Genomic DNA, 57,671 nt, shown 5'->3' with positions numbered 1-57,671 from the left:
TTCTAGTTTAAACTTTCAGCAAGATAATTTTAGTTGGCGAACTTCATTCAATCTTACGATTCCGGAGAATAAGTTAATTAGTTATCCCAATTTACAACAATCTTCTTATGCAAATACCTATCGAATCGGTGAGCCTTTAACTATTGGTCTACGCTATCATTATGAAGGGATTGATGATGAAACAGGGCTTTATCAGGTGAGAGATGTGAATGGTGATGATCAAATAGATTATCAGGATCGTACTTTAATTAAAAATAATGGGCGTCAGTATTTTGGAGGCCTTTCGAATACCTTAAAAGTTCATGACTTTTCATTGCAATTCTTATTTCAATATGTAAAGCAGGAAGGTACAATTTCAATGGTAGATGCCGGAAGCTTAGGAAATCAAAGAAGTATTGTTAGCCGGGCATTAGAGGGGCAAGGGCAGTTTCAAACCATTTCTCAATCTTACGAATCTTCGATTGCGTATTCCAATTACTTAACTACTGCTTTGCCCTATTCTGATGCTTCTTTTCTTCGGTTAAAAACACTTAGCCTGTCTTATCAATTACCCGAGCGCTTTCTCCCAATTGTAGGCATTTCAGGCTTTACGGTTTTTGCCAATGCACAAAACCTGTTTACTTGGACTCCTTATGAGGGCCTAGACCCGGCTATGCCTAATGGAGGAAGAAGCTTTTCAGCCTTAAGAACAATAGCTGCCGGGGTCGAACTTAATTTTTAATACTAAAACTTTTATTTATGAAATATATAATCATATCACTTCTCTGCCTGTCCTTATGGGCTTGTGAAGATTTTGTAGAGATCGATCCGCCCAATACGATCGTGACCAGTGAAGTAGTTTTTGATAGTGATGAAACTGCCTTAAGTGCTGTTAAAGGTATTTACAATCAGCTTTATCCACGGGCATTTAGCTCAGGAGGGGAAAATAGTGTAACCGTCTTAGCAGGTTTATCTGCCCATACGCTTACAAATTTGCGGGTAACCAATTTAGATTATATAGAGTTTAAAGATCATGCATTAATGCCCGATAACATCAGAAATACGGCATTATGGTCGAGTGCTTATAATATCATATACATGTGTAATTCTGCACTGGAAGGAATCCGGAATTCATCAGCAATCAATGAAGAACTTGCTCAACACCTGGAAGGTGAAGTTAGGTTCATACGCGCTTTTTCCTTTTTCTATTTGGTCAATCTGTATGGTGAGGTTCCTTTAACATTAACAACAAACTATCAACTTAATGCCGGTTTAGAGAATAGTTCTACAGAAGCGGTCTACGAACAGATCCTTTTGGATTTAGAGCTGGCCTTAGCTCAATTGCCTCTAAGCTATAGAGAGAATGATCGCATTTATGCGAATTACTATGCAGCTTCAGCATTAATGTCTAGAGTGTATGTATACCTTGAAAATTGGCAACAAGCAGATTTTTATAGTACTCAGCTCATAAATAATTCTGATAGTTATGCACTTGAGGAAGACTTAGATGATGTTTTTCTGGCCAATAGTAATGAAGCGATCTGGCAAATAACCCCTAGAGGGTCAGGAAGTTCTATGACCTATACGAATGAAGGGGGGACATTCTTGTTTCATCCGGTATTGAGTTCGCTTACGAGAGTCGCTTTATCCAATGAATTTGTAAGCAATTTAGACACTAATGATTTGCGCTATCAGCATTGGGTGGGGTATCATAGTGGTACAGAAAATTACTATGCCCACAAATATAAAGACCGAAGTAGTATCGATAACCTAACGGAATATTCGATGGTTCTTCGATTAGCAGAGCAATATTTAATTAGAGCAGAAGCCCGAGCTAGACAAAATGATGTACAGGGTGCAATAGCAGACCTCAATATGATCAAAAATAGAGCAGGTATTGATCTGCTCTCAACATCTGATCCGGCAATTACGCAACAAACATTGCTTGAGGAAATTCTTGAGGAAAGAAAAGTAGAATTATTTACAGAATGGGGGCATCGTTGGCTCGATCTTAAACGCACAGGGAACATCGATGATTTTTTTGAGGGGGATTCTAATTGGGAAACTAATGATATGCTATATCCTATTCCTGAAAATGACCTTATCACCAATCCAAATCTACTACAAAACCCGGGCTATTAAAATGATACAGTTAAGAGTTTTAATTTTGTTGATGATTAGTTTTTTCAATATAGCTACAAGTGTTGGTCAAGACAATGAGCAGGGAAATTTAGGTAATTTAGCTTTGGATCAATCGATCACTTATGGGAAACTAAAGAATGGGTTAACGTATTACATTAAACCCACAGAAAATGAGTCTTCAAAAATTTATATGAGACTTTATCTAAAGGCAGGTTTTGATAAACAGGATGAAGATCAACTGGACATCGCTCACATGCTTGAACATTTAGCATTTAGAAATGGAATAAGAGATGATGAACAGCTTTTAAATCAATTAGGGATGACACGCAAAGATCAATTTGCCAATACGTCATTTAAGTATACCGAATACTCTTTTGATATTCCCACTACAAATCCAAAAGCATTAGACACAGGTTTTCAGTTTTTTAAAGATATCGCTGTTCATACTGATATGTCTTCAAAAGCAATAGATAGTGAAAGAGGAGCCATCAAGGAAGAGATTTACTACCGTAACGGGGATAACTTGCCACAGTTCTATTTAGAGACGAAATTAGATTCGTATTTATTTCCGTCAATCCACGATTACTCAGAAGTAATAGCGCATTATGATTCTTTCGATGCAGAGGTAGTAAGGCGCTATTATAGAGATTGGTACCGTCCCGATCTGATGGCTGTAGTTGTTGTAGGTGCTATAACACAACCTGAAAAGATTGAAGAAAAGTTAAAAGAATTTTTTAAAAGTCTGAAAAATGAGAAGGGAAATCGGGAACTTCTGGATAAAGACTCATTATTTTTTAAGTCAAAACCTAACTTCAAGTCCATTCAGAAACAACCATCAACTCAAGAATTTGTTATCGAGAAATCAGAGTTGACTTTATTTTATAGAGATTCACTTACTTATCATAACTTAGGTAATTACTTAGGGCTCTCAAGACTTCAATATTGGAGTATGCTGCAACAAATTCTAAATCACAGGATACAAGAGGCTTTACAAGTTTATAATCCTAAATATCAGGCAGCCATTAGTTATTCTGAAAAGGAGATGTACCCGACGGGTCTGCATATAAAACTTTCAATTCTAAATAACTACGAACAAGAAGCGCTTCAACAGGTCATCGGTATTATTAAAAATTTAAAACAAAATGGTATTGAGGAAGATGAATATAAAGAAATATTGAATAGTCGCACCCCACCATCGAGGGCTTCTGTAAATAAGGATGATTTTTATTGGATAAAGGAAATACGCAGACACTTTGTAGCCAATGAGGCTCTACCGGAAGAAAAAGAGAAATGGCTGACTGAAAATTTTAAAAAAACATCACTTTCAGATTTTAATTCATTTATTCATCAGAACTTAAAATTATATCCCGATGATTTAGGGATTATTTCAACTGCTAAAATGGATTCATTAACTTTAAAAAAATGGATAGAAAGTTCACCAGCTCTGCAACCTAAAGGAAGATCGACTAAAAAAGATAATGAGTGCTTAACAATTGAGGTAAATTCTAATCAAAAAAATGTGCCCATTGATTACCGATATGATAAAAAATTGGAAGTTGGTGAATATATCTTAGCTAATGGTATAAAGGTAATTATAGATCATCAACAAGTTAAGGATGATGTAATTCGACTGCACGGCTTTACCGGTTATGGAGCAGCTAGTTTCTCACCAAAAGATTATTACTCTGCCATCAATAGCCCAGATATAATTAATAACAGTGGAATAGCTTGTTTAAATAAATTTGAACTAAAAGACTATCTGTCAACCACAAGTTTGTGGAAATTACCACAGCCCTATATCTCTTATCAAGAGAGTGGTATTAAAGCAGTATCCGAAACTAGGGATTTGGAATTAATGCTGAAGTTGACTTCCTTGTACTTTACTCAAGTGAATAAAGATAAGGAAGCTTATAAGGATTGGAAATTTCTTCAATTACAAAAATTTTCTAACCCACCGTTTAGTTTAGGTTCCGCTAGTTTAAAAGATACAATCCGTAATTTAACGGGTGACTTTACTAAAAACCCTATTGGTAGGCAACGATATCAGGGTATATTCAAAACCGATTTTGACAATGCCTATGATATCTACAATAAATTATTTTCTAATGCTAAACGATTTACATTTTTATTCACCGGGTTGCAAAATATCAGTAAAAATTTAGCCTTGATAAATAAGTATCTTGGAAGTATTCCAACAGAAGAGAAATTACGTTTTCAAAGTATAAGAAATCGAATAGAAAGTACATCATTAACTCAAGGGGAACCAGTAATCATTCGTCAAAATGATCATCAAAAAAACAGAACCAGCTTAAGAGTAAGTTTCTTAATGCCTAATAAATATAGTGTTAGTAGTAATCAAATTTTTCATTTGGAAACTCAATTAGAGCTGTTGGCTAGAATCATAAAGGCTAAAATTACTGAATTAAGATATAAAAAAGGGTTTCCTTTATATGATTATGCAACAGTCGGAAAGTTTAACGAGGCTATGAATCGTTTTGAGTTTCAAATTCAAGTCAATTCACAAGATAGTAAAATTAAAGAGTTACAAAAAGAATTAGATTTTATAGTAAAAAATCTTTGTGAAGATTTATCCGAAGATATATTCCATCAGGAGAAGAAACGAATAATTCAGGGAATTGATTTTAAACAGGAGTTCTTGAATGAAAGAGAAAAAAAATTATATAACTATTACAGGTATCAAAAACCTTTGATCAGTATCCAACAACATAAAAATTACCTTACTGATCTAAAACTAGAAAATTTTTTAAAAGATATGACTAATTTTATCGAACAAAATAGTAAAATGGAATTTATATTCTTGTAAAACAATAGTAAATAATAAAAGCACTGGAGAAAATCTCCAGTGCTCCTTTTTAGATTATGAAATAATTAGAATAACTCAATAGGATTAGGGTTATTCGTATTTTTGGCCACAGTTAAGTCTTCATCATCAAAAACTTGATATTCTGTTCCATTAGGCTCTAATTGAACGCTACAATTTAGTGTTCCTGCTCCGCACTGCATTTCAGAAATACGAACTACTCCGGCATCGGTAGAGATAAAATCAAAATCCGGATTTACTACAGTTCTAGCTGTAGTAAAGGACATCGCGGTTGTAAAAATTACCGCTAACAACGGAATTAAAAATTTACTTTTCATAATATTTAAATTTTAAATGAATAATATGCCTACTATTTTATACAGGTGTTCAGCTTCCTCCTGGTTTTGTCGCGCAACAAAACAGGTAGTGTTATTTTATTTTTAAACCTCGTAACTGTAATAAACCTATTAGAAATAAAAATAAGCTTAGTGTAAAGTATAAGTGACCATACCAACCCAGTAGCGGTAGAATAGTCCTACACGTACAGGGGATTTCTTCTTGAAAAAATAAGAGGTTGATCAAATATCCGCTATAGACTATCAATACTATCAAAGAGATATACAGACCAATATTTTTCTTAGGATAAAACAAAAGAGTTAAAGAGGTGATTATTTCTACAATAGGAATCCCCAAACTTAATCCTTCAATAATAAGCTGGTTTTTGATATTGATTGAATTCAGTAAGGTATGGTAAAAAAGATCGCCTTCCCATAATTTCCTTAAACCGGTATAGAGAAATAATATGCCTACTATAACCGGAGAAATTTTTAAGATGTACGCTTTGGTTTCCATAACCCTTTCTTTTAATGAGGTTAAAGTTAAGGAAGCAAAAATGTTTTTAAGGGATAAAAAACTGTCTATAAGGGATTTATTCTTATTTAACCCTATAAAACACTAAATTTAATTATTACTATTTCTGAACTTTTTAGGGGATTTTCCATATTTCTTTTTGAATGATTTTAAAAAATGGGAGTAGTCTTTAAAACCAAATTGAAAGGAGATAGATTTTAAAGGAAGTTGGGTACTTTCGATTAAGGTATTAGACATTTCAAGACGCTTTTCTAAATGAAATTTAAATACAGTAATCCCATAAATGGTTTTGAATCCTTTTTTTTAGTTTGTACTCGTTTAGATTAGCACTTCGGACAATGATTTGCAATGTTTGGAGGTTATCCAAGAAAATCAAGAAAACTCCGGCAAAAAAATCGCAATGGATCAGCAAACCCGCACTGTTTTCATATTGTTCAAATTAAATGAATTAAAGCAAATTCTCTCAACTTAGTGTCTAACCTAATCTAGTAATTTCAATAGTAAAATGAATGAGTAAAAAAGAAGAGAAGTAAATTTAGAAACTAGAAACTAGAGATTTGAGTTGAGCAAAGTTCATTACGTTCCATTCATAATTCATCATCAACAAATAGCTGCTCCATAGCAACGTCCTATTGTGAGCAGTGTGAGTCCAGTGTGCTCGCATAACTAGACCATTGCACAGCACTTTATAGTGCACTCAAATTGGAATTATACTTTTTATATTATATATACGCTATGAGTATACCTCTCATAGCGCGTTTACAGAAAATCTACCGTTCTAGCAATATGGGTATTTATTTTGAGCACATCAAATAGGTTTCTGGAGGTAATTGTTCTCCTTTTTTATAATGTGACTCGTTTTATGGGCAATTTTTTATTAAATAATAGGGAGGTATGCATGATTTTGAAAGTAGATGAAACTACTTTCGCTCCTTTTTTCTGTCTTCCAAACGTTGTTTAAAACTTGATGTATTTCTTTGGTTACGTTTAGATTTATTACGTTTATTGTTTGCGATCACCAATACGAATAAAAACACTAATACTGCCGAAACAAGTAGAATTTGAGTTAGTGGTGAAAAATTATTGAGGTTCATAAGTCCGCTTTTTCTATTTAAAGTCTAATTTTAAAATGTTCTTTGGCTTGTTCAGTTCTAAAAAAAACCAAGCCTAATAAAAAAGTATCTATCGTTACTCTAACTTCGGGGTGATTTTTAATTTCTTCCCACATGCTCAAGTTCTCTTTAGAATGATAGATATTATTAAAGACAAAAACACTGTCATTGTGTTTTAGTTTTAATAGCGTAGAGAAATAGGTATTGAAATCATTTTTAGAACAGAGTTTGTTCACGTAAACTAAATCTACTTGCTGTTGATGGGGAGTTGGTAACTCAGAAAGTTTGCTGATAGTATCTGGTAAATTCTCGAAATTAGCTTCTTTTAAAAGTTGAAAAGAGATACGATTAGCTTCATGATCATCTTCAATCACTTGAATGACTGTTTTTAAATTTGCAGCTAAACTAGCGGTAACTAAATGAAGCGAAGAGCCAAATTCGAGCACAGATTGTACCGATAAGTATTCAGAAAGTCTAAATAGAAGCTTGCTTTTTTTATTAGAAAACTTGTTTTTCTTAGCTAAGGTTGAAATTTTTACTTTTCTAATTTGATCATCTTCTTTTAAAGTAACTTCACCTTCAGTTTTAAATAGACGAGTTCGATAAGTTGTTATATTAAAATATTCAGGTTTATCTTTAGTGTCATAAAAACATTGAGTAACTAAATTATATACAAAAGGAGAGTGTACGCCGTGCTGATTGCTAGCGCTAGCTAAAAATTTGAAGTATGATTTAAATTGAAACCACATTTTTATAAAAGAGAATGATTAAATAATTTAGAATGAATTAGAAACTATAAAACAACCCTGAAAATAATACAGGGTGTCTTAACAGCTGTTTTATTATTGTTCCATTTTCGCTAGAAGGTCAAACCAGCGTTCTGTTTTTCTTTCAATATTACTTTCTATGCGTTGAAGTTCTATAGATTTATTCTTAATCTCATCTTCAGAGAGTTCTGTTAAAAAGTCTTTTTGTAGCTTTTCTTTTTCTTTTTCTAACCTAGAAATTTCTCGTTCTATTTTTTTATATTCCTTTTGCTCGTTGTAGCTAAGCTTTTTTTCTTCATTAGAAGTTTTCCAATCGTTTTTTTGCTTAGCTGTTTCTTTTTGCTCTTGTTTTACTTCTTTAGGAGCACTTTCATCATAAGCTCTAAAATCAGAATAATTGCCAGGAAAATCTTCTATAATTCCTTCTCCTCTAAAAACAAAAAGGTGATCTACAATTTTATCCATAAAGTAACGATCGTGAGAAACTACAATTAAACAACCAGGAAAGTCTAATAAGAAATTCTCTAATACATTTAACGTGACTATGTCTAAATCGTTGGTGGGCTCATCAAGAATTAAAAAGTTGGGATTTTGAATTAAAACCGTACATAGGTAAAGTCTTTTACGTTCACCACCACTTAATTTTTCAACAAAATCGTATTGTTTTTTTCTGCTGAATAAAAACTTCTCTAGTAATTGTTGAGCAGAAATTTGACGTCCTTTTTTTAGCGGAATATAATCGCCAAACTCTCTAATCACATCAATTACCTTTTGATTGGGCTTCACCTCAATTCCTTTTTGAGTGTAATAGCCAAATTTGATAGTTTCGCCAATCACAATTTTTCCGTGATCAGGTTTTTGACTTCCTATTAAGGTGTTGAGGAAGGTAGATTTACCAGTTCCGTTTTTACCAATAATACCCAAACGCTCCCCAGGTTGAAAGTTATAGTCGAACTTGTCAAATAGTAGTTTATCGTCATAAGCTTTAGAAATCTTATGCAATTCTACAATTTTATTCCCTAAGCGTTCCATATTAATTTCTAACTGAACTTCTTGCTCGTTTCTACGTTTGGAAGCTCGATCTTTAATCTCAGAGAAATCTTCTATTCTAGATTTAGATTTGGTGGTTCTTGCTTTAGGTTGGCGACGCATCCAATCTAATTCTTTTTTATAAAGCTGTTTGGCTTTTTCAGTATTAGTTTTTTCATTCTCTATACGGGCATCTCTCTTTTCAAGGTAATAACTGTAATTGCCTTTGTAGCTATAGAGATTACCTTCATCTAATTCTATAATTTCATTACAAACTCGCTCTAAAAAATAGCGGTCGTGTGTCACCATAAATAAGGTGAAGTTTTCTTTTTTAAAGAATTCTTCTAACCACTCAATCATTTCTAAATCTAAATGGTTGGTAGGTTCATCTAAAATAAGAAGATCTGGTTTGTCTAATAAGGTATTTGCTAGGGCTAACCTACGTTTTTGGCCACCAGAAAGTAAACTTACTTTTTGGTCAAGCTGTTCTAATTTTAACTTAGAAAGAATTTGTTTGTATTGGGTCTCAAAATCCCAAGCTTGTTTGGCATCCATCATATCAAAAGCTTTTTGATAACTTTCAGTATCGTGTGGATTCTTTAAGGCTTTTTCATATTGAGCGATAACGCGAAGTGTCTCATTCTCTGAAGCAAAAATAGTTTCTTCTACCGTTAAATTAGGGTCTAACTTTGGGTCTTGGGCTAAAAAAGCCGTTTTTAAACTGTTTCTGTAGCTAACTTGTCCGCTGTCTGGGATGTCTTCTAAGGCTAAAATATTGAGAAGCGAAGTTTTTCCGGTTCCGTTTTTTGCAATTAAACCAATTTTTTGTCCTTCATTAATACCGAAAGAAAGATCTGAGAAAAGCACGCGTTCTCCGAATGCTTTGGCAATGTGTTCTACTGAAACGTAATTCAAGATATTTTTCTTGCAAAGTAAAAATAAATTCATCAAGAAACTCATTAATCGCAACTATTTTCTTCTTTTATAATTGGTTGTTTTTTTATGAATATTTAAGTTAAAATTTTATCGATTATTGACTTTAAGTTTGTTTTAACCGTATTATTAGTAGTATAAGTGCTGTTTGTCGTATATTTGCGTTGTTAAACGACTGTCTGTTTATCATTATCGATAATGGATATTCGTTTTTAGTGAGTAGTAATATAGTACGATTAGCGCATGAGTTATTTAATTAAGCCCCAGGATGACTTCATATATGATATAGAATTTGATATGGATTTAAATCCGTATGGAATTCGTCTTAGTAGTTTGAAGTATGAGAATACTACCCATTTAACACATCGTGTTTACCGTGCTTCATTTTATAGAATGATTTGGGTTTCTAGTGGCACGGTGTCTTTAGATTTAGATTTAGAAGCTGTGACGCTAAGTAAAGATGATTTTCTGTTTATTGGGAAAAATCAAGTTTTTCAATTGAAAGAATTTGATAAATTTAATGCTTATCTTATAGATTTTACGGAGAATTTTTATGCGAGAAATCAACTTGATATAGATCTTTTACAACGTAGTAGTCTATTTTATAATGATAGCGGAATTGTGAAATTACACCTAGAAGAACCTTACAAAGAAATTTTGAAGGGTTTTTTAAGCTTCTTTAAAGGGATTAATTATAAAGAATATGATCAGTTACTTTATCAGTTTGCACATAACACAGTAGAACGTATGTTGTTATTTGCAGAGTTAAATTTAAAACTTGAAAATAATCTTACGGTACCTTTAGTATATACTAATAGTAAAGAGCATTCTTTAATTAAGCAATTTCAAAATTTAGTGGCAAATTATTATATAGCTGAAAAAGGAGTTTCTTTTTATGCTAAGCAATTAAACGTTTCTTCACGAAGTCTTGCTGCGGCTTGCACAGTAGCCAATAAACCCTCTCCTAAGCGAATAATTATAGATCGTATTTTAGTAGAGGCTAAACGACTATTAAAATTTACAGATTTAAGTGTAAAAGAGATTACCTACCGTTTAGGTTACGATCAATACAATAGTTTTATCAAATTGTTTACCTCTAATGTAGGATTAACTCCTATGAATTTTAGAGAAAAATTTCATTAGGGATTTAATCTTAACAAAAACTTAAATTAGATTTTTTTCATTTGTATTTAATCTGTATTTTTAAAACACTGATTTTTAGCGATTTAATAGTTTGGCTTTAAATAAATTACATTTAATCTTTAGATTTTGTTTTTAATCGATAATATTTTTTATCTTTGTACCAGATAAAGAGTTTAAATTTTTCGATTAAGTGTATTTAAAAACTGTGTTTCATATGATTTTGTTTGGTCTGTTAGTTACGGCAACAGGTTTTTCTCAGCAAAAAGCAGAGGTGCAGTTTAGTGTTCATTTAGGAGATTTTCAAAGTATCGTTATTAATTCATCACAAAATCAGGTAGGAGTTCATCTTGATTCTAAAGAAGATGTTTTAAGCGGTAAAGGGGTTCAGCAGAATGACCATATTAAAATTACCAGTACTTCTCAGTATCAGGTTAATGTGTCTTCTTCATCAGAATTAATGGGAGTTCAAGATGAAATACCTGCTGGTATGATACAAATCACACCATCAACAGGGACTACTATGGTCAATTCTACAAATCATCAAATAGATTATTCTAAAATTTCATTATCTACACAGCAGCAAACAATTATTAATTCTTCTAAAGGGGATATAGAGCGTTCATTTAATATGAACTATTTTGTAAAAGGAGGAGTTGATTTGTTAAAAAAAGCTAAAGGTAATTATAAAACCACCATATCTTATAGTATTATACCTAATTAATAGTTTTTAAGTCGCTTGTTTTGAGTGGTTTGTAAAAAAGTAGTATATAAATGAATTTTTATATAACGCTTTGTTCTACATTATGATTAAATTTGCATCATAATTAGAACTCTTATATCCCATGAAAAAATTAGTAAACGTATTATCTGTAGTTGCTGTAATGTTAAGTTTTGGAACTACATTTGCCCAAGAAGAAACGGTCTTAACTGTTAATGTAGCTAAAAGTTATTCTATAGAAGTAAACCAAGCTGCAGTTGCGATCGATATGAATTTACCTTCACACTTCACAGATGGTAACGATTCTGGAGACCAAACCAATCACTTAGAGGTTATTGCAAGTAGTGCTTATAAAGTAACTGCTCAGGCATCTTCTGCTGTGTTTAATGCACCTAGTGGAGCAAGTAGCGGATTAAATGTTAGTAATGTACAATTAACTCTAACAGATAATGGTGATCAATCAGGTAACCAATCTACACTTTCTACACTTTCTGGTCAAGCTTCAGGTTTACCGCTTTCTAACAATGCGCAAGATGTTGTAAGTGCAAATGGTGGAGATTTAGATAGAGGTTTCAATGTAAATTATGCTATACCAGCAGAGAATGCTAGCAACTTCTTAAATTTAACCGAAGGTGCTTATACCACGACTATCACTTATTCTATCATTCCTCAATAGTCTATAAAACATATTTTTAAAATTTATTAAATAAGTCTAACCATTTTTTAATACCAAATTGGTTTTACAAATGCTTAGGCTTATTTACTCTCTTTTTATAATTGAATTTGAAATATTTAAATTACATCGTACTTGTATTTTTTATTCTTTTTTTCTCATATACTTCTGTAGGTCAGAGTATTTTGAAAAATGAAGTGCAATTTTCTGCTCATTTAGGCGAGGTACGTAGTATACAAATTAATCAATCTCAGTTCAATATCAATTTATCCATCAATACGCTATCTGCGTTGATGAATGGTTTAGCTATTAAAAAAGAAAATCATATTGAAGTAACCAGTACTTCAGAATATCAGATACAAGTGGTGGCTTCATCTGAATTAGAAGGTGAACAAACGTTTATCCCTGTTAATACTGTAAGTGTTATTCCTAGTTTAGGAAGTTCTTCTGTTTTTAACTATCAAGAAAAAGAAATCTATTTTTCACCTGTTTCTTTGTCTACTCACGTGCAGAATATTATTACATCTGGTCAAGGAGAAATATCACGTTTTTTTGATGTTTCTTATCAACTATCTAGCTGGTTGGCTTATATAAAAGATCATCCTTCTGGCAGCTATAGAACTACGATTACTTATAGTATTGTAGCCAATTAGCCATAATCAATTTTTAATTTTATTTTTTTGAGAAGCTTATTTATTGCTACCTGCTACTTTACTTTGTTGTTTTTGCCACTTGCGGTTAAAGCACAAATAGGTTCTGCACAATCTCAAGTAAACTTAATTGTTAGAGAGTTGATGTCTGTAGAGATAAAGCAATCGTCTGTCATGATTAATATGAATTTGCCTTCTCATTATAAATTTGGTAATAATTCTGGAATGCAGCATAATCATATTAAAGTAACGACTACTTCAAATTATGTGCTTTCTGTCTCTACCACAGCTCAAAATTTTTCTTATCAGGGGTTATACTCATCGTTGCCCGTAAATACGGTTCAAGTAGAAGCTTTTTTAGGAGATCTAAATCCTTACCTAAATGCGAGTGATGTTACCTTTAATTCTAATGTGTCGTTAAGTTCAGCAAAAGTGAATTTGTTGTCTTCTCACTCCTCAGAAACTAGTCAATCTTTTGATGTTAATTATACTATACCTACCAGTAAGGTAGATCACTTTTTGAATATTCCTTCAGGTAGTTACAAAACGACTGTGATTTACACCATAATACCCAATTAAAAAATGGTGTGATTTCTGATTGTTAATATATTTAGTTAAATTGTTTAAAAATATGATTATGAGAAATTTATTATTGCTAGTATTAGTAGCGTTTGGTAGTTTAACTATGGCAAACGCTCAAGCAGGTATTGCGGTTACCCCAGGTAGAATGTATTATAACCTTAGCGAAGGTGCTAATGGAAAGCAACTTATTAAAGTTACAAATCCTACAGAGGCTAAATTAGAAATAGGGGTTTCTTTTAGTGATTGGAGTTATTTACACAACGGAAATAATAATATTCAAGACCCTGGAACTTTAACCAATAGTTGTGCAGATTGGTTACAAGTTTTACCAGAAACTTATTTTATTTTAGAACCTGGTGAAACAAAAGAAATTGAAGTTTTAATGGAAGTACCCGAGCAAGTAAATAAAGAAATTCCGGTAAGAACTTCCATGATATTTTTCACACAATTAAATCCTGGTAAGGCCTCAGATCAAGAAGGAGCCTCCATACAAGTAACGGTTAGAATGGGAGTTAAAATTTACCATTCATTTCATGCAGAAGACTTAGGGGAATTAGAAATTGTAGATTTTAAAAATTATAAAGATAAAGCTGAACATAAAGTGGTAGAGGTAAGCTTAAAAAATACAAGTGATATTTGGGTAAGTGGAAATATTAGCTGGGAAATTTTCAATAAAGATAATGGAACTACTAAAACCTTAGAGAAACAAGAGTTCCATACCCTACCAGATGACCTTAGAAATATTAAGCAAATTTTACCTGAAAGTTTGGAAAGTGGAGCCTATACAGTGTCTGCAATTTTAACTTATGGTGATAGTGATACCATTAAGATTGCTGAATTAGATGTTTCACTTTAAATTTTAAAAATAAATGATTAAACAAAAGCTTTATGCCTCGGTATGCTTTTTATTTTTAAGTACCTCTGTGTTAATGGCTCAGGAAAATACTCAGTTATATTTTCAAGTTGAAAATGGTGGTCGAGTTCAATTTAATACGAATAGTGAGTTAGCTCAGGGTAAAAGCCATCCTAACCAAGTTACAGTAAGAATATTTAATTATTTTCCTTGGAAAAAAGTTAATTATTGGAAACTTACGGTAAGGTTAGCGGGTGACTTTAATTCGCTGTTTAATAACTATCAGGTAGATGCTTCTTGGGCAGATTTAATTTTTAATCATGAAACTAATTATAGTTCGGACTCTCATTTAATTAATCCCTCAAATGTACCTATACATATAGATAAGTTCAATGAAGTAACACTTATAGAGAGTGATATTCCATTAAATTATCAAACCCATCGAACCTTTAGTTATGATTTAGCGATAGAAGGGGGTACTCAATTATTAACCATACCTAATGGGATATATGCAACTAGCTATGAGTTTAGAGTTTATAGTAAAGTGAATGCAAATGATGATTATAGTTTGGCTGGTACTTACACAACTCCACAAACAGCTGGTTTTTTAATTAATTATAATGGTAATTATGGATGGCAAAGTATTGAATTGCAAAATTCAGCAAACCTTGTTAATCTTGAATTTTCTACCGCTGAAGATTATACCAACGGGAAGTCTGTTTATATTCCTCAGGGGCTAAAGGTTACCAGTTATAATACCCATCAAGTTTTAGTGAAAACATCTAATAGTGTATTTACTTCGGCTTCTAGTTCTGCCACGATACCAGTTTCTAAGTTAGAGGTAGATGTAAGATTAAGTACACCAGAAAATAATGTAAGTTTACATGGGCCTTTAAGTTTATCTACTACAGATCAGGTACTCATCGATAGAAAAGCTACTTGGCCTCAGACCTTAGAATATGATTTAAGATTTTTTATACCTCCCAATACCTTACAAGCTAGTGATGTACAACAAGGAGGTACTTTTTCAGCATTTGTGTTTTTTACAATTTCACCCAATTAGTTTATAATACCCACTTTGGTATGAAAAGGCAATTATGCTTTTGCTTACTTTTTTTCTTTATCGTATTGGCTTTTTTTCAGCTAAGTGCGCAAAATGTGGGTGTAAAGTTTTCATCCTATGAGTTAAATGCTTCTAATGGTGAAGTGGTTAGTTTTTATATGAAGCTAATGAATAATGAAGAGAAACAGGTTGCTGTAAAGTTAGATTTTGAATATGATGAGAATGCTATTAGCCTAGCTTCAACAAAAGCTGAATATCTATTGAGGCCAAAAGATACTACTTTTATTCCTTTAAAAGGTATCATTAATAATCGAGCAAAAGCTGGAAAAAAAAGTACCATCACAGCAAGATTGTCAATAGATAATCAGGTTTTTGAAACACAACGATTACAATTATCTATTGTAAAAACGAAAATGGTGCGTTTTTATAAGAATAAAGAAAATATTACATTCGAAAATATAGGCGATACGTTATCTTATCAAGTGACCATCGAAAACTTAGGAAACACAAAACAGCAAATTACATTGCTATCTAAATACCCTAAGTCACCAACCAAAGATGAACTTTCTAGCGAAAAAATAGAAATTGCAGCATTTAAAGATACTACATTAACTCTAAGCTGTGTTGTTGATGAACAAATGATGAAGCTGGATGATTTTGATATTTTTTTAAAAACCTTATACAGCAATGGTGATATCTTTGGGACTAGCAGGTTAAGTGTTAATTCGGTACAACAATCTAGGCGTTATAAAAGAGATGTGAATCAATACGACCCTACCAGTTATGTCCAAAATAATATAATAAATATTAGTGCCAGAGAAAGCAGAAATAATTATCAATATTTTTTGTATGCCAACAATCAGATAAACTTAAAAAAAGGAACTCTACAATCTAATATCGATATTAATTGGTGGGAAAATAATAATTTGCTTTATGTTAGAAATACTTGGGTTAGTTATCAGCAAAATCAATTTGGTATTAAAGCAGGAAACATTTCTCAGTCAGAAATTATTAATTTGATAGGAAGAGGGGTCGACGCTTATTATCAAATTAATAAAAAAAATAAAGTAGAAGTAGGAGGGATTAACAAATCATATTCTTTATTTAAAAATGGAGATAATAATTTTGGAAATGCCGGCTGGGCAAATTTCACACATCGTGGTGGTTGGTTGCATAAAGGTTATGAAGCAAGTATTATTTATAATGATGATCCTACTTCAGACTACAAATCTTATCTGGCCAGTGCTCGAACCAATGTGCTAGACCGTAAAAATATAGGTATAAAAGCTGGAGCGTCCTTGTCTAAAACAAGCTTATATTCTAATGATGATATTTCTGAAAACGGAGCTGCTGGTGAGGTTTTAGTATATGCTCAAAAAGGAAATTTTAATTTTAATAGCACAAATTATTATAGTTCTGGTTATTATAGCGGATTGCGACAAGGTGCAGTTAATTTGACAGAACGTATCTCTTATAATTCAGGGAAATATAATTTTTGGGGTTTATATAATTACTTAAGTTTTAAACCTAAGCAATTAAAAAGAATAGGTTTTATACCTCAAAATTTCTCTACTTCTAAATATAATTTAGGGGTAACGAGAAGGTTTCAATATATGTCTATTTCTGTTGTGCCTAATTATTATAGAGAAAATAGATCAGCCTTGTCATTTTCGAGTCCAGAAGAAAAAAAATATACCATGCGAGCTAAACGCTTATCGGTAAATTTAAATTATAATCACCTTGTAAGTCAGCAATACATCTCTTTTAATTTAGAGGGAGGTACCTACAATACTAATATTAATGATAAGGAAATGCCTCACTTTAAGGTTCATTTAAATTATAATTGGCGTTTTTTCAATTTGAATGCTTCTTACCAATATAATAGTTTTTTTATAGGCGAAGAATTTTCTAGACTTCGGTTGGCTTCCTCTGATACTTATGAAGTCTATAATATATTACCAAGCATACATCAAGAATTTTTAGATAACAAGCTTCAAATTAGAGCAGGAGTTTCTTATGCTAAAAGTACTTTTACGCAAGAATATTTTCAGTTTAATGGAAGATTAGATTATCAGCTTCCGGCAAATTTCAATGTTTATTTTACTACATTTTTAAGCGATTTTTCTGCTAATTATTATGATGCTTCTACAATGCAAGTAGGTGTAATTAAACGCTTTTCAAAAATAGATTTAACACAAAAACGAAATAATTTAAAAGTATACGTTTATCATAATACTAATGATAGTTTAGTGAAAGTACCTGCGGTTGGTCAACTATTATTAATTAATGATAAGGCGTTTAGAACAGACGAAAAAGGAGCTATAAGTTACAAGCGTTTGCCAGAAGGTCATTATAAAATTAAAGTATTTGATACTAAACAATGGTATGCTCCAGATCTAGCGATAGATTTAATAGATAATACTGAAGTTGTTATCTATATGGACCAAACGGTGACCGTAAAAGGTAAGGTGCATTATGAAAGTTCTGACATAAGTTTTGATGTTGCTAAAGAATTAGGAGGGCTAACGGTGACACTTACAAATGCTGAAGGTCGAGAATTCAAGGCAAAAACAGATGCCAAAGGCTATTTTAGAACTTATGTTCCTGAAGGAGAATATAGCGCAAAAATTGAAATGTATAACCGTAGTAGTCGGGTAGAAGTTTTAGGGCAATCGCAAAAAATAAAAGCGGTTTCAGGAAAATTAGAAACTATTCAATTTATATTTAAAGTAAAAGACCGAAAAGTAGAACGTAAAAAATTTAAATCTAGCGGATTTTAAGTTAAATGCTTTTTCGTTTTCTAACTATAGCAAATAAAAATATGAATAAGGTTAAAAATTGTGCTACTCTAGGTAGGTAATCTCCAAACCGAGTATAAAAAGTTTTTTTGGTATTTAATTTAACTTTAGCTTTAATACTTCCTTGTTGCGCATAGCCGAGTGAAGAAGTGATTTCTCCTTTAGAATTAATGACAGCAGAAATACCTGTATTGGCACTTCTCACTACATTTTTTCTATTCTCGATAGCTCTTAATCGCGCATAGCTTAAATGTTGTTGATGCCCTTGGGTATTTCCCCACCAAGCATCATTAGTAATGATCGCTAAAAGCGAGGCTCCATTTTTTACATAATTGGTTACATATTCTCCGTAAATAGATTCGTAACATATAATAGGAGCTACCTTTTCTCCACTATTCAGTTGAAATACTGCTCGGTCTGGTTGTGTTGTTTTCATCGCTACCGTTCCGCCTAAATCAATCATCACATCTCCTAAAATAGGTTTTAAGATGGATTGGTAAGGAAAATTTTCAACACCTACTACCAATTTAGATTTATGATACGTTTGTGCGACTTCAGTTTGATTAATTAAAAAAGCTGAATTGTAGTCGTTATACCAAGTGCCTTCTTTGTAATAATTAGATTGGGAACTGGTTTTTTGTTCATCTTTAATGAGTTTAAAGAACGAAATACCGCCTAAAAAGTTGGCTTGGTCGTGATTGATTGTCATTTCTTTTCCGAAGAAATAAGCGTTACTATACTTAAACTGATCAATTTTAGTTCCGTCTGCAAAAACGGTTTCTGGTGCTAAAATAAGTTTAGTTGTGTCTGTAATTTTTTCTTGGCTAAGTTTTACTAGTAATTTCCCAATGCTTCGGTCATTGGTTGAATACTTTTCGGTATAGGGGTTAATATTGGGTTGTAGAATGAGTACTTCCATTTCTTCAGAAGAAGATTCATCTTCCGTATAAAAAAGATAAAAGGAAAAAGCTATAGGGAGTAAAATAAGAAATAGCGTTTTAAAAGCACCTCTGTAAATAATGCTTTTGTCACGGTGTTGTTGGTATAGTACTATGCTTTTAAATAGGATTATGTTTACAAGCCAAATCCATAGAGTTCCGCCAAAGGTTCCAGTATATTCATACCATTGTATCCAAGTGATGTATTCTGAAAATCCATTGCCTAAGTTTAACCAAGGCCAAGAAAACTCCCAATTAAGGTGAAGTTTTTCAAAACACATCCATAAACAAATTAAAAAGGTAGCGCCTGCGGTAAAATTTACTTTTTTTGCAATTTTATGATAGATAAAAAATACTAAAGTCATTAGTAGGCTATTTACTAATATGGCAAACCACATCCCGAATGCTGTAGAGAAATATATCCAGTTGGTCGTAATTATATTCCACAGAAAAAAGCTGAGGTATGCTAAAAGAAAAATTTTGCCAGCGGATTTCGTGTGATGTTGTCGAATATTAAATTCAGCCAATAGAAGAGGAACAAAAGCAAAAAATAAGAATAAAGGAAAACCATAAGTGGGCCAACCTGCCGCCAATAATAAACCACTTGAAAGGGCTAAAATAAAATTTTTCATAGCTGAGAAATCAATTGAGAATTCAAATTTAGAAAAGTTCCATTAATATGGCACTAGTGCTTCAAGGATTATCTAAATAAACTCCAATCAATTTTTAAAGAGAAAACATTAGAATACAAGGCTGCACTTTGGTCGCCAATATCTGTGAACGCATAATCTAAATGTATGCCTTTGTACTGAAAGCCCACTCCAAAACCAGGTTGAAAGCCTATTTGTGTAGAGTTGTCAAATTGCTCTACATTTTGAAAATTACCTACTCCTCCTCGTAAATAGACCAAATCGATATAGCCCACTTCAAAACCTAAAGAAGGTGTAGCACTAATACTTGACGTTGATATGATATCGTTAGTTTGCGCAAAACGCATATGCATATCTACTTCGGTTTTAATATCAAAATCGTAGTGAATGGTAAATGTTTTCGCTAAGCCTAATTGCAATTTAGGTAATGTAATTTCTGTAGTTTCTGGTAGTTCTTGGTTTTGTCCTTCTACAGCATTTTGTACTTTACTATATTCATCTTCATTAATAGTCCAAGTATTATAAGTAGTGGTAATATCTCTCGCCATAGCTCCAAACGTCCATCCGCTTCTTTTAGTTTGGTACTGCATTCCTACATCAAAACCAAAACCCCAAGAGGTTGCAAACTCTCCAATAATTCTGCGAATCACCTTAGCATTTACTCCGTAGCTAAAACCTTCAACAAATCTTAAATTTCTAGCATAAGAAAGTGTAAATGCATAATCTGCAGCAGAAAAATAAGTGATATTATCATAATTTATTTGTCCGTTTTGCTCGATTAGTTGCGTGGTGTTCATGATATTATCTACCCCAAATCTAATAACACTAAAACCAACAGCACTTCTGTCGTCTAGTGGCATAGCTCCACCAATATAATCGTAGTTGGCTATGTTTGCAAAATAACTGGCGTGCATTAAAGCAACTTCATTATCTTCTATATTTATTAATCCTGCGGGATTCCAATACGAAGCGTTTACATCATTACTAGTGGCTACTACAGAATTTCCCATACCAAAAGCAGCAGCATCTACACCAATATTTAAAAATTCATTGGAATACTTTCTAACGCTTTGTGCCTGAATCAAGGTAGTCGCACTTAAAAATATAATAAGTAATTTAAACTTCACTCTTGGAAAAATTTGGGCAAATATCTTAAATAATTTATAATATAAACTTTTATTCTTGTTATATATTGTTTGTAGGTAACAGCGCTTTCAATAGTTTTTGTACTTTTACTTTTAAAAATAATTTTATGCTTAAGAAACAAGTACCAAATTTAATAACGCTCTTAAATTTAATGTCAGGTTGTGTAGGTGTTATTTTAGCGATGCAGAACAATTTAGTAGGCGCAGCTATTTTTGTAGGCTTAGGTATTTTTTTCGATTTTTTTGATGGTTTGGCAGCAAGAAGTTTAAACGTGCAAAGTGAATTGGGTTTGCAACTAGACTCATTGGCAGATTTAATTACCAGCGGGTTAGTGCCTGGTATTGTGATGTTTCAATTAATGGAAAAAGCTATAGGTACTGAGTATGAGATTACTCAAGAATGGAGTAGTGGCTCTGTACTAGATTTTAATTTTCCTATTTTTGCTTTATTGGGCTTGATGATTACTTTAGGCTCAGCTTACCGTTTGGCAAAATTTAATATTGATGACCGACAGACCAGTTCATTTATAGGTTTGCCCACTCCTGCCAATGCTATTTTTATTTTAAGCTTACCACTAATTTTAATTTACCAGCCTGAAGCTTGGGTGTTAGATTTAATTTTAAATAAATGGTTTTTACTTGCGGTAACTTTGTTGAGTTGTTTTATGCTGAATGCAGAAATACCTCTTTTTGCTTTAAAGTTTAAAAACTTCAGTTTAAAAGAAAACTGGTTTAGATTTTTCTTCTTAGCTTTTGCCTTAGTAACATTAGTATGGGTTCAGTACTTAGCACTACCCATTATTATTTTTAGTTATGTGTTGCTTTCGGTAATTTTAAATTTCATAGGAAATAAAGAAGAGTAATAATTATTTCTATTGAAATAATTTCTTCTTTCTTAATTCAAAATTTTGGCCTAAGTATACTTTTCTTACCATTTCATCTGCGGCAAGTTCTTCAGGCTGTCCGTGTTTCAAAATACTCCCTTCAAACATTAGGTAAGTTCTGTCTGTGATGGCGAGTGTTTCTTGGACGTTATGATCGGTAATAAGAATACCAATGTTTTTGTTTTTTAACTGCGCCACAATACGCTGAATATCTTCTACAGCAACGGGGTCTACCCCCGCAAAAGGTTCATCTAATAAAATAAATTTAGGATCTGTAGCCAAGGCTCTCGCAATTTCTGTTCTTCTTCGCTCTCCACCAGAAAGTAAATCTCCACGGCTTTTACGAATATGTCCTAGGCTAAATTCATCAATTAAACTTTCCATTTTCATCTCTCTTTCTTTTTTAGAAAGTTTGGTGAGTTGTAAAACACTCATGATGTTATCTTCAATGCTTAACTTTCTAAAGACAGAAGCTTCTTGTGCTAAATACCCAATTCCGTTTTGTGCTCTTTTATACATTGGAAATTTGGTGATATCTGTTTTATCTAAATAAATATGGCCGCTATTAGGTTTAATAAGTCCTACAATCATGTAAAAAGAAGTAGTTTTTCCGGCACCGTTAGGGCCTAAAAGCCCCACAATTTCTCCTTGGTTTACTTCTACAGAAATTCCTTTTACAACTTTTCGGCCTTTATAGGCTTTCATTAGAGTGTCTGCTTTTAACTTCATAATGATAACAGCGATTTATACTAAAAACTGGGAGCAATTTTTTTGCTCCCGTTATATTATTTATTTTCTAAAGTTTCCCAGTATTCGTAAGCTCTGCGTAAGTGAGGGATAACAATTGTGCCTCCAACTAATGTGCCAATGCTTAAAGTTTCCATAATTTGGTCTTTATTTACACCAGATTTATGGCTAGACTCTAAGTGGTACTTTACGCAGTCGTCACATCTTAATACTAAAGAAGCTACTAGTCCTAAAAGTTCTTTGGTTTTTACGTCTAAAGCACCTTCAGAAAAGGCATTAGTATCTAGGTTAAATATTCTTTTTAAAACTTTGTTGTTTTCTCCAAGAATTTTATCGTTCATTTTTTGGCGATAAGCGTTAAACTCATCAACTTGATCAATCATTTTTTTGTTTAATTTTTAGTGATACTTCTCTCTTCAATTTCTTTTTTTCTTTCTTTTTTTAATACCATTCTTGAGATGAAAATACTGATTTCATATAAAATAAGAACGGGAATAGCTACTATAATTTGGCTAGCGATATCTGGAGGAGTAATAATTGCAGAAACAACTAAAATGCCCACCAGCGCAAATTTTCTATATTGTTTTAATATCTCTGGGGTAACTAAGCCTATTTTAGTGAGTAAAAATATAATAATTGGGAGTTCAAAAATAACGCCACTTGCTAAAGCTGAAGCTCTTATTAAGCCCATATAGCTAGAAAGGTCTATTTCGTTGATTACTTCTTTACTTACTTGATAGCTTCCTAAAAAATTAATAGATAAGGGGGAAATGACGTAATAACCAAACAGAACGCCTATAAAAAATAAGATAGAAGCAATAAAAATAAAGCCTTTAGAAGCTTTGCGCTCTTTTTCGTGTAATGCGGGAGAAATAAATCTCCAAAATTCATATAAAATATAAGGAAAGGCAATGATGAAACCTGCGGTAATGGCCGTCCACATATGAATGCTAAACTGCCCAGACATGGTTCTATTTTGAATGCTAAACGGAATTTCTGTGTAGCAAAAACTCTCGTCTAAACCAATAGATTGCGCTACGTTACATAGCACTTTATAGGTGATAAATTCAGGTTGTTTTGGACCTAACAAAACGACATCAAAAATAAATTCTTTTGCAATAAAAGCTACAATTCCTGCAATGACTACTGCTAATGTAGCTCTAATGAGATGCCATCTTAACTCTTCCAAATGATCAAGAAATGACATTTCATCTGGATTTTGTTTTTTCTTTTTTGCCATATTAAATAATACCTTCTTTTATAAGATTATGCAAGTGTACCACGCCTACATAGTTTCCTTTTTCTTCTGCTAGTAGTTGGGATATGCCGTTTTCTTCCATCAACTCCATCGCATCAATAGCCATAGCATTGTTATTGATTACTTTCGGATTTTCGCCCATAATGTCTTTCGCTTTTAAATGGGTGAAATCTTTATTGGTGGTGATCATTCTACGTAAATCACCGTCTGTAATAATTCCTACAATTTTACCTTTTTCAATAACGGCTGTGACGCCTAACATTTTTTCTGAAATTTCTACAATCACATCGGTAATGTTTGTATTAGGAGTTACTTGTGGTTGTTGATTTTCTTTAGTAATATCACTTACTCGTAAATATAATTTTTTTCCCAAAGCACCACCAGGGTGATATTTAGCAAAATCATTACTGCTAAATCCTCTTAGGTGTAATAAAGACACCGCTAAAGCATCGCCCATTACTAATTGAGCCGTAGTACTTGTGGTAGGAGCAAGGTTATTAGGGCAAGCTTCCTTTTCTACATACGCATTTAATACAAAATCAGCTTCTTTACCTAAGAAGGAATCTTTATTTCCTGTAATAGCAATGAGTGTATTTTTAAAATTTTTAATGAAAGGAACCAGTACTTTTATTTCTGGAGTGTTTCCGCTTTTAGAAATACAAATGACAGTGTCATCTTTTAGAATTGTCCCTAAATCACCGTGAATAGCATCTGCCGCATGCATAAAAATGGCAGGCGTACCTGTAGAGTTTAGGGTGGCTACAATTTTGGTAGCAATAATTGCACTTTTACCAATGCCTGTAATAATTACTCTACCTTTGGAGTTATAAATATGCTCAACCGCTTGAGTGAATTCTTCATCCAATAAGTTGATTAATTCTTCAATAGCGCGAGCCTCATTAGAAATTGTTTCTTTTGCGACCTTTATTATGTTGTTTTGAAGCATTAACTTTGTAATATTTGAATTTGTAAGTATTAAAGAAATATGTATCTTTAGAATAGACAAAGGTAGGTAAAATTGTAACACTAAAATATCAGTTTGACAGAAATCAATTTACATCAAGAGTTAAAGAAATATTTTGGATTTAGCCAATTTAAAGGGCTGCAAGAGGAAGTGATTAAGGGAGTTATCGCAGATAAAGATACATTTGTGATTATGCCCACTGGAGGAGGAAAATCTCTTTGTTATCAACTTCCCGCACTAATAAAAGAAGGAACTGCAATTGTCGTTTCTCCACTTATAGCCTTAATGAAGAATCAAGTAGATGCGCTTCGAAGTATATCTTCGGAACATGGTATTGCTCATGTACTTAATTCTTCTCTGAATAAAACAGAAATTAAACAGGTTAAAGCCGATATTTCTAACGGAATTACAAAATTGTTATACGTAGCTCCAGAATCGTTAACCAAAGAAGAGAATGTAGACTTTTTAAAAAATGAAAATATTTCATTTTTAGCTATAGATGAAGCGCACTGTATAAGTGAGTGGGGACATGATTTTAGACCTGAATATAGAAATTTACGTAAAATTATTCAGCGTATAGGTGATAATATTCCCATTGTAGCTTTAACAGCAACCGCTACACCTAAAGTACAAGAAGATATTCTTAAAAACTTAGGAATTACCGATGCTAAAACATTTAAGGCTTCGTTTAATCGTCCTAATTTATATTATGAAATTAGGCCTAAAACAGCAAATGTAGGTGCAGATATCATTCGTTTTGTAAAGCAAAATTCAGGAAAGAGCGGTATCATATATTGCTTAAGCCGAAAAAAAGTTGAAGAATTAGCGCAAACCCTTCAAGTGAATGGTATAAAAGCTGTTCCTTACCATGCTGGATTAGACGGTAAAAAAAGAGCCAAGCATCAAGATATGTTCTTAATGGAAGATATAGATGTAGTAGTCGCTACGATAGCTTTTGGTATGGGTATCGATAAGCCTGATGTACGTTTCGTTATTCATCATGATATACCAAAAAGTATAGAAAGTTATTATCAAGAAACTGGTCGCGCCGGTCGTGATGGAGGTGAAGGCCATTGTTTGGCTTACTATGCCTATAAAGATATAGAGAAGTTAGAAAAATTTATGAGCGGTAAGCCGGTAGCAGAGCAAGAGATTGGTCATGCTTTATTACAAGATGTAGTGGCTTTTGCAGAAACCTCTATTTCAAGAAGAAAATTTATTCTTCATTATTTTGGAGAAGATTTTGATAATGAAACTGGAGACGGTGGTGATATGGATGACAATGTAAGAAATCCTAAAAAACAAAATGAAGCGCAAGAAGATGTAGAATTACTGCTTAAAGTAGTAAAAGAAACCCAAGCGATTTATAAAGCTAAAGAAGTAGTGAACACGCTTATTGGTAAATCTAATGCATTAATCAAATCTCATAAAACAGATGAGATCGCCTTATTTGGTAAAGGAAAAGCTAAAGATGCTGCTTATTGGATGGCATTAGTGCGCCAAGTACTGGTCGCAGGCTTACTTAAAAAAGATATTGAAACTTACGGAATCATTAAAATCACACCAGCAGGAGATGAGTTTTTAAAAGCGCCTAAGTCTTTTATGATGACTGAAGATCATATTTATGATAGTGAATCTAAAGATAATATTGTCTCAGTTCAAAAAGGAGGCGGTGCCTCTACAGATGAGCAACTCATGAAAATGCTAAAAGATTTGCGTAAAAAAGTAGCTAAACGCAAAGATGTCCCTCCATTTGTGGTTTTTCAAGATCCTTCTTTGGAAGATATGGCGACCAAATATCCTGTCACTCAAGAAGAACTCGCTAATATTCATGGAGTAGGTGAAGGGAAAGCTAAAAAGTTTGGTAAAGATTTTATAGAATTGATAGCGCGTTATGTTGAAGAAAATGAAGTTTTGCGTCCCGATGATTTTGTAGTGAAAACTACAGGAGCAAATAGCGCATTAAAGCTATTTATTATTCAGAGCGTAGACAGAAAACTTCCGTTAACAGATATCGCTGATGCTAAAGGATTAACTATGCCAGATTTCATTAAAGAAATGGAAGCTATTGTGTATAGCGGTACCAAGTTAAATATTACCTATTGGGTAGACGAGGTTTTAGATGAAGAGCAACAAGAAGAGCTTCATGAATATTTTATAGAAGCAGAAACCGATAAAGTAGATGAAGCGATGGAAGAGTTTGATGGCGATTATGAAGATGAAGAAATTCGTTTATATCGCATTAAATTTATTAGTGATGTTGCTAATTAAGATTATTCTAAAAGAACTCTACTAAAATAGTTATTACAATCTTTTAAAGACTAACCAAAAAAAACGAATGTGTAGGCATTCGTTTTTTTGTTTTTACATCTCATTAGGAAGATGCCGTATGAAGTTTTATCTTTGTACTTTAAGAAAAAATCAAACAAATGGAAAACGGATTATACGCAAAATTCAATACTTCAAAAGGAGAAGTTTTAGTAAAATTACATCACGATAAAACCCCAGGAACGGTAGGAAATTTTGTAGCTCTAGCAGAAGGAAAGCAACCTAACGAGGCAAAGAAACAAGGAGAAGCTTATTATGATGGATTAAAGTTTCATCGTGTAATTCCAGACTTTATGGTGCAAGGAGGAGATCCTGATGGTACTGGAGCTGGTGGTCCAGGGTATAATTTTGATGATGAGATTCATCCTGACTTAAAACATAATAAGCCTGGTATCTTATCGATGGCTAATGCAGGCCCGGGAACCAACGGGAGTCAGTTTTTTATTACCCACGTAGAGACTCCTTGGTTGGACGGCAAACATACGGTGTTTGGTGAAGTGGTAGAAGGTCAAGATGTGGTGAATAAAATCTCACAAGGTGATAAAATTGAAAGCCTAAGCATCGAAAGAGTAGGGGAAGAAGCTGAAAACTTTGATGGCGCTGAAGCTTTTAAAACTTTTAATGCTGAAAAAGCAAAACGTGAAGCAGAAACTAAAAAGAAAGAAGAAGAGGCATTAGCGCAACTAACTGAAGGTTTTACAAAAACTGAAAGTGGATTGTTTTACAAAATCACTAAACAGGGAGAAGGGAAACAAGCTGAAAAAGGAAAACCAGTAAAAGTACACTATAAGGGAAAATTAACTGATGGAACTGTTTTTGATTCTTCTTTTAAAAGAAACCAACCTATTGAGTTTCCTGTTGGTGTAGGTCACGTGATCGCTGGTTGGGATGAAGGTATTTTATTGCTTTCTGAAGGTGCTCAAGCAAGTTTCGTGATTCCTTCCCATTTAGGTTATGGAGAAAGAGGAGCAGGCGGAGTGATTCCTCCAAACGCTACCTTGATTTTTGAAGTAGAATTAGTAAAGGCTAAATAGTTTAATTCAACTTTAATATTATAAAATAAAAAAACCTCCACATAATCATATGGAGGTTTTTTTATACCAAACTTCTCGATTTTACTCGAAGTGATGAGCTCTGCTGTTTTGTGAAAAATTAATCTTCCGGTTGCGCCGTCATTCTCAAGTAAGGTTTAATTTCTTTAAAACCTTTCGGGAATAATTTTTCGGCTTCTTCATTAGATACAGAAGGGCTAATTACCACATCTTCCCCTTGTTTCCAATTGGCAGGAGTAGCTACTTTTTTATAAGCCGTTAATTGTAGAGAGTCTAAAACACGAATTATTTCTTCAAAATTTCTTCCAGTACTTGGCGGATAGGTTAAGGTTAGTTTAACTTTTTTATCAGGGCTAATGATGAAAACAGATCTAACGGTTGCTGTGTTATCTTCATTAGGATGAATCATTCCGTAAAGGCTAGAAACATTTTTATCTTCATCGGCAATGATTGGATAATTCAATGTTACGTTTTGGGTTTCTTCAATATCTTTTACCCAACCTTTATGCGATTCTAAATCATCTACACTTAGCGCGATTACTTTCGTGTTTCGCTTATCAAATTCTGGTTTGTAATTAGCAACAGTTCCTAATTCTGTAGTACAAACCGGGGTGTAATCTGAGGGGTGAGAAAAAAGTACTCCCCAGCTATCTCCTAAATAATCGTGAAAATTTAATTTACCTTCTGTAGTTTCTGCATCAAAATTTGGGGCGGTATCGCCTAATCTTAAATCATTCATAGCTTTTTCATTTTTTATTTTCATTGTAAAATTAAAGAATAAAGAATTAAATTCTCAAATTGAAGCATTGTTTTGAGCTACTTTAGTATAAGCTTAACTTATGCTAATTTTCCTGTTTCCATTTAATACCGCAACCTAAGCTAGGTTTTTGTAATTGTGGTACTTTTCGGTTATTCAAAATAGCATCTAAAGCTTCTCGAATACTTCTTCCGGTTACAGGAATTCCGTTTTGAGGTCGAGAATCGTCTAATTGCCCGTGGTAAACCAATTTTAAATCAGTATCAAATACATAAAAATCTGGCGTGCAAGCTGCTTGATAAGCTTTGGCTACTTCTTGCGTTTCATCATACAAATATGGAAACGTGAAATTATGTTTTCTAGCGTTCTCGTGCATTAATTTAGGATGATCTTCCGGATAGTTTTTTACATCGTTACTAGAAATCGCTACAAAACCAAACCCCAACACGCGGTAATCGTTAGCTAATCTTACGATCTCATCATTCACGTGTTTGACAAAAGGACAGTGATTACAGATAAACATCACTACCGTACCTTTTTCACCTTTTACATCGTAAAGCTTAACTAAATTATTGGTAACACTATCTCGAAGTTCAAATTCTGGTGCTTTGGTACCTAAATCTATATCGATAGAATATGTTCTTGCCATTTTTTTAAATTTGAATAACAAATTACTGAAAACTGAAGAATTATTAAACATTATTCGGTTGAAAAATTAACTTATAGTTTATGATACAGAATGAATTAAGTTGGCAAGATTTTGCTAAAATAGATATGCGTGTGGGTACGATTATAGAAGTAAACGATTTCCCTGAAGCTAGAAAACCTGCCTATCAATTAAAAATTGATTTTGGTAGCCAGATAGGAATACGAAAAACTTCTGCGCAAATCACGAAACGCTATGCTAAAGAAGATTTAGTAGGGAAGCAGACTATTGCGGTGGTTAATTTCCCGAAAAAGCAAATTGCTAATTTTATGAGTGAATGTTTATTAATGGGAGCGGTTGATGGCGATGAGGTTACCATAATTCAACCGGAAGCAAAAATAGATAATGGTTTAAAAATAAGTTAAAAAAAGCCGCTAATATTTTATTAGCGGCTTTTTATAAAAGTATTTTTTTTAGATATCGTCAAAACTTACATCGGTAAATTTTTCGGCTACGCTAGTTTCTTCACCATTGTCGTCATATTCTTTTTTAAAGTCTTTTTGGTGACGTTCACTAATTACTTCTTCTCCTTTTTCATTAATGATGTAAGCCGTCATTTCATCTAAGATTTCAGCAAAACCTTCAAAATCTTCTTTGTATAAGTAAATTTTGTGTTTCTTGTAGTAAAAAGATCCATCTTCATTGGTGAACTTTTTACTCTCTGTAATCGTTAAATAATAATCGTTAGCTTTAGTTGATCTTACATCAAAGAAATACGTACGTCTTCCAGCCCTTAACACTTTAGAAAATATTTCTTCTTTCTGCATCGTTCCATTATCGCTCATAGTCGAAAAATTATTGGTTTAATTTTAGATATATTGTCAAAAATCTTAAAAAAATTAACATCTGCCAAAAAAAATCAACTTTCTTTTTCGCTGAGTTGTTTTAAGTAGAGTTCTTTATAATAACCGCCTTGCTTTACTAATTGATTATGAGTTCCTTCTTGTATAATTTCGCCATCTTCTAGCACAATTATTTTATGGGCATTCTTAGCTGAAGAAATACGGTGACTCACAATAATAGTGGTTTTATTGGTAGATATTTTATGAAGATTGTTTAAAATCTCTTCTTCAGTTTCTGTATCTACTGCAGAGAGGCAATCATCAAAGAGTAATATTTGCGGATTTTGAATAATAGCTCTAGCAATAGAAACCCGTTGTTTTTGTCCGCCAGAAAGGGTGATTCCGCGTTCGCCAAGAATGGTATCATAGCCTTTGCTAAAACCTTCTATATTTTTGTGTACTGCTGCATTTTTTGCGGCTGCTATTACTTGTTCTTCAGAAGCTTCACTATGCCCAAAACGAATGTTATTTTTTATAGAATCACTAAATAAGAATGCGTCCTGAGGTACATAACCAATAGAATTTCTTAGATTTTTTAAGTTGAATTGATCGATGTCTTGATTATCGATAAGTAAATGACCATTTTTTTTCTCGACATCATAAAGTCGGCCAATTAATTCTAAAATGGTAGATTTCCCAGATCCTGTTTTTCCGATAATCGCTAAGGTTTGTCCTTGGTGTATTTCAAAAGAAACATTTTTAAGTGCGGTAATATTGGTGTCGTCGTAAGTGAAAGTTACATTTTTAAATTCTATTTTTCCTTTTACTGGAGTGATGTTAGACGAATGATTTTTTATTTCAGGTTTTTGTTTTAAAAATTCATTAATTCTTTTTTGTGAAGCTTCTGCTCGTTGTACCATATCTGCAATCCAACCTACGCTTGCTACAGGCCAAGTTAGCATATTTACATAGAGTAGAAATTCAACAATAACTCCAAAATTTTCAATCTCTCCGCTAATTACTCGTTGCCCTCCAATATAAATAACTAGAATATTGCTTCCACCAATTAAGAGCGCCATTAAAGGGAAGAAAAAGGCTTGTACTTTTACTAAATCTATATTTTTTTCTCTACTGGTATCTGCAAGGTCTACAAAACCAGTATTGGTTTGTTGTTCTAATCCGTAAGATTTGATGACAGAAATTCCACTAAAACCTTCTTGTGTAAAGGTGCTTAATTTAGAAAGATATTCTTGTACTATGGTACTTCTTTTGTTTATAGATCTGCTTAATTTATAGATGGCATAAGATAAAAAAGGAAAAGGAGCAATGGTGTATAAAGTTAATAATGGAGCCGTATTGATCATGTAAATTATTACGACTAAAAACATAGTTATAGTAGAAACACTATTCATTAATGCTGGTCCAAAGTACATTCTTACTCGAGAGACATCTTCACTAATTCTATTCATCAAATCTCCGGTTCTATTTTTCTTGTAGAAATTTAGCGAAAGATTTTGATATTGCTCATAAACATCATTTTTTAAATCATATTCTATGTGTCTAGAAACCACAATGAAGGTTTGCCGCATTAAAAAAGTAAATAAGGCTGATAAAAATGCCGCTCCTAAAATGTAAAGTATGTTCGTGGTAAGTTCAGATTTTACTTGAGCTACTTGCGTAATTTCATCATTAATAAATCTTTCAATTACATTGGTAGAGTCACCTATAAATTGAGGTACATAAACTGCAAAAATTCTTGCAGCCACCGTAATGATAAAGCCCAAAAACATTTGCCATTTGTATTTAATAAAATATTTATTAAGATATTTAAGTTCTTTCATAAATTTTAACTACTTCAGAATTATTAAATATTTAATTTATCACTATTTAAACCCTATTCAATTAATAAATTATTTATTTTTGCGTCAAATTTTGATGATATAATAATTTAACTTAATAAATACAGCTTATGAATGCTGAAGTTTTAAAAGTAAATAAATTAAAAAAAGTCGCTCCAGTTTTTGGGCAACTTTCTTTTGATGACCACGAACAGGTGGTTTTCTGTAACGACAAAGATACAGGTTTAAAAGCAATAATAGGAATTCATAATACAAATTTAGGTCCCGCTTTAGGAGGTACTCGTATGTGGAATTATGAAAGTGAATATGATGCATTAAACGATGTGCTTAGACTTTCTCGTGGTATGAGTTTTAAAAGTGCGATTACTGGGCTCAATTTAGGCGGAGGTAAAGCTGTGATTATTGGCGATGCAAAAACTCAGAAATCACCTGCTTTAATGAAAAGGTTTGGCGCTTTTGTACATTCTTTAAGCGGAAAGTATATTACTGCTGAAGATGTAGGTATGGAAACTGAAGATATGGATATTGTGAAAGAAATAACCCCTTACGTAGTAGGTGTTTCTGAAGAAAAAGGAGGTGCTGGTAATCCATCGCCAATTACTGCTTATGGTGTCTTTATGGGAATGAAAGCGGCGGCGAAATATAAATTTGGTAGCGATAAGTTAGCAGGTAAAAAAGTTCTCGTTCAAGGCATAGGTCACGTTGGAGAAACCTTAGTGAAATATATTACCGAAGAAGGAGGAGAAGTAATTATTGCCGATATTAATCAAGAACGATTAGCAGAAGTGAGTGCAAAGTATGGAGCTAAAATTTTTAACGGAGATAATTTATATGGCTTAGAAGTAGATATTTATGCTCCTTGTGCTTTAGGAGCTACGTTAAATGATCAAACCATTCAGCAATTAAAAGCTAAAGTAATTGCTGGCGCAGCAAACAATCAATTAGAGAATGAATTAGTTCATGGAGAATTGCTTCAGAAAAAAGGTATTGTTTACGCTCCAGATTTTCTAATTAACGCTGGTGGAATTATTAATGTTTATGCAGAATTGGTAAATTATGATAAAACAGAAATAATTAGAAAAACAGAAAATATTTATAATACCACTTTAGAAATTTTAGCTAAAGCAGATTTTGATAAACTAACCACTCACCAAGCGGCGTTGCAAGTAGCTAAAAACAGAATTTTAGCCGCAAAAAAATAAATTTTTAATAAGGTGTTTTTACATAAATAAAATACTATTTTTGCAGGGCGAAATTTTATATTTCGCCCTTTTTAATTTTAAAACGTTCTTTTAGATTATACTATGTTAACAAGAAGACATATTCGAGTAAAAGTAATGCAATCTATTTATGCATTTAATCAATCTAATAATGATAGCCTTCAAGTAGAGCAACGCTTTCTTTCTAAAAGTATGGAAGAGATGTATGATCTATTTTTACTTCAACTGTCTTTGTTATTAGAAGTGAAAAAGAAAGCTGAAGATTTTATAGAGAAATCTCAAAAAAAATACTTGGCTACCGCCGATGATAAAAACCCTAATTTAAAATTCGTTAACAATTCTTTACTTCAGAAAATAGAAGCCACAGAAGATTTAGATGAATTATTAGAAGACAGGCACCTAAACCATTGGCAGCAAGATGATGAATATGTTGCTATTTTATGGCAAAGTCTTGTTGATAGCGAATTATATAAAGAATACCTAACCACAAGAAACTCTACCTTTAAAGAAGATCAAGAATTTGTAATTCAAGTCTTTAAAGAAATTATAGCCCCTAATGAAAAGCTTTACGATTATTTAGAAGATAAAAAGCTTACTTGGTTAGATGATTTACCTATTGTGAATACAAGTATTTTAAAATTATTGAAGAAATTAAAAGAATCTGATGAGTATATTAAGATTCCTAAACTCTTTAAAAATTTAGACGATAAAGAATTTGCGAAAGAATTATTTACCAAAACAACTTTACATCAACACAAGTTTGAAGAAGATATTGAAGGAAAAACACCTAACTGGGATACTGATCGTATTGCAGAAATCGATGCGATTTTAATTAAAATGGCTATCTGTGAATTTTTGAAATTTTCTTCTATTCCTGTAAAAGTAACGATTAATGAATATTTAGAAATCGCTAAAGAATACAGTACACCAAAAAGTAGTATTTTTCTTAACGGAATTTTAGATAAGTTATCAAAAGAATATCAAGAAGGTCAAAAATTAAATAAAATAGGAAGAGGCTTGATGTAATAATTCAAAATTTATTACATTTAGCGCTTAAAATCAATTACAAACCCTAAAATACTAAAAATGAAAAAAGGATTTTTAATGTTAGCTGCTGTTGCAGCAATTGTATTTACCTCTTGTAAAGACGAAAAAGCAGCAGACAAAGTTAACGATGAAAAAGTAGCTGAAGTTGCTGAAAGAGATGAAAACGCAGAAGGTACTGCTAAAATGACTTTTGAAGAAGAAATGCATGATTTCGGAACCATTAATGAAGGTGATGTAGTAGAGCATACTTTTAAATTTACTAACGATGGTGACTCACCTTTAGTGATTACTCAAGCAAAAGGTAGCTGTGGTTGTACGGTACCATCTTGGCCAAAAGAGCCTGTAGCTCCAGGTGAACAAGGAGAAATTTTAGTAAAATTTAACTCTAGAAACAAGCCAAACAACCAGATGAAAACAGTTAGAATTACAACTAACACAGAGTCTGGACAAGAAATGATTAAAATTAAAGCATTTGTAACTCCAGATGCAGATAAAGCAGCAGCAAAAGCAAAAAGCTAATATAATATATGGAAGCTATACAAAGTCTTTGGCCTTTTTTAGCCATTTTCGCCGTTTTCTTTTTCTTTATGATTAGACCTCAAATGAAGCGTCAAAAACAAGAAAAGAATTTTGCAAAAGAATTAAAAAAGGGAGATAAGGTCGTAACCAAAAGTGGAATGCATGGTAAAATTGCAGATTTTAGTGAAAAATTAAATGCAGTGATTATAGAAACTGGTGCAGGTAAAATCACTTTCGACAAGTCTTCAATCTCAATGGAGTTAAGTCAGACCCTAAATAATCCTAAAGACGAAAAAGAAAAGAAATAGTATTATTTCTAATTTCACAAAAAAGCCTTCTCATTTTGAGAGGGTTTTTTTATTTGATAATTTTAAATTGTAGTTCAAATTATAAATGTTTTATTTTAATACTGCGATAATTTATCTTGAAAATTCAAGTTTTTACTCTATGAAATAAAAAAGCGCTTCCATTTTTGAAAGCGCTTTTTTATATTCAAATGTTTATCAAATTAACTTTGATATTTCTTAGCTGTAAGTTCAGCAATTTTCACAATTACTTCTGTGGCTTTAATCATACTTTCCACCGGTACGTATTCATAGCGTCCGTGAAAATTATGTCCGCCTGCAAAAATATTAGGACAAGGTAAGCCCATAAACGAAAGTTGAGAACCATCGGTACCGCCACGAATTGGCTTAATTAGAGGTTCTATATTTACAGCTTTCATCGCATCTTCAGCAATATCTACAATATGCATCACCGGTTCTACTTTCTCGCGCATGTTGAAGTATTGATCTTTAATATTGATTACAATCACTTCTTTTTCGTGCTGACTGTTAATTTCTGCAGCTAAATCAAGCATCATTTTTTTACGAGCCTCAAAATGCTCTTTATCGTGATCGCGAATAATGTAGTGCATATTGGTTTCTTCTACCTTTCCGCTAATTTGGGTAAGGTGAAAAAATCCTTGTCGGTCTTCTGTATGCTCAGGGGTTTCTAATCTTGGTAAAGAGTTGATAAAGTCTTGAGCAATATACATGCTGTTTACCATTTTTCCTTTGGCATAACCAGGATGTACAATTTTTCCCTTTACGGTAACATCGGCTCCCGCAGCGTTAAAATTTTCGTATTCGAGCTCTCCAATTTGGCTACCGTCCATTGTATAAGCCCATTTGGCACCAAATTTTTCAACGTCAAATTTATGCGCGCCTCGACCAATTTCTTCGTCGGGAGTAAAGCCTACTTTTATAGGTCCGTGTTTAATTTCAGGATGCTGAATTAAATATTCTACCGCGCTCATAATTTCTGTAATTCCTGCTTTATCGTCGGCTCCTAAAAGCGTGGTTCCGTCAGTAGTAATTAGTGTCTGTCCTTTATATTGTAATAAATCTTCAAAATAATCGGGAGAAAGCACAATGTCTTCCGCTTCATTTAACACGATGTCTTTACCATCATATTTTTCTACGATTTGTGGTTTTATGTTCGCCCCAGTAAAATCAGGAGAAGTATCAAAATGCGAAACAAAGCCAATGGCAGGCACTTCGTGCTCTACATTAGAAGGTAGGGTAGCCATCACATAAGCGTGCTCGTCTATGCTCACGTCGCTCATTCCCATTTGCTTTAACTCTTCTGCTAACTTTTTAGCGAGCTTCCATTGTTTTTCTGTACTCGGAGTGCTATCGCTTTTCGGGTCACTTTCGGTATCGATAGTGATGTATGAGGTAAAGCGATTGATAATATGTTGTTTTTCGATCATTTTCTAGAATTTTCTTCAAAAATACATATTCAGAAAGTGGGAAACAAAGACTTTTACATTCGGCTTTGCATTTTTTATTTTTAACGTATTTTTACGCAAACTTAAGCGCAGATGTACAAGCAACTTATAAGACCTTTCTTATTTAAATTTGATCCCGAAAAAGTTCATTATTTTACGTTTTCTTTTCTTCGAAAATCTTTTAAAGTACCGGGAATGGCTGATTTTTTAAAGTCGAAATATGCGGTAGAAGATAAGCGATTGGAACGAGAAGTTTTTGGATTGAAATTTAAAAATCCGGTAGGTTTGGCCGCAGGATTCGATAAAGATGCAAAATTGTACAAAGAACTTTCCGGGCTTGGTTTTGGCTTTATTGAAATAGGAACTTTAACACCTAAGCCACAATCTGGAAATCCTAAAAAGCGATTATTCAGGTTAAAAGAAGATCAAGCCATTATTAACCGAATGGGTTTTAATAATGAAGGTGTTGTTGCTGCTGTGGAACGTTTAAAGAAGAATAATGGTGAAGTTTTAATTGGTGGTAACATTGGGAAAAACAAAGTGACGCCTAACGAAAAAGCCGTTGAAGATTACAAGATTTGTTTTGAAGCACTTTTTCCTTATGTAGATTATTTTGTGGTAAATGTGAGTTCACCTAACACACCAAATTTAAGAGCACTTCAAGATAAAGAACCTCTCACACAATTATTAAATACGCTTAAAAACCTTAATACTGAAAAACCTAAGCAAAAACCAATTTTGCTAAAAATAGCTCCCGATCTTACCGATAGTCAGTTGTTAGATATTATTGAAATCGTGCAGACCACTAAAATCGACGGAGTAATTGCAACAAATACTACAATTTCTAGAGTAGGTTTACAATCGGAACATAAAGAAGAAATTGGAGGTTTAAGTGGAAAGCCATTAACTAATCGTTCTACAGAAGTGATACGTTTTTTAACTGAAAAAAGTAATCATGCATTTCCAATTATTGGAGTAGGAGGTATTCATACCGCACAAGATGCTTTAGAGAAACTGGAAGCAGGAGCGAGTTTAGTGCAATTGTATACAGGGTTTATTTACGAAGGTCCCAAGTTAATTAAAGAAATTAATAAGGCGATATTAGGAAAGTAATTTAATTTGATGTCATGCTGAACTCGATTAACTCCGTTGAATCTTCGATTTCAGTATTGCTTTCTTATATCCAAATCTGCAGAGACCTTGAAATAAGTTCAAGGTGACTGCACGAGAAAACTTCAATATTATTTATGAATATCGAAATTCTTATATCTTTTATTCTTGCTGTATTTGCGTTAGCACTATCACCAGGTCCTGATAATATTTTTGTGTTGGTACAAAGCATCAGGTTTGGTGAAAAAAACGCATTAACTGTAGTTGCGGGTTTAATGACGGGTTGTTTAGTACATACTTCTTTAGTTGCTTTTGGTATTTCATTACTAATAGTAAAAAATGAATTTTTATTTACATTATTAAAACTTTTTGGAGCTATTTATTTATTATTTCTGGCTTTTAAAGTATACCGATCACCTGCTGTAATTAATTTTTCTTCAGAAGAACCTAAGGCTAAGCCACTTTTTAAATTATATAAACAAGGGTTTATGATGAATGTCTTGAACCCTAAAGTTTCTTTATTTTTTTTGGCGCTTTTTCCGGGTTTTTTGTTTTCTAAGAGCTTAGATGAAACATTTCAATTCTTTGTTCTAGGCTTTGTATTTATTTTAGTTTCATTTGTTGTATTTGTTAGTATAGCAGTTTTAGCAGGTTCTTTAAAAAACTATTTAGAGAAGCATTCGTATGCTGGGGCAGTTTTAAAATGGCTACAGATCGTAGTATTTGTAGGAATTGCAATTTTTATTTTATGTTAATTTTTTAATATAGGCTATATTCTTTAATTTTTATATAGTATTCGATTTATTGAGTGTGAATTTTTACAAAATATTCATTTTTTAAGGCTGAAACTGTATATTTGAAACATGGACAATATCAAGCTTATTGAATGCCCCCGTGATGCTATGCAAGGCATTAAAACTTTTATTCCTACGCAAGAAAAAGTTCAATATATACAATCTTTATTGCGTTGTGGTTTTGATACGATTGATGTGGGTAGTTTTGTTTCTCCTAAAGCCATTCCGCAAATGGCTGATACCAAAGAGGTTTTGGCACAGCTTGATTTATCTTCTACTAAAAGTAAATTGTTAGCTATTGTGGCCAATCTTCGCGGAGCACAAGATGCAGTGACTCATCCCGAGATAGATTATTTAGGATATCCTTTTTCGATTTCTGAAAATTTTCAGATGCGAAATACCCATAAAACTATTCATGAGTCTGTTGAGCTTCTAAAAGAAATTTTAGCACTAGCTACTAAAAACAATAAAGAAGTAGTGGCTTATCTTTCTATGGGTTTTGGTAATCCCTATGGAGATCCGTGGAACGTTGAAATTGTAGGAAAATGGACAGAAAAACTTTCTCAAATGGGCGTTAAAATTTTATCGCTTTCTGATACCGTAGGAACTTCAGATGCTAAAAGCATTACCTATTTGTTTTCAAATTTAATACCGCAATATCCAGAAATAGAGTTTGGTGCGCATTTGCACACCACTCCAACTTCATGGTATGAAAAAGTTCATGCCGCTTATCAAGCAGGTTGTAAACGTTTTGATGGAGCTATACAAGGTTTTGGCGGTTGCCCGATGGCTAAAGATGAACTTACCGGAAATATGCCTACAGAAAAATTAGTTTCTTATTTCACCTCTCAAAAGGCAGATACAAATGTGAAAATGGGAAGTTTTGAAGCTTCGTATAATGAAGCTTTGAAAGTCTTCATGAAATAAAACCAATATTATTTAAAATTTCAATACACTTATTTTAATTTATTTTTAATGAGAAGTAAATATATCCCCTCTATAATTACTTTTTTATTTATTGTCACTAGTTTTAAAGCGTTTATTTATAGCGCTTGTGAGTTATATAAAAAAGATTCGTTAACTTTTTATTTGGCAAATGCTAAAATAAATAATCAAGAATCATTTAAGATTGAGAAATCAAACCTGAAATAAACAAAAAATTTAGGAAAAGAAAACGATAACCTAACGTTATTCAATCAAGATTCTGAAACTAAAATTTTAATTATTAAAATTTTAGTTTTCTTAGTAATTATAAAAACAATAATAGCCGTTTTTTTCTTAATTAAATTAAGAAAGTCAAACCGACAAAAAACAAGGCTTAATAAAGAATTGAAGCTTAAAAATGAACAACTTCAAAAGGTAGATAAAAGTAAGAATAAAATGTTTTCAATTTTATCTCATGATTTAAAGTCACCCATATCATCACTATTACAATTAATTCAGTTACTAAAAGAAGAAGCTTTTCCCAAGGAAGAAAGGCAAGAGGTCTTAAATGAAATGCACCTTCAATTAACTTCTACTTCTTTGATGTTAAGGAATCTATTAAAATGGGCAACTAATCAAATGGAGAACGATACTATAAAATATGAGTTTGTAGATATTAAGAAGTGTGTTGATGAAATTCTTGTTATTTATTTAGGAATTGCGAAAAGCAAAAATGTGAAAATAATTCATGATAAACAAAGTGTAGCAGATTTAAAAGTTAATGTAGATCCATCCTTCACAACTGAATGTAATTTTACATAACTTGTTATCTAATGCTGTGAAATTTACTCCAGAAAACGATAAAATTGAAATCAGTTATACAATTGATGAAAGTGTTTCTCTAAAGGTTTTTAACTATGGTATACCAATTACCAAAGAGAAAATAAAAGAGGTTGAAGAAAATAATACGAGAATAACCTCTGAGTATGGAACTTCAAATGAAATAGGGACGGGAATAGGTTTATTATTAATTAAACAATATTTAAAATCTAATCATGCACATTTAGATATTACTCCTCAACCTAACGGTACAGAATTTAAAATTAGTTTTGATGTCTATAAATTTAAAACAAAAAACCGTTTTTAAAACGGTTTTTTTGTTTTAAGCAACTTCTTGTGGAGCCCAATGATTACATAACATATGTGGCGCTGCCTTTTTAGGGTTTGGGCAAGTAGCACTCATGTACCTAGAGCAGGTGGTGCAATTATTATCGTCTTTAATGGCAGCGCGCATATCAAAACTATCGCACGTGTGTTTTGTACCTACCGTAGTTTCGTGTAATTGGCAGAAATGATCTTCATACTTTTGGCAATTCACACAACTGTTTCCTAATCTAATACTCATAGTTTCTTTTTTTAATTTGCTACTAATTTAGTTTTATACTAGTGCAGAAACAATTTAAATAGTTGTTAGCGAGTATTTTATAATTAGATTGATTTAAAACAAGAACAGCTACCCGAAGGTAGCTGTTTGTTAATTTAAAAAATGATAAAATTTAATTTAGTATTAGTTTTTTAGTAGTTACTTGATTTCCAGATTGAAATTTAATGAGGTAGCTCCCTCTACTCAAGGTAGAAACATCTAATTTTTGATGATAAAAACCATCATTTTTTAGTTGTTTTTCTAACACTTTGCGGCCAGTAATACTATAAATAGTAATAGCTACTTCAGAAATATTTGAACTTTAATATAAGAGTTCAATTTCATTTTTTGCTGGGTTAGGGTAAAAACCAAAAGAATCTCCATTGTCAAAAGTAGTGGTGCTCATTTGGCTGGTTACATCTTCTGCATTAAAGCTTAAGTTACCAGTAGAACCTCCTTCAAAAGAAGTGAAATGTAATCGGTAAACATTGTTTTCTGCATCCTTTACATAGTAATATAAATCAGGCTCAACTGAGTAGGAAAAAGTTGACATGTCAAAGCTCTTCCAATCATAGCCTACAGTACTAATTTCTTCTAAATAAGTTTGGTCATTAGGGTCTCCTGTTCCATTAACTTCTACGTTTTCAGCTATAGTAACGTTAGGGTTCTGTAAAGCTCCAGTAACAACATATTTGATAGTTGTTCCATCTGAAGGATAATCTGTAGTGAATTGGGTAAATTTTAAATCCCATTCAGTAGCAGCAGGTTCAGCAACTACTTCAGCCTCTGTAGTAAAATTGTAATAATTAAATATATTATTTGGGTTACTTGTATTAACAACGGTTTCTGTTATATCTGCACTCCAAGTTTCATTATCATCATCCCAAGTAGCATATTTAAAAGTATACCCTCCTAAATATTCTTCAATAAATAGTTTACGATAAATGTTATTACTATCATCATTATCTTCATCTTGATATTTTAGAACAAATATCACCGTTCCATAAACTTCATGATTTGGAGGTCCTGCATATTCCCCCCAGCCATAGGTTGCAGAACCTTGTTGAAAGGCTCCGTCAATCCAACTGGTGTCACTATTAAAAAGCTCTGTCCAATTAGAAATATTAGTAACTGGATCTCCTATAGTAGACCAATGATTACTGTCGTTTGAAGCTTCAAAAACTTGAATACCTATACCATCATTTATACGAATTGCCATATTCATCATACTGTTTCTTAGAAATGCAATTTCCCAATTACTAGCGGTGAAAGTCTGTGAATTATTAGTTGAAAAGTCGTAAAAAATTTCCTTTTCATAGTCTACTCCCATAGACAGGTCTACTGCTTGTTGTGCGTTTAAGCTAAATATGCTCGTGATTAATGCTGTTAAAAATAGTTTTGTTTTCATAGGTTGTGATTTATATTTAATAGTAGATTAGTTTAATAAACTGTATTCAAATTCAGGATAGCCTCTTACTCCATTTTCGTTCATCATCGCGGTAAAACGAAGTTTATAGATGTTTCCTTCAGGATCTTCGACTACATAAAAAATATCATTGAAAATATAGCGATTTGGAGGAATGGTATTTCTCCAGCTACTTCCTATGGTACGTTGGTCGATCTCGAAAGAAGCTTCGTCTAAATTTGTTAAATTGAAATCTGAATAAGTTATTTCGGAAGTATTTACTTGATAGGTTTTTGTTTCTGCTAATACATTGGTCGCTACATAATCAGAATAGCCGTAGGCCGTCATTGCATCTTCATCTGGAAGATCTAACACTTCTGTAAAAACCGTAAAGTTTAAATCCCATTTTTCTTTTGCAGGTTCTACATTTACGATATTTTCTGTAATTAAGCTGAAAAATGTAAAGTTATAACCTGGTGTTTTTTGAATGTTTATTTCTTGGTGTGTGGTCGCTTCTAAATCTGCATATTGTAATATATATTCACCGTTTTCTTGCAGAATTCGGATTTTCATCCAACCCCGTTCATCTCCGCCTACAGCAACACTTCCAGGTCCATCGGGTTCCGTTGTGCCAATTTCACTTCCCATATTTAGTAAGTAAACTTTGTTTTCTTCTAACGTAGTAGAGATTTCATTAATTACAGTTTCTGTAATATCTCCGCTTGGGGCATCTACAAAAGCATCAGACCCTGCTTGTAAAAATTGCATTTGTGTTTGTAATTCAGAAACCTGTCCTGCAGCGACATTATCAATATTGGTAGTCTCTAGTTGAGCAGCCATCATTAATAGGGCGCTATTAATTTTCACTCTAAATTCTTCACCACTGTAAAAAGCCAAATCCCATTTATCGCGACTTATTATTTTTTCTGTCTGTGAACTTAAATCTATATATACTTGATTGCCTTCATTAGGTCCTCCAACGCTTGGAGAGAAGCTACCTCCTAAGGAAGCACTTTCGTTATAACTCACTAAAAGTTTAGTATTACCTTGTGTAAATGCGTTGGGTAAGCTAATAGCAGAAATTTCAAATTCTACTTTTTTTTCAGCTTCTCCTTCGGTAGGGTTAGGGGTTAATTTTTCAAATTCAAAAGATGTACCGATTGTTCCTGCTTCAATAGGAATTTCTATTACACCGCTTTCTGCAGCGGGAGAAGTGGTGAAATCTGTACTGTAACTAACATTTGTTTCTGTGTAAATAATAGAAATAGTTCCGTTTTCGCTAGCTTCTTCAGAATATACCAGGTTAATTGCTGAACTAGTTTCTTCTGAAGAAAAACTAATTGATTGTTTTTCAAATGCAACAACAAAATCGTTGCTAATTCCGGTATCTTTATCGTCATCGCTACAGCTCGTAAAACATAACACGAACAATAAGCTTAAAAGTTGAAATTTATAATTCATAAGTTAAAAATTGAGGTTGTATAATAGTTTTAAAAAGTAAGATCTTCCGTAGCCTAAAGATTGGTTAGCAGTACCGTTACTATGCCCACCGCCTTGGCCGTTACTTAAGTTGAGTCTGGTAATATCTAAAAGGTTTCTAGCTCCTATGGTTACTTTAAAATCATTTAAAAATGTTTTTTGTATAGAAGCATTTAACCAAGAATAGCCTTCTAGTTTTTGTTGTTCGACAGAATCATTTACTCCACCATCTGAAAATTGGTAGGCAGGTCCGTTATATTTATAGAAGGTAGAAAAAGTAGTATTCCATTTTGGTATGCGATAAGAAAGGTTGGCATTTGCTTGAAAGGCGTATAAATAACCATGATCAGCATTTTCTGCTTCATCTAATACTTGAGAAGTTCCTGAAAAGCTAACTCCAAAATTGGCGCTGAAATTTTTATAGCTCAGATTGTTTCTTAATGATAAGCCCCAAGTTTTATACAAATCTATATTTTGAAATTCAAAGGAAAGTGGACTAGTGTTTTTAACCACAAGAGCTATTTTGTCGTCTACATCTAAATACCAAGCACTAAATTTTGGTGTGAATTTTAAGTTATAATTTTTGCTCCAAAAGGTTTTTTTTAAGTGTAGAAAAAGAGACTTTCCGTTTTCTAAATTTAAATTCTCGTTACCTTGTATATTATGGTTAGAATCTACCATATAATAGTAAAGTTGTTCAAAAGTAGGTACTTTAGGAGCCATACCTCCAATTACTCTTAATTGGTAATCTTTAGGTAATTGTAATTTAGTGGTTATAGAAAAAGAAGGTTTAGTTTCAAATAAAGAAGAAGTCATAATTCTTGCTCCCGGTCTTATTGAAAGCATATCTGAAGCTTTAATTTCTGAAGAGGCAAAAAAACTATAATTTTTTAATTGCTGTTGCTTAGTTCTATCTTCAATAGCTTGTTCTGCCAAACCACTAGCCGAGCCTTCATCAAGATTAACTTCGTAACCTAATTCTAATTTTGCAGTTTTGCTATTGAAAAAGTTACTGAAGTTACCTCTAGAGAAAAATCCTTTTCTTGTATTGTAATCGTATTTTTCTAAAGGAATTTTTTCTTCAGTTTTCAAGCGATAAGTAAATTGCTCATAGTTTTTCACTTGTTCTTGATAAGATACCGAAACATTATAATTTACTTGATTCTTGATAATTCCTGAAGCATTTAAATGATGATAAAAACGTTCTGAATTAAAGATGTTATCATTCGCTGTAGGGTTTACGGTTTGTGTAGCTGTGTTTTTATTGAACAACACATTATTGGCATACCTTAAGGTTTCTTCTGTAAAATATTCAAACTTGTAAAAGGCTCTAAAGTTTTTATGATTATCAAAGTTTATTAGCGCTTTAATATTGTTTTGTTCTTTTGGTAACCACTCATAGCCACGTAAACTATCCTGCTCTAAATTTTTATTGTAATAATTAACTCCTTTGTTTCTTCCTTGGTAACCTTTAAAGTCATTTCTAGTATAAAGGATATTTGCGTAAAGTTGATCAGAAATATTATGACCTATTTTTAAAGATTGAATATGTCTTCCTTCATCAAACCAACCATATTCATTACCAATTGTTTCTTCTTGTAAATAAGGTGTGATTTGCCATTTATGTTTTGCAGATTTTTTTGTGATAATATTAATAACTCCTGTGACGGCATCAGAACCATATTGAACACCCATCGAACCTTCAATAATTTCAATTTGCTCAATATCATCTAGGTTAATTTGAGCGGCATCAATATCATTACCAAAACCTTCTGCACCAATCATAGGGACGTTATCTACTAGTATTTTTACATACTCGCCATTAAATCCAAATTGTCTAAACTTTGATTGTCCCTCTCCGTTTTGCTGTATATTGATATTTAAGGTCTGATTGAGAACATCGGCAAGATTATTTCCTGCTAGAAGTTGAATATCTTTTTGAGTAATTACATTAACTTCAAATACAGATTTATTTATAGATTGTGGATTGTATTGCCCAGTTAAAACCACTTCTTCAAGTTCATTTCGCTTAATAGAATCTTTCTTTATTGTAGTCGTTTCTTGAGCATTTGCATGCAAAATATTTAAGAATAAAAAAAAAGTTAGTAATAGTTTTTTCATTATTTAGATTAGATCTTATTTAAAATAATAATGCAAATCTATAAATTATTTTTAACCAATCTAAATAAAATTTATATTTTTGTCGAAAACTAACATTAAATTAAAACCGATTAAAAATGAATTTTAAAAAATTACTTACTGGTGCTTTTATAGGATTAGCATTTACTGGAGTACAGGCTCAAAAATCTCAAAAACAAGACCGTGAAGCCATTAAAGATATGTGCGGTTGTTTTGAAATTACTTTTAAATACACAGAAACTTTTGCTCCAGAAATTGATTATGAAAAACATTTTGATTACAATGCATCTGCTTTAGAATGGGCAGAACTTATTAAAGATGAAAAAGATGAACTTTCTATTCAGCATTTATTGTTAGTTAATGATTCTACTATAATTAAACACTGGCGCCAAGATTGGTTATATGAAAACACTAAACGTTATGATTTTAATCACGATAACCAATGGTCTTTTGTAGAAATGCCTAAAAAAGAAGTAAAAGGGCAGTGGACGCAAAATGTATATCAAGTAGATGATAGTCCACGTTACTCAGGTTCTGCTACTTGGTTTCACGCTGATGGTAGACACTTTTGGGATAATGTATCTAGCTCACCGTTACCCAGAAGAGAGTATTCTAAACGTAGTGATTATAACGTAATGATGCGTGGTAACCATGTTGAAATTACTGATGAAGGTTGGTTGCACGAACAAGATAACGAGAAAATAATACGTAAAGAAGCCGAAGAAGATGTGCTTTTAGCGCAAGAAAAAGGATACAATATTTATAAAAGAGTGCCAGATGCAAAATGTGCTGCAGCAAAAGAATGGTGGGCAGCTAATAAAGAATTTTGGAGTAAGGTAAGAACTAAATGGAGTGAAGTTTACGGAAGAGACAAAGACCTATCTTTAGAGAAAAAAGTAGAAGGGCAAGCTCTTTTTATGAAATTGTTCCCTATGAATACAAGTGCAGATCAAAAAGAAATTGACGAAGTGATCGAAGCTTACGTAATTAAAGGTTAATCTATGTGGAATAAAGTTTTTTTAATTTTTCTGGCATGCATTAGTTTTAGCTTTGAAAATGGCGAATTAGAAGAGAAATTTCATAAAGCCATTCGAGGTACTTATGATGTCGAAAATTTCGATGTAAAAGAAATTGAAGCACCTGCAGACATTAATGAAAAGTTACCCGCAAAAACAGGTGATAAGCGTTTCTTTCAAATTTTTTCTGAAGGCACTTCTGTAGGTTATGCCTATTTAGGAAAAGCTCCCAGTAAAAAGAAAGAGTTTGATTATGTGGTGATGTTTGATAATGATTTAATCATAAAAAAATCAAAAGTGCTTATCTATCGTGAAAATTACGGTCAGCAAATAGGTACCCAACGTTGGTTAAAACAATTTATAGGAATGTCGCCCTCTTCAGAAGTGAATTATGGCGAAAATGTGGCAGCAATTAGTGGTGCAACCATTTCTGCTTCTTCAATGGCAAGAGCAGTAAATAAAGTTTTAAAAACTATGAAAATCCTTCAGGAAGAAAAAGTCATTTAAATGAATTTTAACGGACGTATTGCTGAATTACCCAAAGAAGTAAAATTATTAATCGGCGCTTTTCTTATCGTGTTAAGCGCCGGTTATTTTACTGGTTTTCGTTTTGTAAATGAAACGACCAAAAACACACCTACTGGTATTCAGGAAAATTATTTAGGGAATGAAGAAGATCTCGAGGCAGAGGCGATGAAATTTAAAAAACCAAAGCGAGAAATGCTTACGGTAATTCATACCCATATCTTATCGATGTCTGTCATCTTTTTTATTTTAGGTGGGCTAGTAAGTTTAACCCAATTAAAACCTTGGCTTAAAAAAGCTTTAATGGTAGAGCCTTTACTTTCAGTCTTACTTACATTTGGCGGAATTTACTTTATGTGGTCAAGTTGGCATTTTATGCGATATATTGTGATGCTATCTGGAATATTGATGAGCACCTCATTTGTTGCTTCCGTAGTAATTGTTTTTTTTCAGTTATTTAAAAAGAAAGACCAAAAGAGTTAAATTTTTGGATCATAATTTTCAGCGGGTAATACTAAAAACGGAAATTTAGTATGAAAACCTATTTCTTTGATAATGGAAGGAAATAAAATTTTCTCTATAAAATTTCTTTTGTGTTTAATCATCACTAACAAATCATTCGATACTTCTTTATTAAACTCTTCAATAGCTTCAGGAACATTGTCTTTTGCGATACTATTAAAATCGTGTGCTACTTTATCTAAAAAATGATTAAGATTCTTTTTTGCTCTACGTTGGTTGTCTGTAAATTCATTTCCAAAATTAGCATAAACCGTATGTATTTGCGCATTGTTGGCTTCAGCAAAATTTTTAATTAGATTCATTTGATATTCAGAGAAATCAATTTCATATTTTGTAGCGAATAAAATATGCTTAATATTTCTGAATTTATAAGCAGAAGGAATCACTAAAAGAGGGCATTTTGCAACCTGAATGGCATGAACGGTATGTGTGCCTACCAGCAGCTCTTTTCCGCCAGAAGCTCCTTTGGTGCCCATTACAATTAAATCTATTTCTTTGTTATTTACTCGGCTTTCTATTTCTTCATAAAGCGTATTCAAAGAAAACTCGAGCTCAAACTCATGATTAGAATTTTTAAATTCTGTAATAATTTTGTTTTTTAGTTCATTTAATTCTCTTAGTGCGTTTTTTTTATAAATAAGATTAAAACTACTGTAAATAATATGATCAGAATTGTAAAGTGTGTTTAAAAGAATAAAATTACATTTCTCATCTTTAAAAAAGTTTAATGCATAAGAAATGGCATTGTATGCATTATCTGAAAAATCTGTAGGAAGCAAAATATTCATCATAACATTTGTTTTTTTAACCACACCAAAATTATTAAGGCGAATCTAGTTGAACAATGATTTTTCTCATTTTATGAACATTAGCGCTTTATTAAATTGTAAAATAATTAAGTGGATTTAATTTAGTCTCATAGTAAAAACCTATATTTGCATGCAATTAAATCTTTAATTGCTATGACTGCACACGAAAACAAGATTCTTGGCGAAGGTCTTACTTATGACGACGTCTTACTTGTCCCAGCCTTTTCAGAAGTACTTCCTAGAGAGGTAAATATTCAGACAAAATTCACGAAAAACATTAGTATTAATGTTCCTATTGTATCGGCAGCGATGGATACCGTGACAGAATCTAGAATGGCTATTGCTATTGCTAGAGAAGGAGGTATTGGTGTGTTGCACAAAAATATGACTATTGAGCAGCAAGCCCTTAAAGTTAGAAAAGTAAAACGTGCAGAAAGCGGAATGATTATAGATCCGGTAACTTTACCTATTACGGCAAAAGTGAAAGATGCAAAAGCCTCAATGGCAGAACATAGTATTGGAGGAATACCTATTGTTGATGAAGAAGGAAAACTCTTAGGTATTGTAACCAACCGTGATTTACGTTTTGAGAAAAACTTAAATAGGCCTATAGCTGAAGTAATGACTTCTGGTAATTTAGTAACCGTTGCCGAAGGAACTTCTCTGGAAGAGGCAGAAGATATTTTACAAGAAAATAAAATTGAAAAACTACCGGTTGTCAATAAAGAAAATAAACTAGTAGGTTTAATTACATTTAGAGATATTACCAAGCTTACCCAAAAACCAATAGCTAATAAAGATCAATACGGAAGATTACGGGTCGCTGCAGCTTTAGGAGTTACTGCAGATGCAGTAGAAAGAGCAGAAGCTTTAGTTAATGCAGGTGTAGATGCAGTGGTTATAGATACAGCTCATGGCCATACTAAAGGGGTGGTTTATGTGTTAAAAGAAGTAAAGAAAAAATTTCCAGAACTTGAAGTAGTTGTAGGAAATATTGCGACTCCAGAAGCAGCCAAATACTTAGCAGATGCAGGAGCCGATGCTGTAAAAGTAGGTATAGGACCTGGTTCTATTTGTACTACACGTGTGGTAGCTGGAGTAGGTTTTCCTCAATTTTCTGCAGTATTAGAAGTTGCAGAAGCACTTAAAGGAACAGGGGTGCCAGTAATTGCAGATGGTGGTATTCGTTATACAGGTGATATTCCTAAAGCTTTAGCAGCGGGAGCAGACTGTGTGATGTTAGGCTCTCTTTTAGCAGGAACAAAAGAATCACCAGGAGAAACTATTATTTACGAGGGCAGAAAATTTAAATCTTATCGCGGAATGGGATCTGTAGAAGCGATGCAAAAAGGTTCTAAAGATCGTTATTTTCAAGATGTAGAAGATGATATTAAAAAATTAGTACCCGAAGGTATTGTAGGGCGCGTACCTTATAAAGGTGAACTTGTTGAAAGTATGAATCAATTTATTGGCGGTCTTCGTGCAGGAATGGGTTATTGCGGAGCTAATGATATTGAAACATTAAAGAAAGAGGCTAAGTTTATTAAAATTACTTCTTCAGGAATTATGGAAAGTCATCCTCACGATGTAACGATAACCAAAGAAGCGCCTAATTATTCTAGATAGAAATAAATTTATTTATATATAGAAAAAGCTTTCCCATTTGGAAGGCTTTTTTATTTGTAAACAATTATTAATTATAAAAAGCATAAAATGAATAATTGTTTATATTTATTTTTTTAACATAAAATTTAATTATTCGTGATAATTTTATTTCTTTGGTTAAAGTATTTAAAAACTAAATATAGATAAATTATGGAAAATAACTCTACCTATCGTATTACTGATACCACAGCAAATCCAGGGCCTTTAGGGCTTTTAGCTTTCGGAATGACTACCGTTTTGTTGAATATTCATAATGCTGGTTTTTATGAAATGAATTCAATGATTTTTGGAATGGGAATTTTTTATGGCGGTATTGCGCAGGTAATAGCAGGAATTTTAGAGGCAAAAAAAGGAAATACATTCGGCTTAACAGCATTTACTTCTTATGGTTTTTTCTGGCTTACGCTCGTAGGTTTACTTGTTATGCCTAAATTAGGTTGGGTAGAAGCTACCTCTAATACAGCTATGATTAGTTATTTGGTGATGTGGGGAATCTTTACCACATTACTTTTTTTTGGTACACTTAGAATAAATAAAGCACTTCAATTTGTATTTGCAACCTTAGCTTTACTTTTTTTCTTACTTGCCTTGGGTGATGCTACTGGAAATGAAATGTTAAAACAAATTACTGGTTTTGAAGGGATTATTTGTGGAGGATCAGCCATTTATGCAGGAGTAGGTACATTGCTAAATGAAGTTTACGGTAAAGAATTGCTTCCTTTGGGAGCAATAAAAAAATAAAGAACCTAAAAATTGAGCTATAACAAAGCTTATCAATTGCTTTTTGTTTAAAAAAAACGAAAAGGAATCACAAAAATTGACTGAAAAAAGCAAATTTAGAATTAATTTTGTTAGCAGAATTTTTAATTAAGTAATCAATAACAAATGAATAATTCTAAAACTAAAACATCTCACAAAACTGCATTTATATTTTTAACCCTGTTATTTTTTCTATGGGGTTTTTTAACAGTAATTGTAGATTCATTAATTCCGCGTCTTAAAGAAGTATTCGAGTTAACCTACTTTCAAGCAGGTATGGTTCAGTTTGCATTTTTTGGCGCTTACTTTTTACTGTCAATCCCCGCAAGTTTTATTTTATCTAAAATAGGTTATAAAAAAGGAATTATATTAGGAATTTTAATGATGGCTGGGGGGTGCTTGTTGTTTTATCCAGCATCTTCACTTAGAATCTTTTGGATATTTATGCTTGGGTATTTTATACTAGCCGGTGGTATTACCATCTTACAAGTTGCTGCTAATCCATACGTGACTATTCTAGGTCCAGAAAAAAGTGCTGCTAGTCGGTTAAATTTATCACAAGCATTTAATGCTTTAGGTACTTCTATAGCTCCTATTGTAGGAGCATTATTTATCTTAAGTGATAAAATTAAAACCTCAGAGCAAATTAGTACGCTTAATGCGGTAGATCAAGCAGATTATTATGCTTCAGAAGCTTCAGCAGTACAAACGCCATTTTTAACGATAGCTGGTATTTTAATCGCAATCGCTTTAGTATTTGTATTTGTAAATCTTCCTAAAGTAATCGGAGAAGGAGAAAGCAAAGGAAGCTACGCAGCAGCCTTCAAAAATAAAAACTTAATTTTAGGTGCTATAGGTCTCTTCTGTTATGTAGGTGCTGAGGTTGCTATAGGAAGCTATATGGTGAATTATTTTATGAAACTAGATCTAGCCGATGTGGTAAGAAATACACCTTTTATGCGAGGTATCGCTAATTGGTTTTTAACAGACGATTTAAAATCTGTAGATGGTAAAGCAGTAGTAGGTATTTTTGTAACCTTTTACTGGACAGGAGCGATGGTAGGTAGATTTATTGGTGCTTACTTGACCAGTATCATTAAGCCAGCTAAAGTATTGAGTATTTTTGCTCTACTAGCTTTAACACTTATAATTATTTCAACACAAAGTGCTGGTTTAACCGCAATGTGGACAATTATCGCTGTAGGTTTATTTAATTCAATCATGTTTCCAACAATCTTTAGTTTAGGCTTAGACGAGTTAGGTGAAAGTAAACCGCAAGGTTCTGGCTTAATGTGTACGATGATTGTAGGTGGAGCAGTTGTACCACCTTTATTTGGATTATTAACAGACACCTCCGGATTTGGTTTAGCCTTTATGTTAGTTATGTGTTGCTATCTTTATATTTTCTTTTTCGCTTATCGACATAAGAAAACAGAAGTCACAATTTAAAATGACAATGCCAAGTTTTTCGCTTGGCATTGTTTTATAACCATTTAGAGTTGCATAGATTTACCTCCATATTTATATGAGGTATCCCATATTAATATCAATTCCTTTCAAAGTATAAGTTGTTAAAAAATAATTAGTGAGCTTTAGAAAACGATAATTATTATTCAATTTATCACTGAAGGAGAGCGGGAAAATGACACTGATTCATTTATCTTAAATTCGAATCTTCATACGCTAACCGTGCTTACGAAGAAAAAATTATTATAAAAATTCGTGATTATGAGGGTATAAGTTTAGCCCAAGCTCTTCATTAACTAAAAAAATAAGCCGTTCGGGTGGGAGTCATTATAGCTTTTTTATTAAACTAATTTTACTAGCAACTTAGGATCTTGGATTAGGAACTAAAGTATTTTCGAATAAAGTTTTGCACAGGTACGTTGAAGATTATATATGTAAAAAGAACTCTAATTTATATCTTAACTTATGTGAGTAGGAAAGATGAACATATAGCTAGAGATTTATGAAAAAATGAATGCTGAATTGTAAAGTTTTCATTTGAAGTAGATTACTCCTTAATTATGAAATAAACTCCATCAATTTATCAATCGCTTTTTTTGAATCTTTTTTCCAAAAACTATAATGTAGGGGTAAAGTCTTAATGTCGGTTCTGGCTAGAGTTTTGTAACGTTCTAAACTAAAAGCTTCTCGATAAGCTCCAGAATAACCAATTAAATCTATAAAGTAATTTTTATTGTTATTCGTAACTAAAATATCTAAAAGGTTTCCGGCAACAGGATAACCACATTTAATACCTTTAACTCCCTCTTGTTGTAAAGCTTTCACTACTTCATCTTGAAATTGATCAATCGTATTTTCTTCTTCATTAAAGTGACTGAAATTTTCGATAAAGGTTAAATACTCATAAAATAAAGAATCATTTTTTAGCTCATTTTTACCTACCGATGTAATTACTATTTGTAAAGATTTTGCTCTAGTGATACCTACATTAAGGACTTCTGGTTTGTTTAAATGAATATAAGCAGAATGATGAGTTTCTGGGCAAACACCAAATGATATTAGAATTATTTCGCGCTCAGAACCTTGAAAGTTATATGGCGTTCCACAAAGAATATTAAATTGGCGCAGAGTGGCTAACTCGTAATGCTTCGATAATAATTTATTAAGATGTGTTACTTGGCTATTGAAAGGCGAAATAATTCCGATAGATGGTTTTAATGTTTCATCTTTGTAGGCTGCTATAATTTTATTTAATTGATGTAGTACCTGTTCAGCTTCAATTTCATTTACTCCTTTCCGATTTCTTTTACCTTTAACTTTAATCAATTCTATTTGTTTCTCTTCAATGTGAGTAGGTGTAGATTTTAAGATTTCTAACTGATTATCGTAAAACTGGCGGTTACTAAATTCTATTAAAGATGGTGTAGATCTAAAATGTTCACGTAGAAAAGTAATTTGTTCTTGGTGTTTCATTTTAGAAATAAATAAGTCTAAAACACTTCGGTTTCGATAATCAAAAATCTTATCTTTTGGTAAATTATATTTTTCTTGAAGGCTGAATTGTTGCGCTTTTGCTACAAAAGAATAATGCCTTAATTGGTTAGGGTCACCTGCAATCACCACCCGTTTTGCTCTATATAATGCTGGTAAAGCAGAAGCGATATCGCATTGTGTGGCTTCATCGATAATCACCAAATCGAAGCAGTCTGCTTTTAAAGGTAAGACCGAATTTAAATCTGATAGATTAGCCAACCAAATGGGAAAAGCTTTTAAAACATGTTCAAAATCTACTTGTTTTAGAATGCGTTTATAGGCTGAAAAACTAGAAGTGTCGAGCGCATCATAGAATGTTGATATTTCATCACGATAGCGATGGGAATTATTTTTAATGTTAAGGGCAATTTTTCGTTTAGAATATAGACTCGCTTCTTTTTCTAATTGCTCTAAAACCTGATTTATTTTTTCAAAAATCACCCATAATTTCTCTCCGTTGTAAGTTAGTGTATTAAGATAAAATTGTTGCCATTTTTCCCACAAGCTAAGTTCTGGAGAAAATTCGAGATCAGATCTTTTAAGTTCTTTTTCAATATATGCTTCAAATTCTTGCTCGAGTAGATCGAGTTGCCCAGAAAGCTGATTGACTTTTTCTAGGTCAAAATTGGTATTTATTTTTGCTGAAATTCCACTTAAATAACGTTTGATTTTAGCTTTTAAACTTACTTTGTAATTATGCCCAGTGGTATGAATTAGATAGTTTTTTAACTTAAAATCTTTCTCAAGCATTTGGCGTAAAACTTCTACAGCTTGCTTTGTTTTAGAAACTACTAAAACCGATTGATTATTAATCACCGCATCAGAAATTATTGAAGTGATAGTATAGCTTTTTCCCGTTCCTGGTGGTCCTACAATTACAGAATTTGAATAACGATATGCATTTTGGAGTGCTTTATATTGATCTGTATTTAATCGAGTTTTATAAACGCTTTGCTGAAATGAAAATTCTTGTCGATCACTGCTTAATAATTGATACAAACTAGAATTAAATTTTTCTAATTCTGCCATTTCTTTCAGGTCGTTTAAAACCCTTAGTGGAGATTCAGACTTTTCAACTAATATGGTTCCTGCTGCCGGAACCATATGATAGCTGTCATCTTCAACTTTATCTGAAGCTAAAAAATTTCTAGTTTTTTCTGCAGACCAAACTGTTGGAAATAGCAAGAGCTCTTCGGTTTCTATATTGGCAACATATTTTTCTAAAAAGCTCTTTAAGCCAATATAATTTTTGTTTTGAATTTGTTCTGAGAGTAATTGTACAAATTCATCTTTTTTAATATGCTCTTCTCTTAAGTCTAGTAAACTGAGGGCAGACCTATTAATGTCGAAATTATCTTGTTCAATTCTCAAAAATCTTTCTTCGTCTAGGGTTTCTATTTGAGCCGGAAAGAGTAGGAGTGGAGCGCAAATTCGTTTGTCTTTAATAAGTGGATTTTTACTATTGCCTAAAATAAAAAAACACCCGTAAAACAGTTTTTTTTCTAAATTATAAAGCGATATCTCTTTTTCTAAAGCTAATACCTTTTTATTGTTGTAAGGGATGATCGGTAAATCTTCAGCAAGAAATTCTTCTTCCGTTTTTACAAACCACTTATAGGGATATTTGCTAGAAAGAATATTATTAATGGTAAACTCTTTATAATCTAGCTGATAGCAATCTCTAAAATAATTAAAAACGTCTTTTGGGTTGAAGTTCACTTTTAGAAAATTTTAATTTATTTACCTTCTTTAATTCCAAAAATATCTTCTAAGCCTTTTTTGCTAGCTCCGTTTGAAATTAGAATAATGTAATCGTTTATAGATAATATATAATCTGAAGAAGGGTTTTTATATACTTTATTATCTTTCACTACTCCAATGGCAATAGCATCATAATTATCTTTTAGTTCGTGAAATGCTGTATTGAAGCTTTTGTTGTGGTAGAAAGAATTGGTTAAAATTTTATATTGCTGAATATCTGAGTCTTCTTTATTTTTACTGGAAGATATTAAGTCTTCAGTATAGGTAGCTACTTCGGGTTCAAAAATATAGCTAGCCACTAATTTTGAGGTTACTTCTAAAGGTGATACAACATATTTTACTCCAGCATTTTCAAAAGTACCTTTTAATTCTGTGTTATTACAAAGTGCAACGTATTCTAAGTTAGGGTAAGCTTTCTTTGCATTAAGTACAAATACAAGTGTATCTGCATCTTCTTCAAAATTAATAAATACACTTTTGGCAGCTTTGAAATTTAGTTTTTCATATTTTTCTTCATCTTTATATTCGGCCAGGAGACTAAAACAATTTTGATGATTAAAGTGGGTATTAATTTTTTCTAGATCATCTTTTGCATTGGTGAGAAAAGCAATTTTATGCCCCGTACTAATTATTTCTTTTCCAACTTTTAAAGCAAAATCATTATAACCTATAATGATGTAGTGATTTTTAAAATCGGTACCATAAAATCCGTTTTTTTTCTTTTCCATATAGCTATTAATTTTATTGGTAATTTCACTAATGATAATTCCTAAAATCCCAATACTACCCAAGATAAGGACTAGTCCAATTATTTTTCCTAGAATGGTTACCGGGTATAAATCCCCGTATCCTACGGTCGTGAGGGTGACAATGGCAAACCAAAAAGCATCTCCTATGTCTTTTATATTACCATCTGGATTTTGACTTTCGATGTATCCTATAGCAATTACCGAGGCAATGTAAAGTAAGGTTACCAGTAGAAAGTATTTTATCTTTCTCATTCCTTAGAAGTTCGGATTAAAAAATTCTGTTTGATTAATCTGAAATAAGCCCAATGTTTCTTCGTAATCTTGAATTTTATTTTTGAAGTTTTCCGTTTTACTTTCATTACAACCGCTAAGTTCTACGTAAGTATAGTTATTATCGGGAAATGTATGTACTGCTAAATGGGATTCTGCCAAGAGCCACAATGCGGTATAACCTTTAACGGGAAAATGGTGTTCAGAAAAATTTAAAATTCCGAATTCGGTATCTTTTAATAGCTTTTCGAAAACTGGAGTAATTTCTTGAGGTTCAATATTTCTAATCCAAAACTTCAGATTGAATATAGCTGCTTCTACAGGTTTGTAAGAAAGGTTTTTATTCATCATTAATTAATATAAGTCCCAATTTCCTTTTAAATAATATTTATAAAGAACAGGGTTATGAATACTATTTACTTCAATTTTACGCGCTTCGAAATTTTTATCGAGATACGTGTTTTTTCCGAAAGAAGTAATTAAACTCATGGCTTCGTGATTAATCCATTGAGTAGATATGTTGTTGAAATTTAAATTTTTTAATGTTGAAGAAAGATCGTC

At 32.5% G+C, this 57,671-nt stretch carries 56 protein-coding genes (2 of these 56 running past the window's edge); 30 read left to right on the top strand and 26 right to left on the bottom strand.

Features of this window, described 5'->3' with window-relative positions:
- The 3 genes in view from KW502_RS08540 to KW502_RS08530 are tightly spaced (at most 17 nt apart) and all read left to right on the top strand, a layout consistent with a single transcriptional unit that may run on beyond the window.
- Positions 1–721, top strand: the 3' portion of a protein-coding gene (locus KW502_RS08540; protein WP_219040130.1) for a SusC/RagA family TonB-linked outer membrane protein. The gene continues 2,237 nt to the left of window position 1, outside the view; the window shows 721 of its 2,958 coding nt (coding positions 2,238–2,958); the start codon falls outside the window, past its left edge; it ends in the stop codon at positions 719–721.
- A 17-nt stretch (positions 722–738) separates the two neighbouring features.
- Positions 739–2,121 carry a RagB/SusD family nutrient uptake outer membrane protein gene (locus KW502_RS08535; protein ID WP_219040129.1) on the top strand — a complete coding sequence of 461 codons (1,383 nt, stop codon included), beginning with the start codon at positions 739–741 and terminating at the stop codon, positions 2,119–2,121.
- Between the two features lies 1 nt (position 2,122).
- Entirely contained in the window at positions 2,123–4,945 is a 2,823-nt protein-coding gene (locus KW502_RS08530) for a M16 family metallopeptidase (protein ID WP_219040128.1), read from the top strand.
- A 65-nt stretch (positions 4,946–5,010) separates the two neighbouring features.
- Here KW502_RS08530 and KW502_RS08525 read toward each other — a convergent pair whose 3' ends face one another.
- The 5 genes from KW502_RS08525 to KW502_RS08505 form a co-directional block, all read right to left on the bottom strand.
- Complete coding sequence (locus tag KW502_RS08525) at positions 5,011–5,280, bottom strand: DUF6520 family protein (protein ID WP_219040127.1); 270 nt, start codon at positions 5,278–5,280, stop codon at positions 5,011–5,013.
- A 91-nt stretch (positions 5,281–5,371) separates the two neighbouring features.
- Positions 5,372–5,794, bottom strand: a complete 423-nt coding sequence (locus KW502_RS08520; protein WP_219040126.1) for a MauE/DoxX family redox-associated membrane protein — start codon at positions 5,792–5,794, stop codon at positions 5,372–5,374.
- A gap of 108 nt (positions 5,795–5,902) precedes the next feature.
- Positions 5,903–6,097: a helix-turn-helix domain-containing protein gene (locus KW502_RS15610; RefSeq protein WP_219040139.1), complete on the bottom strand. Its 195-nt coding sequence runs from the start codon at positions 6,095–6,097 to the stop codon at positions 5,903–5,905.
- An 826-nt stretch (positions 6,098–6,923) separates the two neighbouring features.
- Entirely contained in the window at positions 6,924–7,673 is a 750-nt protein-coding gene (locus tag KW502_RS08510; protein WP_219040125.1) for a class I SAM-dependent methyltransferase, read from the bottom strand.
- Between the two features lie 93 nt (positions 7,674–7,766).
- Positions 7,767–9,635, bottom strand: coding sequence for an ABC-F family ATP-binding cassette domain-containing protein (locus KW502_RS08505; RefSeq protein WP_219040124.1), 1,869 nt, complete (start codon positions 9,633–9,635; stop codon positions 7,767–7,769).
- A gap of 261 nt (positions 9,636–9,896) precedes the next feature.
- On the opposite strand from KW502_RS08505, the gene KW502_RS08500 reads away from it, so the two are divergent.
- The 8 genes from KW502_RS08500 to KW502_RS08465 all read left to right on the top strand — a co-directional run bounded on the left by KW502_RS08500 (position 9,897) and on the right by KW502_RS08465 (position 18,115).
- Positions 9,897–10,796, top strand: coding sequence for a helix-turn-helix domain-containing protein (locus tag KW502_RS08500; RefSeq protein ID WP_219040123.1), 900 nt, complete (start codon positions 9,897–9,899; stop codon positions 10,794–10,796).
- Positions 10,797–11,010: 214 nt separating this feature from the next.
- On the top strand, positions 11,011–11,517 hold the full coding sequence (locus KW502_RS08495; RefSeq protein ID WP_219040122.1) for a hypothetical protein: 507 nt from the start codon (positions 11,011–11,013) through the stop codon (positions 11,515–11,517).
- A gap of 121 nt (positions 11,518–11,638) precedes the next feature.
- Positions 11,639–12,190, top strand: a complete 552-nt coding sequence (locus tag KW502_RS08490) for a hypothetical protein (RefSeq protein ID WP_219040121.1) — start codon at positions 11,639–11,641, stop codon at positions 12,188–12,190.
- A gap of 107 nt (positions 12,191–12,297) precedes the next feature.
- Positions 12,298–12,840: a hypothetical protein gene (locus KW502_RS08485; RefSeq protein WP_219040120.1), complete on the top strand. Its 543-nt coding sequence runs from the start codon at positions 12,298–12,300 to the stop codon at positions 12,838–12,840.
- Between the two features lie 27 nt (positions 12,841–12,867).
- Positions 12,868–13,416, top strand: a complete 549-nt coding sequence (locus tag KW502_RS08480; protein ID WP_219040119.1) for a hypothetical protein — start codon at positions 12,868–12,870, stop codon at positions 13,414–13,416.
- A 58-nt stretch (positions 13,417–13,474) separates the two neighbouring features.
- On the top strand, positions 13,475–14,275 hold the full coding sequence (locus KW502_RS08475; RefSeq protein WP_219040118.1) for a fimbrial biogenesis chaperone: 801 nt from the start codon (positions 13,475–13,477) through the stop codon (positions 14,273–14,275).
- Between the two features lie 13 nt (positions 14,276–14,288).
- A complete protein-coding gene (locus tag KW502_RS08470) occupies positions 14,289–15,335 on the top strand; it encodes a hypothetical protein (protein WP_219040117.1) in 1,047 nt (348 codons plus the stop codon).
- Positions 15,336–15,355: 20 nt separating this feature from the next.
- Positions 15,356–18,115 (top strand): COG1470 family protein, encoded by a 2,760-nt coding sequence (locus KW502_RS08465; protein WP_219040116.1) that lies wholly within the window; start codon positions 15,356–15,358, stop codon positions 18,113–18,115.
- 1 nt (position 18,116) lies between these two features.
- On the opposite strand, the gene lnt is transcribed toward KW502_RS08465, so the two are convergent.
- Positions 18,117–19,703: an apolipoprotein N-acyltransferase gene (gene lnt, locus KW502_RS08460; RefSeq protein ID WP_219040115.1), complete on the bottom strand. Its 1,587-nt coding sequence runs from the start codon at positions 19,701–19,703 to the stop codon at positions 18,117–18,119.
- Positions 19,704–19,771: 68 nt separating this feature from the next.
- Entirely contained in the window at positions 19,772–20,848 is a 1,077-nt protein-coding gene (locus tag KW502_RS08455; RefSeq protein ID WP_219040114.1) for a putative type IX sorting system protein PorV2, read from the bottom strand.
- A gap of 125 nt (positions 20,849–20,973) precedes the next feature.
- Here KW502_RS08455 and KW502_RS08450 point away from each other — a divergent pair, with 125 nt between their 5' ends.
- The gene (locus tag KW502_RS08450) at positions 20,974–21,729 is read left to right on the top strand and encodes a CDP-alcohol phosphatidyltransferase family protein (RefSeq protein ID WP_219040113.1); all 756 of its coding nucleotides are present in this window, start codon (positions 20,974–20,976) and stop codon (positions 21,727–21,729) included.
- A gap of 9 nt (positions 21,730–21,738) precedes the next feature.
- On the opposite strand, the gene lptB is transcribed toward KW502_RS08450, so the two are convergent.
- Genes lptB through KW502_RS08430 form a run of 4 tightly spaced genes read right to left on the bottom strand, consistent with a single transcriptional unit; the run spans position 21,739 to position 24,701 of the window.
- Positions 21,739–22,479, bottom strand: a complete 741-nt coding sequence (lptB, locus tag KW502_RS08445) for an LPS export ABC transporter ATP-binding protein (RefSeq protein WP_219040112.1) — start codon at positions 22,477–22,479, stop codon at positions 21,739–21,741.
- A gap of 56 nt (positions 22,480–22,535) precedes the next feature.
- Positions 22,536–22,880 (bottom strand): carboxymuconolactone decarboxylase family protein, encoded by a 345-nt coding sequence (locus tag KW502_RS08440; protein WP_219040111.1) that lies wholly within the window; start codon positions 22,878–22,880, stop codon positions 22,536–22,538.
- An 8-nt stretch (positions 22,881–22,888) separates the two neighbouring features.
- Positions 22,889–23,737: a twin-arginine translocase subunit TatC gene (gene tatC, locus KW502_RS08435; RefSeq protein WP_219040110.1), complete on the bottom strand. Its 849-nt coding sequence runs from the start codon at positions 23,735–23,737 to the stop codon at positions 22,889–22,891.
- 1 nt (position 23,738) lies between these two features.
- Positions 23,739–24,701 carry a KpsF/GutQ family sugar-phosphate isomerase gene (locus KW502_RS08430; protein WP_219040109.1) on the bottom strand — a complete coding sequence of 321 codons (963 nt, stop codon included), beginning with the start codon at positions 24,699–24,701 and terminating at the stop codon, positions 23,739–23,741.
- A gap of 87 nt (positions 24,702–24,788) precedes the next feature.
- Here KW502_RS08430 and recQ point away from each other — a divergent pair, with 87 nt between their 5' ends.
- Complete coding sequence (recQ, locus tag KW502_RS08425; protein ID WP_219040138.1) at positions 24,789–26,990, top strand: DNA helicase RecQ; 2,202 nt, start codon at positions 24,789–24,791, stop codon at positions 26,988–26,990.
- 158 nt (positions 26,991–27,148) lie between these two features.
- Complete coding sequence (locus KW502_RS08420) at positions 27,149–28,081, top strand: peptidylprolyl isomerase (RefSeq protein ID WP_219040108.1); 933 nt, start codon at positions 27,149–27,151, stop codon at positions 28,079–28,081.
- Positions 28,082–28,199: 118 nt separating this feature from the next.
- Here the strand turns inward: KW502_RS08420 and KW502_RS08415 are convergent, their stop codons facing one another.
- Positions 28,200–28,838: a peroxiredoxin gene (locus KW502_RS08415; RefSeq protein WP_219040107.1), complete on the bottom strand. Its 639-nt coding sequence runs from the start codon at positions 28,836–28,838 to the stop codon at positions 28,200–28,202.
- Positions 28,839–28,941: 103 nt separating this feature from the next.
- The gene (locus KW502_RS08410) at positions 28,942–29,505 is read right to left on the bottom strand and encodes a thioredoxin family protein (protein ID WP_219040106.1); all 564 of its coding nucleotides are present in this window, start codon (positions 29,503–29,505) and stop codon (positions 28,942–28,944) included.
- An 80-nt stretch (positions 29,506–29,585) separates the two neighbouring features.
- Between KW502_RS08410 and KW502_RS08405 the strand changes: the two genes are divergently transcribed.
- Complete coding sequence (locus KW502_RS08405) at positions 29,586–29,927, top strand: tRNA-binding protein (RefSeq protein ID WP_219040105.1); 342 nt, start codon at positions 29,586–29,588, stop codon at positions 29,925–29,927.
- Positions 29,928–29,975: 48 nt separating this feature from the next.
- On the opposite strand, the gene KW502_RS08400 is transcribed toward KW502_RS08405, so the two are convergent.
- Positions 29,976–30,347, bottom strand: a complete 372-nt coding sequence (locus tag KW502_RS08400) for a PUR family DNA/RNA-binding protein (protein WP_219040104.1) — start codon at positions 30,345–30,347, stop codon at positions 29,976–29,978.
- 74 nt (positions 30,348–30,421) lie between these two features.
- Positions 30,422–32,185 (bottom strand): ABC transporter ATP-binding protein, encoded by a 1,764-nt coding sequence (locus KW502_RS08395; protein ID WP_219040103.1) that lies wholly within the window; start codon positions 32,183–32,185, stop codon positions 30,422–30,424.
- A gap of 128 nt (positions 32,186–32,313) precedes the next feature.
- Between KW502_RS08395 and KW502_RS08390 the strand changes: the two genes are divergently transcribed.
- The 4 genes from KW502_RS08390 (at position 32,314) to yajC (ending at position 35,297) form a co-directional block, all read left to right on the top strand.
- Positions 32,314–33,405, top strand: coding sequence for a Glu/Leu/Phe/Val family dehydrogenase (locus KW502_RS08390; protein ID WP_219040102.1), 1,092 nt, complete (start codon positions 32,314–32,316; stop codon positions 33,403–33,405).
- Positions 33,406–33,507: 102 nt separating this feature from the next.
- Complete coding sequence (gene nusB, locus KW502_RS08385; protein ID WP_219040101.1) at positions 33,508–34,449, top strand: transcription antitermination factor NusB; 942 nt, start codon at positions 33,508–33,510, stop codon at positions 34,447–34,449.
- 60 nt (positions 34,450–34,509) lie between these two features.
- Entirely contained in the window at positions 34,510–34,989 is a 480-nt protein-coding gene (locus KW502_RS08380; RefSeq protein ID WP_219040100.1) for a DUF1573 domain-containing protein, read from the top strand.
- 8 nt (positions 34,990–34,997) lie between these two features.
- Positions 34,998–35,297: a preprotein translocase subunit YajC gene (gene yajC, locus KW502_RS08375; protein WP_219040099.1), complete on the top strand. Its 300-nt coding sequence runs from the start codon at positions 34,998–35,000 to the stop codon at positions 35,295–35,297.
- A gap of 200 nt (positions 35,298–35,497) precedes the next feature.
- Here the strand turns inward: yajC and pepT are convergent, their stop codons facing one another.
- Positions 35,498–36,742 (bottom strand): peptidase T, encoded by a 1,245-nt coding sequence (gene pepT, locus KW502_RS08370; protein ID WP_219040098.1) that lies wholly within the window; start codon positions 36,740–36,742, stop codon positions 35,498–35,500.
- Positions 36,743–36,853: 111 nt separating this feature from the next.
- Between pepT and KW502_RS08365 the strand changes: the two genes are divergently transcribed.
- The 5 genes from KW502_RS08365 to KW502_RS08345 all read left to right on the top strand — a co-directional run bounded on the left by KW502_RS08365 (position 36,854) and on the right by KW502_RS08345 (position 40,735).
- Positions 36,854–37,873: a quinone-dependent dihydroorotate dehydrogenase gene (locus KW502_RS08365; RefSeq protein ID WP_219040097.1), complete on the top strand. Its 1,020-nt coding sequence runs from the start codon at positions 36,854–36,856 to the stop codon at positions 37,871–37,873.
- A 134-nt stretch (positions 37,874–38,007) separates the two neighbouring features.
- Positions 38,008–38,625, top strand: coding sequence for a LysE family translocator (locus KW502_RS08360; RefSeq protein WP_219040096.1), 618 nt, complete (start codon positions 38,008–38,010; stop codon positions 38,623–38,625).
- A gap of 108 nt (positions 38,626–38,733) precedes the next feature.
- Positions 38,734–39,591: a hydroxymethylglutaryl-CoA lyase gene (locus tag KW502_RS08355; RefSeq protein ID WP_219040095.1), complete on the top strand. Its 858-nt coding sequence runs from the start codon at positions 38,734–38,736 to the stop codon at positions 39,589–39,591.
- A gap of 402 nt (positions 39,592–39,993) precedes the next feature.
- Positions 39,994–40,410, top strand: coding sequence for a histidine kinase dimerization/phospho-acceptor domain-containing protein (locus KW502_RS08350; RefSeq protein ID WP_219040094.1), 417 nt, complete (start codon positions 39,994–39,996; stop codon positions 40,408–40,410).
- Positions 40,411–40,426: 16 nt separating this feature from the next.
- Positions 40,427–40,735, top strand: a complete 309-nt coding sequence (locus tag KW502_RS08345) for an ATP-binding protein (RefSeq protein ID WP_369412520.1) — start codon at positions 40,427–40,429, stop codon at positions 40,733–40,735.
- A 15-nt stretch (positions 40,736–40,750) separates the two neighbouring features.
- Here KW502_RS08345 and KW502_RS08340 read toward each other — a convergent pair whose 3' ends face one another.
- The 5 genes from KW502_RS08340 to KW502_RS08320 all read right to left on the bottom strand — a co-directional run bounded on the left by KW502_RS08340 (position 40,751) and on the right by KW502_RS08320 (position 46,016).
- Complete coding sequence (locus KW502_RS08340) at positions 40,751–40,993, bottom strand: hypothetical protein (RefSeq protein ID WP_219040092.1); 243 nt, start codon at positions 40,991–40,993, stop codon at positions 40,751–40,753.
- 151 nt (positions 40,994–41,144) lie between these two features.
- Entirely contained in the window at positions 41,145–41,324 is a 180-nt protein-coding gene (locus tag KW502_RS15605; RefSeq protein WP_219040137.1) for a T9SS type A sorting domain-containing protein, read from the bottom strand.
- A 9-nt stretch (positions 41,325–41,333) separates the two neighbouring features.
- A complete protein-coding gene (locus KW502_RS08330; protein WP_219040091.1) occupies positions 41,334–42,419 on the bottom strand; it encodes an HmuY family protein in 1,086 nt (361 codons plus the stop codon).
- A 27-nt stretch (positions 42,420–42,446) separates the two neighbouring features.
- Positions 42,447–43,877: an HmuY family protein gene (locus KW502_RS08325; RefSeq protein WP_219040090.1), complete on the bottom strand. Its 1,431-nt coding sequence runs from the start codon at positions 43,875–43,877 to the stop codon at positions 42,447–42,449.
- A 3-nt stretch (positions 43,878–43,880) separates the two neighbouring features.
- Complete coding sequence (locus KW502_RS08320) at positions 43,881–46,016, bottom strand: TonB-dependent receptor plug domain-containing protein (protein WP_219040089.1); 2,136 nt, start codon at positions 46,014–46,016, stop codon at positions 43,881–43,883.
- A gap of 116 nt (positions 46,017–46,132) precedes the next feature.
- Here KW502_RS08320 and KW502_RS08315 point away from each other — a divergent pair, with 116 nt between their 5' ends.
- The 3 genes from KW502_RS08315 to KW502_RS08305 are packed head-to-tail and all read left to right on the top strand — an operon-like array spanning position 46,133 to position 48,058.
- Entirely contained in the window at positions 46,133–47,032 is a 900-nt protein-coding gene (locus KW502_RS08315; RefSeq protein WP_219040088.1) for a DUF6607 family protein, read from the top strand.
- A 3-nt stretch (positions 47,033–47,035) separates the two neighbouring features.
- The gene (locus KW502_RS08310) at positions 47,036–47,557 is read left to right on the top strand and encodes an FMN-binding protein (protein WP_219040087.1); all 522 of its coding nucleotides are present in this window, start codon (positions 47,036–47,038) and stop codon (positions 47,555–47,557) included.
- A complete protein-coding gene (locus tag KW502_RS08305; RefSeq protein ID WP_219040086.1) occupies positions 47,558–48,058 on the top strand; it encodes an Aq_1264-related membrane protein in 501 nt (166 codons plus the stop codon).
- On the opposite strand, the gene KW502_RS08300 is transcribed toward KW502_RS08305, so the two are convergent.
- Complete coding sequence (locus KW502_RS08300) at positions 48,055–48,888, bottom strand: universal stress protein (protein WP_219040085.1); 834 nt, start codon at positions 48,886–48,888, stop codon at positions 48,055–48,057. The genes KW502_RS08305 and KW502_RS08300 overlap by 4 nt on opposite strands.
- A gap of 171 nt (positions 48,889–49,059) precedes the next feature.
- On the opposite strand from KW502_RS08300, the gene guaB reads away from it, so the two are divergent.
- From guaB to KW502_RS08285, 3 genes are all read left to right on the top strand, one after another.
- Positions 49,060–50,532 carry an IMP dehydrogenase gene (gene guaB, locus KW502_RS08295; protein ID WP_219040084.1) on the top strand — a complete coding sequence of 491 codons (1,473 nt, stop codon included), beginning with the start codon at positions 49,060–49,062 and terminating at the stop codon, positions 50,530–50,532.
- Between the two features lie 189 nt (positions 50,533–50,721).
- The gene (locus KW502_RS08290; protein WP_219040083.1) at positions 50,722–51,312 is read left to right on the top strand and encodes an acetate uptake transporter; all 591 of its coding nucleotides are present in this window, start codon (positions 50,722–50,724) and stop codon (positions 51,310–51,312) included.
- Between the two features lie 144 nt (positions 51,313–51,456).
- The gene (locus tag KW502_RS08285; RefSeq protein WP_219040082.1) at positions 51,457–52,779 is read left to right on the top strand and encodes a sugar MFS transporter; all 1,323 of its coding nucleotides are present in this window, start codon (positions 51,457–51,459) and stop codon (positions 52,777–52,779) included.
- 576 nt (positions 52,780–53,355) lie between these two features.
- On the opposite strand, the gene KW502_RS08280 is transcribed toward KW502_RS08285, so the two are convergent.
- The 4 genes in view from KW502_RS08280 to KW502_RS08265 are tightly spaced (at most 17 nt apart) and all read right to left on the bottom strand, a layout consistent with a single transcriptional unit that may run on beyond the window.
- Entirely contained in the window at positions 53,356–56,049 is a 2,694-nt protein-coding gene (locus tag KW502_RS08280; RefSeq protein WP_219040081.1) for a DEAD/DEAH box helicase, read from the bottom strand.
- Positions 56,050–56,066: 17 nt separating this feature from the next.
- The gene (locus KW502_RS08275) at positions 56,067–57,092 is read right to left on the bottom strand and encodes a potassium channel family protein (RefSeq protein ID WP_219040080.1); all 1,026 of its coding nucleotides are present in this window, start codon (positions 57,090–57,092) and stop codon (positions 56,067–56,069) included.
- Between the two features lie 3 nt (positions 57,093–57,095).
- Positions 57,096–57,461, bottom strand: a complete 366-nt coding sequence (locus tag KW502_RS08270) for an S-adenosylmethionine decarboxylase (protein WP_219040079.1) — start codon at positions 57,459–57,461, stop codon at positions 57,096–57,098.
- 3 nt (positions 57,462–57,464) lie between these two features.
- A protein-coding gene (locus tag KW502_RS08265) for a polyamine aminopropyltransferase (protein ID WP_219040078.1) crosses the window boundary here: on the bottom strand, positions 57,465–57,671 show its final stretch. 1,365 nt of this gene lie beyond the right edge of the window; only the last 207 of its 1,572 coding nucleotides appear in the window; its start codon lies off the right edge, out of view — the gene reads right to left on this strand; its stop codon occupies positions 57,465–57,467.

Source organism: Mesonia aestuariivivens (assembly GCF_019311235.1).
Lineage (GTDB): Bacteria > Bacteroidota > Bacteroidia > Flavobacteriales > Flavobacteriaceae > Mesonia > Mesonia aestuariivivens.
This window is presented reverse-complemented; position numbering and strand designations above follow the sequence as displayed.

What these genes read in the sequence shown, in the direction of transcription:
- KW502_RS08270 (WP_219040079.1), bottom strand. Translation starts at nt 57,461, where the DNA reads ATGATGAATAAAAACCTTTCTTACAAACCTGTAGAAGCAGCTATATTC.
- KW502_RS08415 (WP_219040107.1), bottom strand. Translation starts at nt 28,838, where the DNA reads ATGAATGATTTAAGATTAGGCGATACCGCCCCAAATTTTGATGCAGAA.
- lptB (WP_219040112.1), bottom strand. Translation starts at nt 22,479, where the DNA reads ATGAAGTTAAAAGCAGACACTCTAATGAAAGCCTATAAAGGCCGAAAA.
- KW502_RS08365 (WP_219040097.1), top strand. Translation starts at nt 36,854, where the DNA reads ATGTACAAGCAACTTATAAGACCTTTCTTATTTAAATTTGATCCCGAA.
- KW502_RS08510 (WP_219040125.1), bottom strand. Translation starts at nt 7,673, where the DNA reads ATGTGGTTTCAATTTAAATCATACTTCAAATTTTTAGCTAGCGCTAGC.
- guaB (WP_219040084.1), top strand. Translation starts at nt 49,060, where the DNA reads ATGACTGCACACGAAAACAAGATTCTTGGCGAAGGTCTTACTTATGAC.
- KW502_RS08325 (WP_219040090.1), bottom strand. Translation starts at nt 43,877, where the DNA reads ATGAATTATAAATTTCAACTTTTAAGCTTATTGTTCGTGTTATGTTTT.
- KW502_RS08525 (WP_219040127.1), bottom strand. Translation starts at nt 5,280, where the DNA reads ATGAAAAGTAAATTTTTAATTCCGTTGTTAGCGGTAATTTTTACAACC.
- tatC (WP_219040110.1), bottom strand. Translation starts at nt 23,737, where the DNA reads ATGGCAAAAAAGAAAAAACAAAATCCAGATGAAATGTCATTTCTTGAT.
- KW502_RS08410 (WP_219040106.1), bottom strand. Translation starts at nt 29,505, where the DNA reads ATGGCAAGAACATATTCTATCGATATAGATTTAGGTACCAAAGCACCA.
- nusB (WP_219040101.1), top strand. Translation starts at nt 33,508, where the DNA reads ATGTTAACAAGAAGACATATTCGAGTAAAAGTAATGCAATCTATTTAT.
- KW502_RS08340 (WP_219040092.1), bottom strand. Translation starts at nt 40,993, where the DNA reads ATGAGTATTAGATTAGGAAACAGTTGTGTGAATTGCCAAAAGTATGAA.
- KW502_RS08520 (WP_219040126.1), bottom strand. Translation starts at nt 5,794, where the DNA reads ATGGAAACCAAAGCGTACATCTTAAAAATTTCTCCGGTTATAGTAGGC.
- KW502_RS08450 (WP_219040113.1), top strand. Translation starts at nt 20,974, where the DNA reads ATGCTTAAGAAACAAGTACCAAATTTAATAACGCTCTTAAATTTAATG.
- KW502_RS08495 (WP_219040122.1), top strand. Translation starts at nt 11,011, where the DNA reads ATGATTTTGTTTGGTCTGTTAGTTACGGCAACAGGTTTTTCTCAGCAA.
- lnt (WP_219040115.1), bottom strand. Translation starts at nt 19,703, where the DNA reads ATGAAAAATTTTATTTTAGCCCTTTCAAGTGGTTTATTATTGGCGGCA.
- KW502_RS08305 (WP_219040086.1), top strand. Translation starts at nt 47,558, where the DNA reads ATGAATTTTAACGGACGTATTGCTGAATTACCCAAAGAAGTAAAATTA.
- KW502_RS08420 (WP_219040108.1), top strand. Translation starts at nt 27,149, where the DNA reads ATGGAAAACGGATTATACGCAAAATTCAATACTTCAAAAGGAGAAGTT.
- KW502_RS08320 (WP_219040089.1), bottom strand. Translation starts at nt 46,016, where the DNA reads ATGAAAAAACTATTACTAACTTTTTTTTTATTCTTAAATATTTTGCAT.
- KW502_RS08360 (WP_219040096.1), top strand. Translation starts at nt 38,008, where the DNA reads ATGAATATCGAAATTCTTATATCTTTTATTCTTGCTGTATTTGCGTTA.
- KW502_RS08530 (WP_219040128.1), top strand. Translation starts at nt 2,123, where the DNA reads ATGATACAGTTAAGAGTTTTAATTTTGTTGATGATTAGTTTTTTCAAT.
- KW502_RS08310 (WP_219040087.1), top strand. Translation starts at nt 47,036, where the DNA reads ATGTGGAATAAAGTTTTTTTAATTTTTCTGGCATGCATTAGTTTTAGC.
- KW502_RS08475 (WP_219040118.1), top strand. Translation starts at nt 13,475, where the DNA reads ATGAGAAATTTATTATTGCTAGTATTAGTAGCGTTTGGTAGTTTAACT.
- KW502_RS08315 (WP_219040088.1), top strand. Translation starts at nt 46,133, where the DNA reads ATGAATTTTAAAAAATTACTTACTGGTGCTTTTATAGGATTAGCATTT.
- KW502_RS08405 (WP_219040105.1), top strand. Translation starts at nt 29,586, where the DNA reads ATGATACAGAATGAATTAAGTTGGCAAGATTTTGCTAAAATAGATATG.
- KW502_RS08380 (WP_219040100.1), top strand. Translation starts at nt 34,510, where the DNA reads ATGAAAAAAGGATTTTTAATGTTAGCTGCTGTTGCAGCAATTGTATTT.
- yajC (WP_219040099.1), top strand. Translation starts at nt 34,998, where the DNA reads ATGGAAGCTATACAAAGTCTTTGGCCTTTTTTAGCCATTTTCGCCGTT.
- KW502_RS08390 (WP_219040102.1), top strand. Translation starts at nt 32,314, where the DNA reads ATGAATGCTGAAGTTTTAAAAGTAAATAAATTAAAAAAAGTCGCTCCA.
- KW502_RS08395 (WP_219040103.1), bottom strand. Translation starts at nt 32,185, where the DNA reads ATGAAAGAACTTAAATATCTTAATAAATATTTTATTAAATACAAATGG.
- KW502_RS08465 (WP_219040116.1), top strand. Translation starts at nt 15,356, where the DNA reads ATGAAAAGGCAATTATGCTTTTGCTTACTTTTTTTCTTTATCGTATTG.
- KW502_RS08275 (WP_219040080.1), bottom strand. Translation starts at nt 57,092, where the DNA reads ATGAGAAAGATAAAATACTTTCTACTGGTAACCTTACTTTACATTGCC.
- KW502_RS08300 (WP_219040085.1), bottom strand. Translation starts at nt 48,888, where the DNA reads ATGATGAATATTTTGCTTCCTACAGATTTTTCAGATAATGCATACAAT.
- KW502_RS08440 (WP_219040111.1), bottom strand. Translation starts at nt 22,880, where the DNA reads ATGATTGATCAAGTTGATGAGTTTAACGCTTATCGCCAAAAAATGAAC.
- KW502_RS08500 (WP_219040123.1), top strand. Translation starts at nt 9,897, where the DNA reads ATGAGTTATTTAATTAAGCCCCAGGATGACTTCATATATGATATAGAA.
- KW502_RS08400 (WP_219040104.1), bottom strand. Translation starts at nt 30,347, where the DNA reads ATGAGCGATAATGGAACGATGCAGAAAGAAGAAATATTTTCTAAAGTG.
- KW502_RS08470 (WP_219040117.1), top strand. Translation starts at nt 14,289, where the DNA reads ATGATTAAACAAAAGCTTTATGCCTCGGTATGCTTTTTATTTTTAAGT.
- pepT (WP_219040098.1), bottom strand. Translation starts at nt 36,742, where the DNA reads ATGATCGAAAAACAACATATTATCAATCGCTTTACCTCATACATCACT.
- KW502_RS08330 (WP_219040091.1), bottom strand. Translation starts at nt 42,419, where the DNA reads ATGAAAACAAAACTATTTTTAACAGCATTAATCACGAGCATATTTAGC.
- KW502_RS08355 (WP_219040095.1), top strand. Translation starts at nt 38,734, where the DNA reads ATGGACAATATCAAGCTTATTGAATGCCCCCGTGATGCTATGCAAGGC.
- KW502_RS08290 (WP_219040083.1), top strand. Translation starts at nt 50,722, where the DNA reads ATGGAAAATAACTCTACCTATCGTATTACTGATACCACAGCAAATCCA.
- KW502_RS08535 (WP_219040129.1), top strand. Translation starts at nt 739, where the DNA reads ATGAAATATATAATCATATCACTTCTCTGCCTGTCCTTATGGGCTTGT.
- KW502_RS08285 (WP_219040082.1), top strand. Translation starts at nt 51,457, where the DNA reads ATGAATAATTCTAAAACTAAAACATCTCACAAAACTGCATTTATATTT.
- KW502_RS08430 (WP_219040109.1), bottom strand. Translation starts at nt 24,701, where the DNA reads ATGCTTCAAAACAACATAATAAAGGTCGCAAAAGAAACAATTTCTAAT.
- KW502_RS08490 (WP_219040121.1), top strand. Translation starts at nt 11,639, where the DNA reads ATGAAAAAATTAGTAAACGTATTATCTGTAGTTGCTGTAATGTTAAGT.